This window comes from Burkholderiaceae bacterium DAT-1 (assembly GCA_019084025.1).
Classification (GTDB): domain Bacteria; phylum Pseudomonadota; class Gammaproteobacteria; order Burkholderiales; family Chitinimonadaceae; genus DAT-1.
The window spans coordinates 346,029-403,699 of sequence record JAHRBI010000005.1; the positions used below are offsets into that span (position 1 = coordinate 346,029).

Annotated in this window: 58 protein-coding genes and 1 tRNA gene (2 of these 59 cut by a window edge); 21 read left to right on the top strand and 38 right to left on the bottom strand. The window is 54.6% G+C overall.

What is annotated here, in order from left to right; all coding sequences use genetic code 11:
- Positions 1–1,564, top strand: partial view of a tetratricopeptide repeat protein gene (locus KSF73_12505; protein MBV1776530.1) — the 3' portion only. 614 nt of this gene lie to the left of the window's left edge; the window shows 1,564 of its 2,178 coding nt (coding positions 615–2,178); its start codon lies beyond the left edge, outside the window; its stop codon occupies positions 1,562–1,564.
- On the opposite strand, the gene KSF73_12510 is transcribed toward KSF73_12505, so the two are convergent.
- Genes KSF73_12510 through KSF73_12525 form a run of 4 tightly spaced genes read right to left on the bottom strand, consistent with a single transcriptional unit; the run spans position 1,528 to position 3,937 of the window.
- The gene (locus KSF73_12510; protein MBV1776531.1) at positions 1,528–2,028 is read right to left on the bottom strand and encodes an MSHA biogenesis protein MshP; all 501 of its coding nucleotides are present in this window, start codon (positions 2,026–2,028) and stop codon (positions 1,528–1,530) included. The genes KSF73_12505 and KSF73_12510 overlap by 37 nt on opposite strands.
- Positions 2,025–2,906, bottom strand: coding sequence for a type II secretion system GspH family protein (locus KSF73_12515; GenBank protein ID MBV1776532.1), 882 nt, complete (start codon positions 2,904–2,906; stop codon positions 2,025–2,027). The genes KSF73_12510 and KSF73_12515 overlap by 4 nt, the downstream gene beginning before the upstream one ends.
- Complete coding sequence (locus tag KSF73_12520; protein MBV1776533.1) at positions 2,896–3,435, bottom strand: type II secretion system GspH family protein; 540 nt, start codon at positions 3,433–3,435, stop codon at positions 2,896–2,898. Before KSF73_12520 ends, KSF73_12515 begins: the two co-directional genes overlap by 11 nt.
- A complete protein-coding gene (locus tag KSF73_12525; GenBank protein ID MBV1776534.1) occupies positions 3,425–3,937 on the bottom strand; it encodes a type II secretion system GspH family protein in 513 nt (170 codons plus the stop codon). Before KSF73_12525 ends, KSF73_12520 begins: the two co-directional genes overlap by 11 nt.
- Before the next feature lie 151 nt (positions 3,938–4,088).
- On the opposite strand from KSF73_12525, the gene KSF73_12530 reads away from it, so the two are divergent.
- A complete protein-coding gene (locus KSF73_12530) occupies positions 4,089–7,523 on the top strand; it encodes a LamG domain-containing protein (protein ID MBV1776535.1) in 3,435 nt (1,144 codons plus the stop codon).
- A gap of 51 nt (positions 7,524–7,574) precedes the next feature.
- On the opposite strand, the gene KSF73_12535 is transcribed toward KSF73_12530, so the two are convergent.
- The 3 genes from KSF73_12535 to KSF73_12545 all read right to left on the bottom strand — a co-directional run bounded on the left by KSF73_12535 (position 7,575) and on the right by KSF73_12545 (position 10,384).
- Positions 7,575–9,002: a HAMP domain-containing protein gene (locus KSF73_12535; GenBank protein MBV1776536.1), complete on the bottom strand. Its 1,428-nt coding sequence runs from the start codon at positions 9,000–9,002 to the stop codon at positions 7,575–7,577.
- Positions 9,003–9,004: 2 nt separating this feature from the next.
- Positions 9,005–9,697, bottom strand: a complete 693-nt coding sequence (locus KSF73_12540; GenBank protein MBV1776537.1) for a response regulator transcription factor — start codon at positions 9,695–9,697, stop codon at positions 9,005–9,007.
- 135 nt (positions 9,698–9,832) lie between these two features.
- Positions 9,833–10,384, bottom strand: a complete 552-nt coding sequence (locus tag KSF73_12545) for a hypoxanthine-guanine phosphoribosyltransferase (protein ID MBV1776538.1) — start codon at positions 10,382–10,384, stop codon at positions 9,833–9,835.
- Positions 10,385–10,716: 332 nt separating this feature from the next.
- On the opposite strand from KSF73_12545, the gene KSF73_12550 reads away from it, so the two are divergent.
- Positions 10,717–11,298, top strand: a complete 582-nt coding sequence (locus tag KSF73_12550; protein MBV1776539.1) for a TMEM165/GDT1 family protein — start codon at positions 10,717–10,719, stop codon at positions 11,296–11,298.
- Positions 11,299–11,301: 3 nt separating this feature from the next.
- Here the strand turns inward: KSF73_12550 and cysM are convergent, their stop codons facing one another.
- Positions 11,302–12,207 (bottom strand): cysteine synthase CysM, encoded by a 906-nt coding sequence (gene cysM / locus KSF73_12555; protein ID MBV1776540.1) that lies wholly within the window; start codon positions 12,205–12,207, stop codon positions 11,302–11,304.
- Positions 12,208–12,876: 669 nt separating this feature from the next.
- Between cysM and KSF73_12560 the strand changes: the two genes are divergently transcribed.
- Both KSF73_12560 and KSF73_12565 read left to right on the top strand, forming a co-directional pair.
- Positions 12,877–13,857, top strand: a complete 981-nt coding sequence (locus KSF73_12560) for a recombination-associated protein RdgC (protein ID MBV1776541.1) — start codon at positions 12,877–12,879, stop codon at positions 13,855–13,857.
- A 108-nt stretch (positions 13,858–13,965) separates the two neighbouring features.
- Entirely contained in the window at positions 13,966–14,172 is a 207-nt protein-coding gene (locus KSF73_12565; protein ID MBV1776542.1) for a hypothetical protein, read from the top strand.
- 6 nt (positions 14,173–14,178) lie between these two features.
- On the opposite strand, the gene KSF73_12570 is transcribed toward KSF73_12565, so the two are convergent.
- Genes KSF73_12570 through KSF73_12595 form a run of 6 tightly spaced genes read right to left on the bottom strand, consistent with a single transcriptional unit; the run spans position 14,179 to position 19,685 of the window.
- On the bottom strand, positions 14,179–15,378 hold the full coding sequence (locus KSF73_12570; GenBank protein MBV1776543.1) for a tryptophan--tRNA ligase: 1,200 nt from the start codon (positions 15,376–15,378) through the stop codon (positions 14,179–14,181).
- A 19-nt stretch (positions 15,379–15,397) separates the two neighbouring features.
- Complete coding sequence (locus KSF73_12575; GenBank protein ID MBV1776544.1) at positions 15,398–16,033, bottom strand: site-2 protease family protein; 636 nt, start codon at positions 16,031–16,033, stop codon at positions 15,398–15,400.
- 41 nt (positions 16,034–16,074) lie between these two features.
- Entirely contained in the window at positions 16,075–16,701 is a 627-nt protein-coding gene (locus KSF73_12580) for a threonylcarbamoyl-AMP synthase (GenBank protein MBV1776545.1), read from the bottom strand.
- Positions 16,702–16,747: 46 nt separating this feature from the next.
- Entirely contained in the window at positions 16,748–17,602 is an 855-nt protein-coding gene (locus KSF73_12585; GenBank protein MBV1776546.1) for a PHP domain-containing protein, read from the bottom strand.
- A gap of 43 nt (positions 17,603–17,645) precedes the next feature.
- Positions 17,646–18,203, bottom strand: a complete 558-nt coding sequence (gene greB, locus KSF73_12590; protein MBV1776547.1) for a transcription elongation factor GreB — start codon at positions 18,201–18,203, stop codon at positions 17,646–17,648.
- A 15-nt stretch (positions 18,204–18,218) separates the two neighbouring features.
- On the bottom strand, positions 18,219–19,685 hold the full coding sequence (locus KSF73_12595) for a pseudouridine synthase (protein ID MBV1776548.1): 1,467 nt from the start codon (positions 19,683–19,685) through the stop codon (positions 18,219–18,221).
- Between the two features lie 134 nt (positions 19,686–19,819).
- Here KSF73_12595 and KSF73_12600 point away from each other — a divergent pair, with 134 nt between their 5' ends.
- The 3 genes from KSF73_12600 to KSF73_12610 all read left to right on the top strand — a co-directional run bounded on the left by KSF73_12600 (position 19,820) and on the right by KSF73_12610 (position 26,832).
- Positions 19,820–20,800: a serine/threonine protein kinase gene (locus KSF73_12600; protein ID MBV1776549.1), complete on the top strand. Its 981-nt coding sequence runs from the start codon at positions 19,820–19,822 to the stop codon at positions 20,798–20,800.
- A 287-nt stretch (positions 20,801–21,087) separates the two neighbouring features.
- Positions 21,088–23,808, top strand: a complete 2,721-nt coding sequence (locus KSF73_12605) for a TonB-dependent receptor (protein ID MBV1776550.1) — start codon at positions 21,088–21,090, stop codon at positions 23,806–23,808.
- A gap of 387 nt (positions 23,809–24,195) precedes the next feature.
- Positions 24,196–26,832: a TonB-dependent receptor gene (locus KSF73_12610; protein MBV1776551.1), complete on the top strand. Its 2,637-nt coding sequence runs from the start codon at positions 24,196–24,198 to the stop codon at positions 26,830–26,832.
- A gap of 150 nt (positions 26,833–26,982) precedes the next feature.
- Here the strand turns inward: KSF73_12610 and KSF73_12615 are convergent.
- Positions 26,983–27,058, bottom strand: a tRNA-Thr gene (locus KSF73_12615).
- 40 nt (positions 27,059–27,098) lie between these two features.
- A complete protein-coding gene (locus tag KSF73_12620; protein ID MBV1776552.1) occupies positions 27,099–28,124 on the bottom strand; it encodes a CDP-6-deoxy-delta-3,4-glucoseen reductase in 1,026 nt (341 codons plus the stop codon).
- 47 nt (positions 28,125–28,171) lie between these two features.
- Here KSF73_12620 and KSF73_12625 point away from each other — a divergent pair, with 47 nt between their 5' ends.
- Positions 28,172–29,044: an NAD(P)H-binding protein gene (locus KSF73_12625; protein ID MBV1776553.1), complete on the top strand. Its 873-nt coding sequence runs from the start codon at positions 28,172–28,174 to the stop codon at positions 29,042–29,044.
- A gap of 38 nt (positions 29,045–29,082) precedes the next feature.
- Here KSF73_12625 and KSF73_12630 read toward each other — a convergent pair whose 3' ends face one another.
- Genes KSF73_12630 through KSF73_12655 form a run of 6 tightly spaced genes read right to left on the bottom strand, consistent with a single transcriptional unit; the run spans position 29,083 to position 33,642 of the window.
- Positions 29,083–29,841 (bottom strand): flagellar brake protein, encoded by a 759-nt coding sequence (locus tag KSF73_12630; protein MBV1776554.1) that lies wholly within the window; start codon positions 29,839–29,841, stop codon positions 29,083–29,085.
- A gap of 27 nt (positions 29,842–29,868) precedes the next feature.
- Positions 29,869–30,456, bottom strand: coding sequence for an SCO family protein (locus KSF73_12635; GenBank protein MBV1776555.1), 588 nt, complete (start codon positions 30,454–30,456; stop codon positions 29,869–29,871).
- Positions 30,457–30,479: 23 nt separating this feature from the next.
- Complete coding sequence (cyoE, locus tag KSF73_12640) at positions 30,480–31,385, bottom strand: heme o synthase (GenBank protein ID MBV1776556.1); 906 nt, start codon at positions 31,383–31,385, stop codon at positions 30,480–30,482.
- Between the two features lies 1 nt (position 31,386).
- Positions 31,387–32,373, bottom strand: a complete 987-nt coding sequence (locus KSF73_12645) for a COX15/CtaA family protein (GenBank protein ID MBV1776557.1) — start codon at positions 32,371–32,373, stop codon at positions 31,387–31,389.
- A gap of 20 nt (positions 32,374–32,393) precedes the next feature.
- On the bottom strand, positions 32,394–32,969 hold the full coding sequence (locus tag KSF73_12650) for a cytochrome C oxidase subunit I (protein ID MBV1776558.1): 576 nt from the start codon (positions 32,967–32,969) through the stop codon (positions 32,394–32,396).
- Positions 32,953–33,642: an SURF1 family protein gene (locus tag KSF73_12655; GenBank protein MBV1776559.1), complete on the bottom strand. Its 690-nt coding sequence runs from the start codon at positions 33,640–33,642 to the stop codon at positions 32,953–32,955. The genes KSF73_12650 and KSF73_12655 overlap by 17 nt, the downstream gene beginning before the upstream one ends.
- A gap of 78 nt (positions 33,643–33,720) precedes the next feature.
- Here KSF73_12655 and KSF73_12660 point away from each other — a divergent pair, with 78 nt between their 5' ends.
- The gene (locus tag KSF73_12660) at positions 33,721–33,921 is read left to right on the top strand and encodes a twin transmembrane helix small protein (GenBank protein ID MBV1776560.1); all 201 of its coding nucleotides are present in this window, start codon (positions 33,721–33,723) and stop codon (positions 33,919–33,921) included.
- A gap of 47 nt (positions 33,922–33,968) precedes the next feature.
- Here the strand turns inward: KSF73_12660 and KSF73_12665 are convergent, their stop codons facing one another.
- From KSF73_12665 to queA, 15 genes are all read right to left on the bottom strand, one after another.
- Complete coding sequence (locus KSF73_12665; protein MBV1776561.1) at positions 33,969–34,820, bottom strand: cytochrome c oxidase subunit 3; 852 nt, start codon at positions 34,818–34,820, stop codon at positions 33,969–33,971.
- 62 nt (positions 34,821–34,882) lie between these two features.
- Positions 34,883–35,089, bottom strand: coding sequence for a DUF2970 domain-containing protein (locus KSF73_12670; GenBank protein MBV1776562.1), 207 nt, complete (start codon positions 35,087–35,089; stop codon positions 34,883–34,885).
- Complete coding sequence (locus KSF73_12675; GenBank protein MBV1776563.1) at positions 35,086–35,652, bottom strand: cytochrome c oxidase assembly protein; 567 nt, start codon at positions 35,650–35,652, stop codon at positions 35,086–35,088. Before KSF73_12675 ends, KSF73_12670 begins: the two co-directional genes overlap by 4 nt.
- 1 nt (position 35,653) lies before the next feature.
- Positions 35,654–35,755: a cytochrome oxidase small assembly protein gene (locus tag KSF73_12680; GenBank protein ID MBV1776564.1), complete on the bottom strand. Its 102-nt coding sequence runs from the start codon at positions 35,753–35,755 to the stop codon at positions 35,654–35,656.
- Between the two features lie 10 nt (positions 35,756–35,765).
- A complete protein-coding gene (gene ctaD, locus KSF73_12685; GenBank protein ID MBV1776565.1) occupies positions 35,766–37,394 on the bottom strand; it encodes a cytochrome c oxidase subunit I in 1,629 nt (542 codons plus the stop codon).
- A gap of 33 nt (positions 37,395–37,427) precedes the next feature.
- Positions 37,428–38,573: a cytochrome c oxidase subunit II gene (coxB, locus tag KSF73_12690; protein MBV1776566.1), complete on the bottom strand. Its 1,146-nt coding sequence runs from the start codon at positions 38,571–38,573 to the stop codon at positions 37,428–37,430.
- 209 nt (positions 38,574–38,782) lie between these two features.
- Positions 38,783–39,451, bottom strand: coding sequence for a dethiobiotin synthase (gene bioD / locus KSF73_12695; protein ID MBV1776567.1), 669 nt, complete (start codon positions 39,449–39,451; stop codon positions 38,783–38,785).
- Positions 39,448–40,326: a malonyl-ACP O-methyltransferase BioC gene (gene bioC, locus KSF73_12700; protein MBV1776568.1), complete on the bottom strand. Its 879-nt coding sequence runs from the start codon at positions 40,324–40,326 to the stop codon at positions 39,448–39,450. The genes bioD and bioC overlap by 4 nt, the downstream gene beginning before the upstream one ends.
- Before the next feature lie 44 nt (positions 40,327–40,370).
- Entirely contained in the window at positions 40,371–41,000 is a 630-nt protein-coding gene (locus KSF73_12705) for a DedA family protein (GenBank protein MBV1776569.1), read from the bottom strand.
- A gap of 81 nt (positions 41,001–41,081) precedes the next feature.
- A complete protein-coding gene (secF, locus tag KSF73_12710; protein MBV1776570.1) occupies positions 41,082–42,089 on the bottom strand; it encodes a protein translocase subunit SecF in 1,008 nt (335 codons plus the stop codon).
- Positions 42,090–42,109: 20 nt separating this feature from the next.
- The gene (secD, locus tag KSF73_12715) at positions 42,110–43,933 is read right to left on the bottom strand and encodes a protein translocase subunit SecD (protein ID MBV1776571.1); all 1,824 of its coding nucleotides are present in this window, start codon (positions 43,931–43,933) and stop codon (positions 42,110–42,112) included.
- Positions 43,934–43,996: 63 nt separating this feature from the next.
- Positions 43,997–44,335 (bottom strand): preprotein translocase subunit YajC, encoded by a 339-nt coding sequence (gene yajC / locus KSF73_12720; protein ID MBV1776572.1) that lies wholly within the window; start codon positions 44,333–44,335, stop codon positions 43,997–43,999.
- 256 nt (positions 44,336–44,591) lie between these two features.
- Positions 44,592–45,755 carry a tRNA guanosine(34) transglycosylase Tgt gene (tgt, locus tag KSF73_12725; protein MBV1776573.1) on the bottom strand — a complete coding sequence of 388 codons (1,164 nt, stop codon included), beginning with the start codon at positions 45,753–45,755 and terminating at the stop codon, positions 44,592–44,594.
- Positions 45,756–45,826: 71 nt separating this feature from the next.
- Positions 45,827–46,648, bottom strand: a complete 822-nt coding sequence (locus KSF73_12730; protein MBV1776574.1) for a metallophosphoesterase — start codon at positions 46,646–46,648, stop codon at positions 45,827–45,829.
- Positions 46,649–46,706: 58 nt separating this feature from the next.
- The gene (gene queA / locus KSF73_12735) at positions 46,707–47,741 is read right to left on the bottom strand and encodes a tRNA preQ1(34) S-adenosylmethionine ribosyltransferase-isomerase QueA (GenBank protein MBV1776575.1); all 1,035 of its coding nucleotides are present in this window, start codon (positions 47,739–47,741) and stop codon (positions 46,707–46,709) included.
- Positions 47,742–47,953: 212 nt separating this feature from the next.
- Between queA and aroQ the strand changes: the two genes are divergently transcribed.
- From aroQ to KSF73_12790, 11 genes are all read left to right on the top strand, one after another.
- Complete coding sequence (aroQ, locus tag KSF73_12740; protein MBV1776576.1) at positions 47,954–48,439, top strand: type II 3-dehydroquinate dehydratase; 486 nt, start codon at positions 47,954–47,956, stop codon at positions 48,437–48,439.
- Positions 48,440–48,470: 31 nt separating this feature from the next.
- Positions 48,471–48,929 carry an acetyl-CoA carboxylase biotin carboxyl carrier protein gene (accB, locus tag KSF73_12745; GenBank protein MBV1776577.1) on the top strand — a complete coding sequence of 153 codons (459 nt, stop codon included), beginning with the start codon at positions 48,471–48,473 and terminating at the stop codon, positions 48,927–48,929.
- A 25-nt stretch (positions 48,930–48,954) separates the two neighbouring features.
- Positions 48,955–50,304, top strand: a complete 1,350-nt coding sequence (gene accC, locus KSF73_12750) for an acetyl-CoA carboxylase biotin carboxylase subunit (protein ID MBV1776578.1) — start codon at positions 48,955–48,957, stop codon at positions 50,302–50,304.
- 120 nt (positions 50,305–50,424) lie between these two features.
- The gene (gene prmA / locus KSF73_12755) at positions 50,425–51,312 is read left to right on the top strand and encodes a 50S ribosomal protein L11 methyltransferase (GenBank protein MBV1776579.1); all 888 of its coding nucleotides are present in this window, start codon (positions 50,425–50,427) and stop codon (positions 51,310–51,312) included.
- A 96-nt stretch (positions 51,313–51,408) separates the two neighbouring features.
- On the top strand, positions 51,409–52,905 hold the full coding sequence (locus tag KSF73_12760; GenBank protein MBV1776580.1) for a DUF3426 domain-containing protein: 1,497 nt from the start codon (positions 51,409–51,411) through the stop codon (positions 52,903–52,905).
- Between the two features lie 66 nt (positions 52,906–52,971).
- On the top strand, positions 52,972–53,484 hold the full coding sequence (gene tpx / locus KSF73_12765) for a thiol peroxidase (protein MBV1776581.1): 513 nt from the start codon (positions 52,972–52,974) through the stop codon (positions 53,482–53,484).
- Between the two features lie 33 nt (positions 53,485–53,517).
- Complete coding sequence (gene tpx, locus KSF73_12770; protein ID MBV1776582.1) at positions 53,518–54,018, top strand: thiol peroxidase; 501 nt, start codon at positions 53,518–53,520, stop codon at positions 54,016–54,018.
- A 55-nt stretch (positions 54,019–54,073) separates the two neighbouring features.
- The gene (locus KSF73_12775; GenBank protein ID MBV1776583.1) at positions 54,074–54,865 is read left to right on the top strand and encodes a DUF3025 domain-containing protein; all 792 of its coding nucleotides are present in this window, start codon (positions 54,074–54,076) and stop codon (positions 54,863–54,865) included.
- A gap of 145 nt (positions 54,866–55,010) precedes the next feature.
- Positions 55,011–55,187 carry a hypothetical protein gene (locus KSF73_12780; protein ID MBV1776584.1) on the top strand — a complete coding sequence of 59 codons (177 nt, stop codon included), beginning with the start codon at positions 55,011–55,013 and terminating at the stop codon, positions 55,185–55,187.
- Positions 55,188–55,306: 119 nt separating this feature from the next.
- Complete coding sequence (locus KSF73_12785; GenBank protein ID MBV1776585.1) at positions 55,307–56,302, top strand: histidine kinase; 996 nt, start codon at positions 55,307–55,309, stop codon at positions 56,300–56,302.
- Positions 56,299–57,075: a LytTR family DNA-binding domain-containing protein gene (locus tag KSF73_12790; GenBank protein MBV1776586.1), complete on the top strand. Its 777-nt coding sequence runs from the start codon at positions 56,299–56,301 to the stop codon at positions 57,073–57,075. Before KSF73_12785 ends, KSF73_12790 begins: the two co-directional genes overlap by 4 nt.
- 71 nt (positions 57,076–57,146) lie before the next feature.
- Here the strand turns inward: KSF73_12790 and KSF73_12795 are convergent, their stop codons facing one another.
- Positions 57,147–57,671, bottom strand: the 3' portion of a protein-coding gene (locus tag KSF73_12795) for a gamma carbonic anhydrase family protein (protein ID MBV1776587.1). It continues 9 nt past the right edge of the window; only the last 525 of its 534 coding nucleotides appear in the window; its start codon lies off the right edge, out of view — the gene reads right to left on this strand; the stop codon is at positions 57,147–57,149.

The following is a 57,671-nucleotide window of genomic DNA, read 5'->3' on the forward strand; positions in this document are numbered from 1 at the left end:
TACCTGCTTTGAGAAGGCACTCGAGCACGAACCGTCACTGGCTGATGCCTGGTACAACCTCGGCAATCTGAACCAGGAAGAAGGCCATATTGCCGATGCCCTGCGTGATTACGCAGAAGCATTGGCCATCCAGCCACGCCTGCTGCCCGCCTTATCCGCCCTCACCCGACTGATGCAGCAAACCTGCGAATGGGATGGACTGGATTGGCTGGAAGGACAAGTGCTGAATCATGTGCGGGACGGTCGCCCCGGTGCTGTCTTCCCCTTTGGCTTTCTGGCACTGGATGGCAGCACCAGCGCGGATCAGCTGCAGTGCGCCGAACGCTGGCGTATCCAGCAATATCTGCCGCTGCTGCAATCTACTGCGCCGGTGCGCCGCAGTTCGGTCACGCACGAGGGCAAGATTCGCATTGGCTACCTGTCGTCCGACTTCCACGAGCACGCCACGATGCATCTGGGCTGCGAAGTGTTCGAGCTGCATGATCGTGATCGCTTTGAAATCATCGCCTATTCGGCAGGCCCCAATCTGCATTCGGCCACCCGCAAGCGCGTGAAACAGGCGTTCGATCAGTTTATCGATGTCCGCGATCTGTCGCTGCCCGCACTGGCACAGCGCATTTCATCTGACCGAATCGACATTCTGGTCGATATGAACGGCTATACCCGCAACAGCCGCTCCGGCGTGCTAGCCCTGCATCCGGCACCCGTTCAGGTCTCCTGGCTGGGCTACCCCGGCACACTGGGGCATGAACTAGCCGATTACATCATTGCCGATCAGATCGTGGCACCGATGAGTGAAGCACGCCATTTCGGCGAGAAATTTGCCTGGATGCCTTTCAGCTACCAAAGCAATGATCGCCAGCGTGCCGTGGCCGAGATGCCTACTCGTGAATCATGCGGATTGCCAGAGGACAAAACCGTCTTCTGCTGCTTCAACCATGCGTACAAAATTACGCCGACGGTCTTCCAGCTGTGGTGCGACATTCTGACCGAGGTACCTGACAGCGTGCTGTGGCTACTCAGCAGCACCCAGCTGACTCAGGACAATTTGCGCATGCGCGCCGAACAGGCAGGCATCGACCCCTCGCGTCTGATTTTTGCCAAGGTGGTAAAGCCGGATCAGCATCGTGCGCGTCTGGCATTGGCAGATATCTTCCTGGACACCCTGCCCTACAACGCCCATACCACCTGCAGCGATGCATTGTGGGCGGGCGTGCCGGTCATCGCCATGAGTGGCAAGACATTTGCGGGACGCGTATCGCACAGCCTGCTGGCCGCCACTGGCCTGGAGGCGTTAGTGGCTGACTCACCGGAAGCGTACAAGGTGAAGGCGGTGCTGCTCGCTCAGGATCCATCCCTGCGCGCCGAAGTGAAGAAAGTGCTGTCATTGAAAGATGCGCTTCCACTGTTCGACACTCCGCGCTTTGTCGAATCCATGGAGAAGCTCTATCTGCAAATGTGGCAACGTGCAGCCAAAGGCATGGCACCTGCACACATCTGCCCCGATGGGGCGGTAGGTCAAACACATCAAGAGGGAGGCAGTGACGACGTCACTACTGCCTGACGCCGTCGCTCCACATAGTCTGTCCTGCCAGCCGCTGTGTTGTCAGGACAGACTGCCGTTCCATTACATGCCACCGCATCAATGACATAAAGCCGCACGACACTCACCGCACCGCTACTCGTTTGCCCCTCGTTATAACGGTAAGACGTACAACTCACGGTCACGCTGAACCCGGTTTGCGCGACCAGATCAAGTGTCCGTCGCTGTGTGGTATCACATGGCCCCGGATTGGGTAGGCCAGTGGCCGGATCCCAGAACCACATGCCTCCTGCTTGCAAAGACTGATACAAGCCCCATTCAATGCCTGCCTTGGCAGCAGATTGCGCGCGAACACTCAGCATCGCCTGAATGGACGCCTGCAGCTGCGCAGCTGCCAGCATCTGTATGGCAGCGGCCAGGACAGACAATACCACCAGAATAAGGATCGCCGTGAGAATAGCGAAGCCACTGTGTCCTCGACTCATGGCACATTATCCACATGCACACCGGAGGCAAGCGTGACCGTTTCACCCCGCTCCTGCAGCGCCAGCCTGATCCACAAAAAACCATTCTGCTGCGTTGCGCCCTGATTTGGGCTGTAGACAAACTCGCATGCCGAGACCCGGCTTGCCAGAATCGCGCCGCCCCCGGGATTCGGACAGCCGCTCGCCGCTGCTGAAAATGGCGCAATCTGGCGATATAACGTACCCGTTCCATTCCCCTGCATATCCGTGCCCGGCGCAACACACTGAAACACCACTGACTGTTCGGCATCCGCCACAATCGAAAACCGACCACTGATATCGCTAGCGGGAAACTGAGTGGCGCTCGCGAACGTCAGGCGGACAACCCCCAGGCTAGTGGACGGTGCCGCGCCCACAGAAGCAATGGCGACCCGATTCGTCCCGGCATAGACATCGTCACCATTCTGATTATTGATCACCAGCCAATCGCCTGATTTGGGCTGCATGCTAAGCGGCGATAACACATCTATCGCACTGATGGGCTGACTACCCTCCAGCGGTGCACTGGCTTGCGTCGCATGCAGTGCATCCCACAGTGTATCCGGCGCCACTCGATAGCGGCCACCAGCAATGGTTGGCACCATTTGAACACAATTGCTGCCGGAGATACGGATCGAATTGGGCACCGCCACTCGTACATCCCGACTCACACGCCCAATGGCCACCGAGGCAAGATCGGTTAATTGACTGCGCCGCCGTGCATCGACATACGATTCGATCGCGGGCACCAGAAACATCACCACTGCCGAAGCCATAATGCCGGTCACGACAATGACCGCGATCAGCTCTACCAGCGTAAACCCGCCATGCTGCAGCATTGAAGGGAGTTCACGCCGCATAGTTCGTTCGCCAGCCATTCAGAATCAGCACATCCTTGCCATGCGTCACTTGAACAGTGATGCGCTTACAGTTCGGAGGAGCGATGCCGGGAGCAGTTAATGGCAAGGCATCGTCACTAATGGTGACGCGTACGGCATAACCATCCAATCCCGGTACCGCTGCACCGCCCACATCGTATATACGAGGTGTGACGGCAGGATTGGCCGGTGTGATGCAATCAGCCAGCGAAGTATCATAACCATGATAATCGCCAATGCTGGTCCACGTATCGCGAGCACAGCTTGCGGCCACCGCGTGTGCAGAGGATGCAAATGGCTTGAGCGACACCTCTTCCAGCATCTCCTCGGCAATCGCCAGCATTTGCGCACGCAGCATGGGATCGGTACTGGTGATTGCGGACTGACTGAATGCTCGCAATACAGCAACCAGCGCAATACTGATCACCACCATGGATACAATCAGTTCGATCAGCGTGACCCCTGATTGCTGCCGACTTAACCGAATCAAAGCCAATGCGTCAGATGACATAGGCGGTCATACCGATGACCGAAATGGCATTCTGGTTGGTCACCATAATGGTGTAGTTGCCATATGTAGCACCCGCCGCGTCGAGCGTCACGGTGCCATTCGGCTGGAAGTACAAGGTCTGGATCGGGGTGATGACCATCCCCGCGTTGTCCGCATCAGGACTTTGTACATAGGGCGAACGCCCTGCGGCATTGGTCAGTGGTGTGGTACCACATTCGCTCGCAGGATTGGCCTCTGCAATTGTCATTGCAACGGTAGTACTGGTAAAGGTAACACAGACCAAACGGCGATGGCTGACGGCGGTTTGTCCTGCATAACGCAGCGCGGACACCACCTGATCATGCACAGCCACTCCAGCCATGCTGGTGGCGGTTTCGTTCACCCGCGGCATCGCCATGGCGCCCAGTACCCCCGCCATCACCAGCACACCCACCAGTTCGGTCATCGTAAAGCCACGCTGGGCGCGGTCTCGCACTCGAGTCATCCAACTGACTGCTTTCATGATCCTTGCCCTCCGATTCATCAAAGTCAGCGAGTATTTAGGTCAATATAGTCAGAATCGACGAACGCGCCAGTATTGATACAGGGATCCATCAGTCGTCCTGCGCGTCAACTATGCTGAAAGTCCTTGCCTATAGATCTACGCCGCATCAATGAAGCAATTGATTCACCAACTCTTTTTGCTGCTCGCACTCCTTTTTATTCATCATGTGCAAGGCGCAGTTCCCTCATGCGGAACCGTTCCCACGTCGACGGCCGCAGGCGCAACTGCCATTGTGTCCACCAGTGGCAATTTGTCGATTGCTGGCGGCACAATCAACGCTATTCCCATCAGTGGTACGGGTACCTATTCATTACCGCTATCAGGCAGACTCAATAACCGGAATGTTGCCCTGCCCTCCATTAACCCTGCCGTCTTCAATCCATCGTGGGGCACGGCGTCTGCCAGTGGTGGCACACTGCAACCCGGTGCCTACGATAATGTGACGTTGTCGGGCATTGCCTCGTTGATGGGTGGCACGTTCTATATCAACACCTTATCGATGACCCCTAGCGCAACGGTGCGCCTCTATGCGGGCGATTACCACATCCACTATCTAAGCGCTTCGTCCAACGTCACCATTCAGGTTGTCAGTGGCCCGGTTCATATTTACACCGACTACTATTTCAGCGCGGGTAATGGATTCAAAGTCAATCGAGGTGGGGCAACCCAGAATTTTCAGTTAATGCTGTATCCGGGTGCAGCAGTCAATCTCGGCGCCTATCTGGATTTTACGGGCTTGATTCTGGGGCCAGATGCCAGCACCAGCGTCAATATCGCCGATCATGCCACTTACTTCGGCGCCATCCTTACCGGTGGCACCATCAATATTTCGACAAATCTGGATCTACAGTTTTCGGCCACCATCCGCTCGCAAATTGCCAGTATCGATACGTGCGGGCTGGCACTGGATTACACGTTTGATGATTGCAGTTACAACGGCACACCCGGCGAGGTATCGGATGATGCCGGCCTGGTCAATGGCACCGCTGCAGGGAGCATTCCGACTACGGCTGCAGGCGGGAAAGTCAATCGGGCACTCAATACGCAGGCAGACAATCAATATGTTGTCCCCGGCAGTACAGTCAACATACCCGGCGATTATACCTTTGCGTTCTGGCTCAAATATCCGCTACCCAATACAGTCAGTACGCCCTATTTTACGGCGGCATCACTGAGTGGCAGCGGAGGAACATGCCAAGGAGACGTCTTTTACATAGACGGCAGCAATGGGTTCAAATGGGGTGTCAGTGGCGACCTGACTGCGCTGGGCGCAATTTCAGTGGGGAATGCACAGCTGGGCGCGGGCTGGCATCATTTTGCAGTCAGTGCCACAGGGGATACCACCACACTGTATATCGACGGCGATAAACGGGACACGCTGCCCATCACCGCGAACTCGGGTAGCCGAACCTACAACCTGAACGTCATTGGCAGCGCGTGCAGTGATCGCTCCAGAGGCGCCATCAGGGTTCCGATGGATGAGTTCATGCTGTTTAAATCAGCCCTGTCTCCAGCGGATATCCAAGTCATCTATAGCAATCAGTCCGCCGGCAAAAGCTATTATGGTAGTCCTCGCACAGCAGCCAGCTGCTCCGTTCCACTTGATCATCTTGTCTTGCAGCATGCCAGTGGCGAAAGCATTACTTGCCTGCCGGCCTCCATCAATGTGTCAGCCTGTAGTGATCCGGCCTGCGCGACGCCCTACACAGGGGGCGTCACTGGTACGTTGACCGCGACTGCGCAAAGCGGAAGCCCCTTATTCAACTGGAGCAGTGGCCCCGCATTCTCCATCTTGCCCGGGCAAAGCAGCACCACCGTATCATTTCAAAATACACAAGTCAGCACCGTGAAGTTCGCCGCGGGTAGCGTTAATCCCGCCCCAAGCAATGCAACGACCTGTACCTTCGGCAATCCCGCCTGTACCTTCCAGACAACTCAATCTGGTCTGATTATCTCCAACGTCCCCAACCACATCGCCTGTACGGAGCAGAATATTCAGATTCAAGCACTCAAACAGAGTGACTACTCCACCTCCTGCGTGCCTGCATTCCGTTTTGTCAATCGTACCGTTTCCTTTAACACCCAGTACCTCAACCCTGCCAGCGGAACACGTTCGATACTGGTCAATGGCAGCACCACGCCCTCTCTACGATTTAACGCCACAGGCACTGCATTTGCAGCCGTGACCTATAGCGATGCCGGCAATGTTTCGCTGACAGGTCGCTACACAGGCAGCGCAGCCACAGGCGATGCCGGTCTGGTCATGGATACGCTCACAAACACCACCTTTTCCGCAGTGCCTGCACGCTTTGTCTTTGATGCCCTCCCTACGCCGCCACTTACTGCAGGCGTAGGTCAGACGGCTACCCTTTCTGCGCTGAATGCCTGCAGTCCCGCCAGTGTCACACCGAATTTCGGACGCGAAGCGACACCGGCCATACCCGCCATCAGCTTGAGTCGAACCCAGCCAACCGGCAGCGGGGCACGCAATGGCGCCCCAAGCGCTTCGGTCAATACGTTCAGCAATGGCAGTGCATCCGTTCAGTTCAACTGGGATGAAGTAGGTCAGGCGACACTGTCTGCACAGCTGAACCGCTACCTGGGCAGCAGCCTATCGGTTTCAGGCAGTAGCGCTGCCATCGGTCCGTTTGTCCCCGCATTCTTCGAAGTACAAACCCTGCCCGGATGCACAAGCTTCTCCTATTCCGGCCAGCCATTTGGCGTCACCATCAAGGCCTATCGCGCAGGTGGTGGGAACAATATCGGACTCACCCGCAATTTCGATGGTAGCACTGCAACCGCCCCTCATTTTGCAGATTCGATCAACCTCAGCGACGCCACGGCCAACACACAAGGCTCGCTCACCAACACCGCCATCGCGCCGGAACAATTTACAGGCGGAATCGCAACATGGGCAGCCAGTACAAGCAGCCCAGTGTGGACATTTGCAACCCACAACAACTCGCCTAGCAGCACGACGCAAACACCGCAGACATTGCGTATACGAGCGACAGATGCAGCCTATCCCGGCATCAGCTCTGTGGGTCACGAATCGTTGGCATCGCTAGATATCCGCCGTGGACGACTGGCACTTTTTAGCGCCTACGGCCAAGGCCGGAGCGCACTCGCGCTTCCGGTACAGACTCAATACTGGACAGGACAGAGTTGGGCATTGAACGCGCTCGATCAATGCACGGTGATTCCAGCCAGCGCGGTGTTTCTTGCAGGCTACAGCACGACTGGCTGGACAAGTTCAGCCACAGGGAATACGGCCATTCAGTCCGGGTCAGGAAAAATCATGCTAACGCCCCCCTCTGCACCGGGGAAAACAGGAACAGCCAGAATCAGTATTCATTTAGGAAGTACGGGGGCAGATCAATCCTGCCTGACTGTACATGGCGGCACCGCAGCGAATCTTGCTTGGCTACGTGCATATGGCAGCTGCACAGGCAGCTGGGATCGCGATCCCAGTGCCGCAGCCAGTTTTGGTATTTTTGCACCGGAAACACGAAAACTGGTGCATGTGCGTGACCTGTTTAACTAATGATCTGTTTAACGAGGGATCAACCCGGTTTCGGCAACCTATCCTGCATCATCACGCGAAATCTCTAGAGCCATCACCTTCCGATGGCTCTGTCAGTTTACGTTCCAATGGCCAACCCAGCGTCACTTCCAGCCCACCTTCAGCCAGATTGCGCGCAATACATCGCCCATGATCCAGCCGCATCGCTCTCGCCACAATCGCCAGTCCCAGTCCCGTCCCCTCCAACTCTGGCTGACGGCCTGTACAGGCAAACGGCTCGAAAATGCGCTCAAGCATATCCTCAGGTACACCCGGCCCCTGATCGCGCACAGTTAAAATCGCATGGTCGCCGTGAATACCCAGTGAAACACGGATCAGGCCACCCGGCACCGTAAACTTCACAGCATTTCGCAGCACATTCTCAACAGCGCGTTCAAGCATCTCGGGATGCGCGAATAAAACCAGTGCGTCCATCGACCGCAGCTCAACGCGCTTATCCATGGACTGCGCTTCAAAGCGGGCATCTGCCACGATATCCGATACCATGGCGGCAACATCCACCATTTCAACCGGCCGAACTTCTCCTGCAGCTTCAAGTCGGGCAAAGACCAGAATTTCGCCAACCAACTGGTCAAGTCGCGCCACTTCGCGTTCGATGCGTACCATTGATGCTTCAGCGCGGGAGGGATTCTGTGCTGCCAGATCCACCGCAATCTGCAAGCGCGCCAGTGGCGATCTCAATTCATGAGAAACATCATGCAATAAGCGTGTTTGCGATTGAATCAGGCGATCCAGTCGTTCCGCCATTTTGTCGAAGTCGCGCACCAGATCCGCCACTTCGTCACGCCGTCGCCCCACGGCGCCTGCAATCCGCACATCCAGGCGCCCGCGCGACAAGGCAGCAAAGCCACGGCGAATCTCGCGCAATGGCCGGGTGAGATAAGCAGCCAAGCCTGCACTACACAGCAAGCTGACAATCAAACCTGTCAGCAAAAGCGTCCAGGGATGATTCAATGGCCCTGAGGCATGACCATGTGGCCCATCACCCGATCCTTGCAGCAAACGGGCGGGCAACCCCTGGGGCTCGGTCACAAACATCAGCCATCGCCCACCGGTATGGTCGGAAATCAAACGAACACGCTGATTGTCCATATCGGCGCTGCGCGATTGAGCCAGAAATTGCTGTGCCTGTGCCAATGCGCCTGCCGGAACAACTTGTGTATTCAGGTCTTGCCCGGCCTCATTCATGATATGCAATCGGGCAAATTCAGGTTGCTGCGCGCGAAGCTGGGCAAGCCAGACGTGCGTCCCCGCCGCGCCTGTCGACCGCAAGACCGCACTTGCCGAATCCATCATCAGATCGGCACGAGGGCCATCATCCAGTAAACCATGGCTGTTTTGCGCCGCAAACTTCAGCCAGACCACCCAGCCCGCCAGCCATGCAGCGCTGACGAGGGCAATCCAGATCACAACCAGAATTTTCCAGAACAAACGTCCCATATTTACGCCTTGAGGAACTGGTAACCCATTCCGCGAACGGTTTGAATCCAGGATCGTCCGTCTGGTTGTACCCCGAGCTTCTGGCGAATATTACTGACATGCACATCCACGCTACGATCAAAACGCTCCAAAGGGCGTCCTAGCGCGTGTTGCGACAAGGTCTGTTTGCTGACTACCTGCCCGGCCTTTTTCGCCAGCGCATCCAGCAAATTGAATTCCGCACTGGTTAAATCCAGCGGCACACCATGCCACTCTGCGCGGCGAAGCTCGCTGGAAATACGCAAGGGCCCTACTACAGTCCCCGTGACCGATTTCTCGACACTCTCTTGCTGACCGCTCACTCGTCGCAGAATGGCACGCAGCCGTGCCGCGATTTCTCGGGCGGTACATGGCTTGGGCACATAATCGTCCGCGCCCAGCTCCAATCCCACGATTCGATCCATACCATCGCCGCGCGCAGACAGCATCACCACGGGCACACGGGACATTTCGCGAATCTTTCGCAAGGTTTCGATGCCCCCCATTCCCGGCATCATGACATCCAAAACAGTGATATCCGCCCCAGACGCTTTCAACGCCGCAATGCCACTGGCGCCATCGTGAACGGCAGTGACGTCAAAGCCATCATTCTGCAAATAATCTGCCAGTAATGCACACAGATCCACATCATCATCAATCAACAAAACTTTTGGCACAGGCCCGCTCCCTGACAACATCAATCCGGATGTTAGCGCCATGACAGAATTTCAAACTTGCAGAATGCGACATTTACCATTCTTTACTGCAATGCCGGCAACCTTGTTTGGCACACTGATTACGCTGGCACTAGATCACAAGCCCTTTACTGCATAGATTCCCAGCGTATTGCGCCAGTAACCCTTGTAATCCATCCCGCAGCCAAACAGAAAGCGATCTTCCACATCCACCCCCACAAAGTCACCTTTGAAGCCGGATCTAGCCTTGCGGTCGTGCAGCTTATTGACCACCACGGCCGTCATCACGGCTTCTGCCCCTTCCGACTTGCAGTAATCCACAATGGAGGCCAGCGTTTTACCTTCATCGAGAATATCATCAATGATCAAAACCACCCGGCCTTGAATCGGCTGACTCGGTCGCACCTTCCACGCCAGTTCGCCTCCCTGCGTTGCATCGCCATAGCGGGTTGCATGCAGATAGGATACTTCCAGCGGAAAGCGCAGGCGCGGCAGCAGCTGACCCGCCGCAACAATGCCGCCATTCAGTACCACGAACACCAGCGGATTCGCCTTTGCCAGTACTTCCGTCATGTCACGTGCCATGCGGTCGAGCGCAGCACTGATCTGCGTTTCATCAAATAGGCAATCTGCCTCATCCATGACTCGCTGGATCTCGTTGAGGTTCATACACTCACCATTCATCCATATTAAACAGGCCGGGAGCATCGTTGCCACGGCATTTCATGTCAAGCATAGCGCGGCTAAAAGCCCCGATTACATGATTCTCATCATCTCAAGCCAATCGCTGACACATTGCCGACAAACGTGTATAGTTTCCATCCATCGAAGGGGAGTAGCCTGCCCGGATAACGGGCGTATACGTCAACATACTTGTCATCACGACATGGCGTATACCACTCGCTTAACAAGCGCTGAGTGTGGCAAGACCGGAGACGCGCGTAGCGCCGGAGCCGGGTTACGTACGTCTTTGGCTCGTCCGGCTCCCGAAAGTATTTCACATGGAAGCATTCCTCACCTCCACAGGCCTTGTCGCCTTTGCCGAAATCGGCGATAAAACCCAACTGCTCGCTTTTTTGCTGGCTGCACGTTTCAAACGTCCCATTCCTGTTCTGCTGGGCATTCTGGCTGCCACCTTGCTCAATCATCTTGCTGCTGGTGCAATCGGTACGTGGTTACTGCCCCTGATGGGTGCCCATGTACTGAGATGGATATTGGCAGCCTCTTTCATCGGCATGGCCATCTGGATGCTGATTCCCGATTCGCTTGACGAAGATGAAGTGAAGTTACCGGCAGGCTACGGCGTATTCACAGCAACCGTGATTGCCTTTTTCCTTGCTGAAATGGGCGATAAAACCCAGATTGCCACCATCGCACTCGCCGCGAAATATCAATCGCTTGGCTGGGTAGTCGCGGGCACCACACTTGGCATGATGCTGGCCGATGGACCCGCAGTCTATATCGGCGAAAAGGCGGCGCGTTTAGTCCCCGTCAAACTGGTACACACACTTGCCGCCATTCTCTTTGCCATTCTCGGCTTGCTTGCAGCTTTTGGCGTGGGCAGCGATGCCTTTGGATTCTGAGACTCAGGCCGGATAGACGCCAGTCGAGAGGTAGCGGTCGCCACGGTCGCATACAATGCTGACAATGACCGCATTCTCGACTGTTTGACTCAGGCGCAGTGCCGCGGCCATCGCTCCGCCGGAACTGACGCCAGCGAAAATACCTTCTTCACTAGCCATCCGGCGCATGGTGTCTTCCGCCTCTTCCTGCGTCACGTCCAGCATCTGATCGATCTGTTTGAAGTCACAGATCGATGGCACATATTCCACCGGCCACTTGCGGATACCGGGAATCTGCGCACCATCGCACGGCTGAACCCCTACAATCTGGATCGCCGGATTTTGCTCCTTCAGAAAACGCCCGGTGCCCATAATGGTACCGGTCGTCCCCATACTGGATACAAAATGGGTGATCAGGCCATGCGTATCACGCCAGATTTCCGGCCCCGTACCTTCATAATGCGCCAGCGGATTGTCCGGATTGGCAAACTGATCAAGGATCACGCCTTCACCGCGCGAAGCCATAGCTTCAGCCAAGTCGCGGGCGCCCTCCATTCCCTCTTGCTGTGACACCAGCACAATCTCCGCACCAAAGGCCTTCATGGTCTGGCGACGTTCAATACTCAGGTGCTCCGGCATAATCAGCACCATGCGGTAACCCATCATGGCCGCCGCCATTGCCAGAGCGATCCCCGTATTTCCACTGGTTGCCTCGATCAGTGTATCCCCCGGCTTGATTGTGCCACGCGCCTGTGCACGCCGAATCATGCTCAGTGCGGGGCGATCTTTCACCGATCCTGCGGGATTATTTCCCTCAAGCTTGGCCAGGATGATATTGCTGGTCTGTCCAGGCAGTCGCTTTAAGCGAACCAGCGGGGTATTGCCTACAAACTGCTCAATGCTTGGAAATTGCTCAATAGTGCGGGACATTTACGAGGTCACTCCATGTACGTGGCCGGATTATACATTGCGCACAATCGGACTCCGGAAAAAATAGACCCCGCGACATTGGCGGGGTCAGGGCGAGCCGAGGAGAAGGCTGCGCCGTTTCTCAGGGGAGAGAGAAATCGGGGTGCATCGCAAATTCACTTATTCCTGATTTTGCGCCGCACAAAATTCAGTATCACACATTCGAAAATCGAGCAATCGTTATGAAGTTATAAGACACTTACCCAATCAGTTACAAGCATTTTTTTAAAACCTATTGAATGACAAGCCATTTTTCCAAAATTCAGCGCACATTCTGACCGTCAGTCAGGTGAAATCCTGCGACACATGCAATTCGCATTTCTATTCGCCTTACAGCGTGAAGTAGATATATGACATACCGCTAAATCGTTATTTCACGCGGGTTTAGGACGAATTTATCAGACACATTTCTCGTTTTCATTTTGACGATTTATTCGGAAAAACACCCCGTCTGCCTGCAATCAGGCAGCTTATTCAGACGCTCATTCGCATCCTGTCGCAAAAATGCCAAACTTCTAGCAAAAGAATCAATCACATGATGCGATTGAGTCGTTGAAGGCAGCTAGAGTAAATCGCCATTACCCCGCAAGCGCGGTACAATCGCCTGCCTTCAATTGCCGAAACTATGCCATGTGGTTTAAAAACCTTCAGCTTTACCGTCTCGATAATGATATCGATACCGCTAGCCTGGATCCGATTTTAGCCAAGCGACAATTTGTTCAGGCAGGTCAGCTGGATAGACTGTCCGCAGGCTGGATTCCGCCGGCCAGTCACGCGCCCGATCTGTTTGCCTATCCGGTTGCGGGTGCATGGATGATTGCCTTGAAAACAGAAGAGAAAATTCTGCCTTCAAGTGTCGTCAAGGAAGAAGCGGCTACCCGCATCGAAGCAATTGAAGCCAAGGAACTGCGCAAGGTTGGAAAAAAGGAAGCTAAAGAAATTCGCGAGCGCGTAGCCGACGAATTGCTCCCGCGTGCATTTAGCCGCACGCGTGTACTGCGTGCAGTGATTGATCCCGCAGAGCGCTGGATCTGGGTTGATACACCCACGGCAGCCAAAGCCGAACTCATTCTGCAACTGCTGCGCGAGTCGATTGGCAGTCTGCACTGCCGCCTGCCGCAAACCAAGCTGGAACCGGTGACGGCCATGACAACTTGGCTGGAGCATGGCGCACCAGAAGGCTTCACGCTCGATGCAGATTGTGTCCTGAAAGCCCCGGGAGATGGTGCGCCACAGGTCACCTGCCGCCGTCACGATTTGTCCAGCGAAGAGATTCAGTTACATCTGAAATCGGGAAAAATGGCTACCCAGCTGGCACTCAGCTTTGCGGATCGCCTGTCATTTGTATTGGGCGAGAAACTGCAGATCAAGCGACTGGGCTTTCTGGATGTGCTCGAAGACCAGATCAAAACTGCCGATGCCGAAGATGCCGCAGCCATGTTCGACACCAGTGCGACCCTGCTTGTTGAAGAAGGCCGCGCCCTGATCAAAGCCATTATCGATGCGCTTGATGGTGAAATGCAGCGTGACACCAGCGCACCAAGCGCCAGCGCGCCTGCAGCAGTCATGAGCGGCGGTGAAACGACAAGAGGTCAGGATGTGCCCTGGTAAGAGGCGACGCCGCCTGTCTCACTGAAGCAAAGTGTGCGACAGGCGGTCAGAGCAATGGACATGTTCAGGCGCACAATAGCATTGCCATCAATTGTCGGAGATCGGGATATGGATGCAATCAGTGGCATTAGTCCGTCAGCAGCGACTGCGGGACAAGTCCAGTCCAGACAGTCGCACGCTTCAGATCAGTCAAGACGGCAGGCTGAGCGGCGTGAACAACACACCACGGACATGGTGCGTGCGACCGATGCGGCTAAAAAAGCACTCAACGGCCAGGGACAGGTGGTGGGGCAGCTCATTCATACATCCGCATAATCGATTTCAGTAATCCAGCCCCATCACTTCACGCACTTCACGCATGGTTTCCTGCGCCAGATCCCGCGCGCGCTCACATCCATCAGCCACAATCGACTTCACCATGCCCGCATCGTCCACGTAGGGAGCAACTCGCTCCAGCATGGGTCGACGCTCAGCAATAATCGCGTCGATTAAGGGCTGCTTGCAATCCAGACAGCCAATGCCGGCAGAGCGGCACCCCTGCTCAACCCAGTCACGGGTCTGCCCATCCACGTAGATCTGATGCAGGCGCCACACGGGGCACTTTGCAGGTTCACCGGGATCGGTCCGGCGAATTCGGGCAGGATCCGTCTGCATGCCACGGACTTTTCGCGTCACATCCTCAGGCTCATCCCGCAGCAAAATCACATTGCCAACCGACTTTGCCATCCGCTCGCCATCCAGACCGGGGAAATACTCTATGTCGCCGCGCAAAGGCTGTGGCTCCGGCAAAATCACCTTGCCCCGCCCTTCCAGATAGCCAAACAGGCGTTCACGATCCCCCATGTTCAGATTCTGGGCATCCGCCAACAGGGCACGCGCTGATTCCAGCGCCTCATCGTCCCCTTCCTGCTGATAAGCCGTACGCAGTTCGTCATATAACTTGGCGCGCTTACTGCCTAACTTACGCACTGCAGATTGCGCCTTTTCCTCAAAACCCGGCTCGCGTCCATATAAATGGTTGAAGCGGCGCGCAATTTCCCGGCTCAGTTCGATATGCGCAACTTGCTCGTCGCCAATCGGCACTTGAGTGGCACGATAAATGAGAATATCCGCCACCTGCATCAGCGGATAGCCCAGAAAACCGTATGTATCGAGTTCCTTGTGACTCAACCGATCCAGCAGTTCACGATACGTTGGCACACGCTCCAGCCACGACAGTGGCGTAATCATGCCCAGCAAGGCAGTCAGTTCTGCGTGTTCGGGTACCCGGCTTTGAATGAAAATGGTCGACTGCGCCGGATCTACGCCTGCAGCCAGCCAGTCCAGCACCAGTTCATGCACATGCTTGCCCACATCTTTCACATCATCATATGCAAGCGTCAGGGCATGCCAATCAGCCACCATGAACATACAGGCCGTCTCATGCTGCAGACGTGTCCAGTTTTTAAGCGCGCCGTGATAATGCCCCAAATGCAAGGGACCCGTCGGACGCATGCCAGTTAATACACGATCAGGAAACATGTGATGTCAGATCCGGAGCCTAAACCAATGCTTTCAGTAAAGTCAGTAGAACAATGATGATCGGAACCATCACGATCTGCAGAATATGCAGCATCATCAGCACCACAACCAATATCATGCCCCATGGTTCAAGCTTGGCCAGTTTCAATGCCAGATGAGTCGGGAGCCAGGCAATCAGTATCCGCCCCCCCGCCAATGGTGGAATGGGGATCAGGTTCAGCACCATCAGCACCACGTTGACTTGCATCCCGGCCTCAGACATCAAGCTCAGTGGCACCTGATAGGCATTCCCACCCATATAGGTCGATGCTTTCAGCATCAGCGTCCACAGAATGGCCATCGCCAAACAGGCCAGGGGACCTGCGGCTTCAATCCAGATAATGCTTTTCTTGGGATTGCGTAAATTGCGAAAATCAATCGGAACGGGCTTTGCCCAGCCAAACAAGATTCCGCCCAGCATGATGCAGATGGCTGGTACAACAAGCGTGCCGACAATATCGATATGCTTGGCCGGATTAAAGGTCAGCCGCCCACTCATGGCAGGCGTACGGTCACCAAAATAGTTCGCGACATACGCCTGAACAGCCTGCTGCATCGTGATCGCAAAAATGATGGGCAAGGCCAGTATCAGTAATTTCTCTATTGCTGCATCCATTCAGGTATCTTCACATCTCAAATCAAGTCAGAACTGCTTATCTACGATAAACCCAGCTTGGCCGGATCACCCTTGCCATGTCTGATCAGCACTGGATCATCCTCACTCAGATCAATCACTGTCGTGGGTTCGGTGCCACAGTAGCCACCATCGATGACCAGTTCGACTTCGTGCTCAAGGCGCTCGCGGATCTCCCAGCTATCCGACGGCGGAAATTCATCCCCCGGAAACAGCAAGGTGGACGACAGCAAAGGCTCGCCCAGAGCCTCTAGCAAAGCCAGCACCACTGCATGATCAGGGACGCGTAAGCCTACGGTCAGACGCTTCGGGTGCAACAGACGGCGCGGTACATCCCGTGTCGCCTGCAGGATAAAAGTATAACTTCCCGGCGTGACACTTTTGATGGCACGGAACTGGCGATTGTCGACCTTGGCATACGTACCCAGTTCGGACAGATCTTTGCACAGCAAGGTGAAATGGTGCTTGTCATCCACCTGGCGAATGCGGCGGATCCGATCCAGCGCATCCTTATTGCCTAGCTGGCAGACAAGGGCATAACAGGAATCCGTCGGCAGCACGCAAATGCCGCCTTGCTTGAGGATATCGGCCGCCTGACTGATCAGGCGTGACTGGGGATTGTCGGGGTGAATCGAGAAGTATTGAGCCATGTAGTCAGCTTAGCGATGTGGCGTGCATTGCGCAAAACATGGCAGCTTAAGCAGTTGCAGGCGCCTCGGCAAGCCATCTTTTCCAGACTGGCTGCAATCCGGGCGGCAAGTCGCTCAGAATACCCGGCTCGCGAGCCCCCTCACCGGTCGCATGATAATCACTACCAGCTGAAGCCATCAGCCCGCGCTGATCGCAAATTCGGGCGAAGCGGTTCACGTCGTCAGCTGAATGGCTGCCCGATACAACCTCCAGCGCCTCGCCGCCACACGACACAAATTCATCCAGCAGATCGTTCATGGCCTGCTTGCCGATTTCGTATCGCCCCGGATGCGCCAGAACCGCTACACCGCCAGCTTCTCTAATCCAGCAAATCGCGTCCACCATCGTTGCCCATTCATGCGATACATAGCCTGTCTTTCCCTTTGCTAGAAATCGCTTGAATACCGCATTCATATCTTTGGCAATACCGCGCTCGATCAGATGCCGGGCAAAGTGCGCCCGCCCGATCATCTCTGGATTATCGGCATATTTACGCGCCCCCTCTAGCATATCGGGAATACCGACTTTGGCTAAGGCGGCCGCCATTCGCTCTGCTCGCTCCGTCCGTCCCACGCGCACACTTGCCAGCCCTGCCAGCAAGGCTTCGTTCTGATCATCAAACCCGAGTCCGACGATGTGAATCGTGTGTTTGCGCCATGAAACAGACACTTCCACACCATTCACAAATTGCATGCCGAGCTCATTGGCTCTTGCTCGCGCCGCCGGCAATCCTCGCACATCGTCGTGATCAGTTAGCGCAAACAGCGTGCACCCACGCCCCTGTGCACGCGCAACCACCTCAGCAGGCGGCAACATACCGTCCGAGATCGTCGAGTGAGCGTGCAAATCAATTGTAAGCATGTGAAACCTTTGAGAGCCTGCGAAACCGAAAGACAATGAAGGCCTATTCAATCGCGCGGTAAACCACTTCGAGAATGTCGATCTCTTCTTCGCCGGCCGGGCCGCGAAACACCACAGTATCTCCTTCACGCGCCTTGAGCAAGGTGCGCGCAAGCGGGGAGATCCAGCTGATATGGTTCTTTTCCAGATTCAGTTCGTCCACGCCGACAATGGTGACAGTTTGCTCATCACCATTGCCGCGCTGCACCGTAACCGTTGCGCCGAAAAAAATCTGATCGGTGGCTTCACGCGTTGCAGGATCAACCACTTCCGCAATTTCGAGACGCTTGGTCAGAAAACGAATACGGCGGTCAATTTCACGCAGGCGGCGCTTACCATATAGATAATCACCATTTTCCGAGCGATCGCCATTGCTGGCTGCCCAGTTGATGATCTGGGTGAGTTCCGGGCGCTCCTTGGTCACAAGCACATGCAACTCGCTGCGCATGCGCTCCCAGCCGCCCGGCGTCAGGTAATTCTTGGTGGACTTTGGCAGTTGCAGATGCTCGGGGAGAAGGTCGTCTTCATCCCCGTCTTTTTCCTGAGTAAATGCCTTGCTCATACAATCCGGTTCAAATCAATGTTCGCCTTCGCGTCCGGTCAGACCCAGGCCCGCCCATTTCATGACAGCCAGCACTTCCGATTCGCCCAGTTCGTAATACTGACCGCGCTTCAGGCGCGATGGCAAGGTCAGCGCACCAAAACGGACACGCATCAGGCGGCTCACTGTGATGTCGAAATGTTCGAACATCCGGCGCACTTCACGGTTCCGGCCTTCCTTCAGAATAACGCGATACCAGGTATTCTTGCCCTCGCCACCCTGCTCTTCAATGCGGTCAAATTGCGCTGTACCATCATCCAGCTCAATCCCCGCACGCAGCGCTTTCAGCTGTTCATCCGTCAGCTTGCCAAGCACACGCACAGCATATTCGCGTTCGACTTCAAAGCGCGGATGCATCATGCGATTGGCAAAATCACCCGACGTCGTAAATAGCAACAGACCCGAGGTATTGAAGTCAAGACGCCCGATTGCAATCCAGGCAGACGACTGCAGGCGCGGCAAGCGCTCGAACACGGTGGTGCGGCCTTCCGGATCATCACGGCTGACCAGTTCACCTTCTTGCTTGTGATACATCACAATGCGCGGCAGACGATCCGGCCAGCGCACATTGATCGGTTTACCATCGAAGCGGATATTGTCACCGGGCTTCACACGCGCCCCCGGCAAGGCCACACGGCCATTGATACTGACACGTCCTTCGGCTACCCATACATCGCAATCACGGCGTGAACCGACACCAGACAATGACAACGCCTTTTGCAGTCGCAATTCGCCGACATGGCGTGCTTCAACACGCTTTTCGCGCAGCTGCTGGTCGACCATCCGGGCCTTTTCGCTCCCCGAACGGACAATCATCTTGCGGGCACGCTCGACGGGCGGCAAGTTGGGCCGCTGATCACGGCCAGTCGGACGCGGCTGATCCTGCCCGCCAGTGCGACCGTCAGCAGGTTTTTCCTGATTCTGACTGCGCCCCCCGCGACCACGTCCCTGATCGGACCCGAATTCATTGCGACGGCCACGCGTACCCTGGCCTTCAGGTGCGAAAGAAGCACCTTGAGCGGGACGACGACCTCTGGGCGCTTCTTGCTCTACGCCACGCCCTTCACCCCGACGCCCCTGACCGGAAGATGTCTCATCACGTCGGAATCTACCCTGCTCGCCGGCTTGACCGCGGCCTTCAACACGACGTTGCTGACCACCACGCGCGGCTTGACTGTCAAAACCGGATCGACGCTCATCGGCTCGACCTTCGCCGCGCCGTGATTGTCCCTCTGATGATTGACTATTGCCGCCAAATCCCTGACCCCGTCCTTCGCTACGACGCTGTTGACCTTGGCCACCGTCACCCGCAAAGCTCTGGCCGCGGCCACGCTGACCACCCGCTGACCCGGCTGGACGACCCGCGCCACGCGGCGAGCGGTGTCCTTCCCCGGTTTCCCGGCGGGATGCATCCTGACGTGGTGGTTTGCGGGACGAATTCATGACAGCTCCTTGGCGCACAATGCAAATCGGCGGCCACGCCGCCGATCAGTATTCAGAAACATAAGTATGCTGGCATTATAGCAAAGGCCGGCATCACGTGCCTCCCTAAACCAGCATCCGGGTACAATCCAGCCATGACACACACCATTCCCTACGCATCGCTGACACCGGATTGCATTCTAAATGCAGTGGAATCACTGGGCTTATTCACTTCTGGCAGTCTGCTGGCACTAAACAGTTTCGAAAACCGGGTCTGGCAGATCGGCATGGACGAGGGCCCGCCCCTCATTGCCAAGTTCTACCGCCCCGGCCGCTGGACGGACGAGCAGATTCTCGAAGAACACGCATTTGCCCAGGAGTTAGCAGAGCGCGACATTCCGCTTGTCGCCCCGCTGACCTTAAATGGTAAAACCCTGCACCACTACGACTCCTTTAGATTCGCTCTATTCCCGCGACGCGGCGGTCGCCCGCCAGAACTCGAGCAGCGCGACGTTCTTGAATGGACGGGCCGATTTCTAGGCAGAATTCATGCAGTTGGCTCATCCAGACCCTTTATCCAGCGCCCTGCCCTGAATATCGAGACTTTCGGATTCGCCTCTCTCGACACCATTCTGTCCACCACCTATCTTCCCGACTCCCTCAGGCAGGTATATGAAGGTGTTGCCCGCCAAGCACTCAGCAGCGTCATCCGGCGATTTGAAGATGCAGGCAGCGTAGCCCAATTGAGACTGCACGGAGACTGCCATCCCGGCAATATCCTATGGACGGATGCCGGTCCGCATTTTGTCGATTTGGATGACGCAAGAACCGGCCCGGCCATTCAGGACCTCTGGATGCTACTGAGCGGCGATCGCCAGCATCAGACTGCGCAACTCTGCGACTTACTGTCGGGATATGAAGATTTTTGCGAATTCAACTCGCGCGAGACGATGCTGATTGAACCTTTACGCACCCTGCGCCTGATTCATTACAGCGCATGGCTCGCCAGACGATGGGATGACCCTGCCTTTCCCGCTGCCTTTCCCTGGTTCGATACGCCACGATACTGGGAAGCACGGATTCTTGAGCTGCGCGAGCAGATTGCGCTCATGGATGAAGCACCGATTCAAGTCTGAACGAATGCCATCCCCATCCATTTAATCCAGCCTCGACAAATCAGTCAGAATCGAGCGCTACCGCCTCTTTAGCTGGGTACGCGCTCATTCGTGCAAATTCACCACACTCAAAAGCGGAAATCACACAAAGTGTTGTTTGCAGCTCTAGATGCAAGGCATCATACGTTTTGTGCTCAATTCACCAAATTGTGACAACCTAATTACAACATGTCGAAATCAAAACGACAGCGTATCCGAAATAAACACGCAGCGGACTGACAAACACCGCGCCCCAACTCAACGGAGAGATGGTAATGAAGATCAAGTACCTGGCCCTGGCGGTTTCCGCCATTGGTCTGACCCAAGCAAGTTTTGCAGCTGACGCAAAAACCGAAACCACACAAAAGGTCGAAAAGATCGAAGTGACCGGTTCGAACATCAAGCGCGTCAATAAAGAGTCGGTATCTCCGATCACAACCATCGACAAAGAGCAAATCAGCCGCTCGGGCGCTGGCTCGGTGCTGGATCTGATGCGCAACCTGACCTCCGCGGGTGGTAACGGCGGCGAGTTGAGCGGTGCAGGTTCCTTCCGCAATGGCGCAACCAGCGTCAACCTCCGTGGTCTGCCGACTCTGGTTCTGCTGAATGGCTACCGTCTGCCGAGCTCCGGCTCCGACGAGTACAGCGGTCAAACATCCGTTGACCTGAACACCATCCCGCTGGCCGCCATCGACCATATCGATGTACTGAAGGATGGCGCCTCCGCCATTTACGGTACCGATGCAGTGGGCGGCGTGGTCAATATCATTCTGCGCAAGAGCTACACCGGCACTGAAGTCAACGTGTCTCACGGCGCCACCACCGAAGGCGGCGGCGATCTGACACGTGCAGCCGTCACCACTGGTTTTGGTGATCGTTCGGAATCCAAGTTCAACGTCACTTTGACCCTGTCGGCCGAAGAGCGTAAGGCAATTCATGGTACCGATCGTGACTGGGCGATGGAAATGGATCGTCGCTACATGCCAAACGGTCTGTTCAATGGCGGCGTCTACGGTTCCAAGGGTTCAGATCCGGGCACACTGTCGCTGGGTGGCTCGCAACGTATGCCAGATCCGGCTTGCGCCAAGGAACACATCAAGGCCTATCCGGATGCACCGGAATGGTTTGCTGCGCCCAATCGAAACGCCTGTATGTACGCAGCAGCAGAAGCCATCGACCTGCTGAAGCCGTTCAAGCGTTACAGCGCCATCACCAGTGGCACATGGGATATCACCCCGGATCTGAGCGCCAATGGCCAGTTGTTTGTGAACCACTACGAGCTTCGCGCTGTCGACAGCCCGGCCTGGATTCAGGATGCACCGCGCGGCAATGTGCTGCTGGTGCCAGCTAACAACAAGTTCAACACCTTTGGCGTTCCAGTACGCGTTCGTCGCCTGTTCCAGGCTGAGGAAGGTGGCTCACGCTCCAGAATCGACACCATCTGGGGTGTAGGCTCGCTGACCGGCCGCCTTGGCAATTTCGACTGGACTGTGTCCGCAGGCCACGGTGAAGAAAAGGGCGACATCCGCTACTTCGGCACCTTCCTGCACGACAAGCTGCAAAAGTACCTGGCTGAAGGCAAATACAATCCGTTTGGCGGCAACAACAATTCCGCGCAAGTGATTCAGGAATTGACTGCCGATCATGCCATCCAAACCAAATCAGTCACTGACTTCATTAGCGCAAAAGCAGCTACTGAACTGGGCTCCCTCCCGGGCGGCGCAGTTGGTGTAGCCGTTGGCGCTGAAATCAAGCAAGACAAGCTGACCTACAATCCGACTCAAGCATGGCGCGATGGCGCAATCGGCATTTACTCTGTGCTGCGCGGCATTGATGGTTCGCAAAAGCAATCCGCAGCATTTACAGAACTGAACTTGCCACTCCTGAAGAATCTGGAAGCGCAAGTGGCTGCCCGTTACGACCACTACGAGTTTGCAGGCAACACCACAAATCCGAAGATCGGCGTGCGCTGGACCCCGACAGACAACCTGCTGATTCGCACCACCTACAGCACCGGCTTCCGCGCACCAACCCTGCCGCAAACCTTCAATGAAGGTCGTGGCGGCTTCGCAAGTGCTCGCGATCCGAAGCGTTGCGTACCGAAGGATGTGTTCTTCGGTAACGACTGTGCAGGCTCCGTACTTTCCGTTGTGACCGGTACCCGCGACGTGAAGCCGGAGAAGTCCAAGAACTTCAACCTGGGCTTCGTGTTTGAGCCGATCAAGAACACCAGCTTCGGTGCAACCTACTGGCGCATCACCTGGAAGGATCGTATCGAAAACCTCGATTCCGATACCGTTCTGGCAGGTGAAGATGGTGCATATAAGAACAACGTGATCCGTCAAGCGATTACCGCTGAAGATCAAGCTGCCTACAATGCACTGACACCTGAACAACGCGCCAAGATGGGTCCGCTGGTTGGTCGTCTGAAGGAAGTCCGTGTTGGTCTGATCAACCGCTCCGAAGTATTCACAGACGGTTACGATCTGGATGCAACCACCACCCTGCGCACCGCTGAATCGGGTCGCTTCAAGTTCTACACTGAAGCCACCTACCTGGCACGCATGAACAGCTCGCTGCTGCCTGACGATCCGTTCATCAACTGCGAAAACGATACATCGTGTGATGCTGGTGAATACCAGAATCCACGCTGGTTGGCCAAGGTTGGCGTGAACTGGGACATGGGTCCGTACCAAGCTACCGTTGCTGCGAACTATGTTGGTCACTACCGTGTCAGCCGCTCGCCTACAGCTACCATCAATGCTTACTACGGTCAGTATGATGATGGCGTGAGCGTAACCAGCTCGACACTGTTCGATGCATCGTTTGGCTACACCGGCTATCGCAACACCGTTCTGCGCTTCGGTATCAACAACCTGCTGGATCGCAAGCCACCGTTCTACAGCGGCTCGTCGCTGGGTTATGACAGCGCATACGGCAACCCGCGTGGTCGCTATGTATACGGCTCGATGACCTACCAATTCAAATAAGCCACGTCCTCTCAGGCCTAGCCTGAGTTGACCTGGCACTCCCCGACTTCAATCGGGGAGAGTGAATTGAATACCCTGCCTGCATCTGCTGGCAGGGTATTTTCTTTATGACGGTTAAGATCATATCGTCTGTATTTGCTGTGATTTTGCTGATTCCCAACTCGTCGCTTCGATATTTATCAAGTGATTCATTGCCTAATCCAGAACTCGCGACAGATATGCAACAGCACCAAGCACATTTACTGCATATATGTTGGGTTTTACCTTAAAATCGCCGTCGCCCTTCGTCGGGCTGTCCAAAAAAACAGCGCCGGAAAAACCGGCCGTACATGCAATAAATCTAGGCACGGCCTGAACAACAGCCGCACGCCTCTTCCAGGAGAAGGTATGAAAATCAAGTATCTGGCCTTGGCCATTTCCGCCATCGGCCTGTCGCAAGCTGCATTTGCAGAAGACGCCGACGCCCCGAAAAAAGTCGAAAAAATCACCGTGACTGGTTCCAACATTAAGCGCATCAATGTTGAAACCGCTACACCGGTCGAAGTTCTGAGCAAGGCTGATATCGCCAAGAGCGGTGCCGGCTCTGTCGCTGAGCTGATGAGCCAGCTGCCATCTGTGTCGGCTGATTTTGGTACCTCCTCCAACTCCTTCTCGCAAGGCGCAGCCTCTGTATCACTGCGTGGCATGGGCGAAAAGAATGTGCTGGTACTGCTGAATGGCCGCCGCATTGCAAATTACGCCTACGCCAACTACGACCACTCATTTGTCGATCTGAACTCGCTGCCCCTGTCCGCCATCGAGCGCGTGGAAGTGCTGAAGGATGGCGCATCTGCGCTGTACGGCTCCGATGCCGTTGCGGGTGTGGTGAACTTTATTACCAAAACCAATTACACCGGCACAGAAATCCAAGCCCGTTATGGTCAGAATACCGCAGGCGATGGCCGCGAAAATTCGGCCAGTATTGCAGCAGGCTTTGGTGACATCAGCAGTGAAAAGCAGAATCTGCTCGTTTCTTTTAATGCCTACTATCGCGATCCCACTCTGGATTCGATGCATGAGCTGACCAAATCTAGCGACCTGCGCAAATATGGCGGTCAAGATGGTCGTTCAACATCGGCCTTTACCGGCAGCTGGGCTCAACAAAGCGACTATTGGTTTAGCCCAATTCCTGGCTGTCCGACAGATCGCCAAGCGGTGTCCGACCGGAAAACCGACGGCGTGTATTGCCGTTACGAAACGCGTGGCACAACCGTTTCCGTACCGCGAGCCGAGCGCGCAGGCGGGAGTGCGTTCTACACGCGTGAACTCAATGCCAATCACACCTTCTTTGCAGAAGTGGGTCTGAATCGCAATGTCACACATTTCGACACCGGATACGCAAGCCTCGGCTTTACAGACAGCGGTAACAGCGGCAAGCAAAGTCGGATTATCGATTCCGACATGGCCGCTTACCCAACCTATGGTAGCGGTGGCCCTCTGGTGGTTGCGCGCGATGTCTACGAGGCAGGACGTGGCAGTTCGGATCTCAATTCCAACCTGACCCGGGGTGTGGCTGGCTTGAAAGGCCAACTGGGTAGCTGGGATTACGAAACGTCGCTGGCATGGAGTCAGGTATTCAATACCACCGTCGACACAAAGAAGTTGCTGAGCAATGCAGTGACAGATGCCTATGTAAATGGCGGCTACAACCCATTCGTGGCCTGGAATGAACGCAGCGATGTCAACAAGCTGCTGTATACATCCTACCGCACGGGTAAAACCAAGCTTGGCACCTTTGAATTCAAGATGAGCAATAGCGATTTGTTCACCCTGGGTGCCAATCCGGTTGGCTTTGCATGGGGCGCGCAAATGATGCGCGATCGACTCGAAGAAACATTCGATGCACAGGCACTGGCCGGCAATATCGAAAACATGGGCGGCAACAGCGCCGATGGTAGCCGCACGATCCGCTCGCTGTACGGCGAATTCAGCCTGAGCCCAATCAAGCAAATCGAAGCGCAGCTTGCCCTCCGCTACGATAGCTACAGTGATGCGGGTAATTCCACCAATCCTAAGCTGGCTGTGGCCTTCCGCCCCAATGACACATTGTTGCTGCGCGGTTCGGTGACAACTGCATTCAAGGCGCCTTCCCTGTCTCAGTTGAACATGAGCCCGGTTACCTCTTACACCCAAGTCGCAGACTGGGTACGCTGCGATCCGCTGGGTTATGTAGGTAGTGATTGCCGCTACGACAACAAGCAACTGACACTCGCAAATAAAGCGCTCAAGCCAGAGACCTCTACAAACTATTCTCTTGGTGCCGTGTTCCAGCCTATCAATGCCCTGATGGCCAGTATCGACTTCTTCAAGATCAAGCAGAAAGATACAATCGAAACGCTGGATGCTCAGTACGTCTTGGCGCACGAATACCTTGCCGACAAGAAAACCAAAGATCCCGTCTATTCGGAGATGATCGATCGTCAACCACGTAATCCGGGTCTGGAAGCAAAATATCCCGGTCTGCATGATGGTCGTCTGATTGGCATGCACCTGCCGTTCATGAATATCGGCCGCACCGAAACCTCGGGCTACGAACTGGGTCTGCGCTACACCTTGAATGCGGGCGAATTGGGCCGCTTCACTGTGAACGAACAGCTGAGCCGCATGCTGGTACTGAAGAAATCCTATGTGCCCGAGCTCGACCCGACCAATCGCCTGGGTGATCTATACAACCCCGCATGGCGCAATGCAGCGCGTCTCTCCTGGGTGCGCGGCTCGTGGTCTGCTGATCTTGTCACTCGCACCACAGCCGGCACTTACGATCTGACCGATCTGCAGAACATGCAGGAGGACTCGAAGAAGCTGTCGACTTACTCCAGTTCGGATCTGAATGTGGCGTACACCGGTTTCAGGAATCTTGTCCTGAACGCAGGTGTACAGAATCTGACAGACAAGCAGCCTCGGTTTGCAAAAGCTGCAGGTGCCTTCTGGGATAACACATCCGGTCGTTATGTATATGTATCCGGTACATATCGCCTGAAATAATCAGTTGAAATGTATACAAAAAGACCACCATTTGGTGGTCTTTTTTTACGTAAATTGCGTACATCCATTGATGTGGATTGAGCGTCGACAGATTAAAATTAAATGCATAGAAAAAACAAAACCCAGCCGAAGCTGGGTTTTGTTTTAATTTGGTGCCGACTACCGGAATCGAACTGGTGACCTACTGATTACAAGGCAGTTGCTCTACCAACTGAGCTAAGTCGGCGTAGGAGTAGAATTATAGCGGCCTATTTCATTCCTGGCAACTATTTTTTTAATAAATCTTTTGACATGAAGAATGCGTCGGAGAAAAACGCATCGTCAGGCAAGCCACGTCCGGTGAACCCACCATGCGCTGCTTCAACCATTACAGGGGCGCCACAGGCATACACTTCGAAGCCGGACATGTCTGCGAAGTCATGCGTGACAGCCTCATGCACAAAGCCTGTACGGCCTTGCCAATGATCTTCCGGCTTAGGCTCGGAGAGGACTGGAATAAACGTAAAGTTTGCATGCTCGGCCTGCCATTGTGCGGCAAGCTCCGGCATATATAAATCCGCCAGCGAGCGCGCGCCCCAATAGAGAATCATTTCCCGATCGATTCCCTTATGAATGGCGTATTCAACAATACTCTTAATAGGAGCAAAACCTGTTCCGCTTGCCAGGAAAATAATAGGCTTATCGGAATCTTCTCTCAAAAAGAAAGATCCAAGCGGGCCAGTAAAGCGGAGAATCTCTCGCTCACGCATTTGGCTAAATACGTACTCGGAGAATTCACCGCCAGGCACCAGGCGAATATGTAATTGCAAGATGCCATCTACATAGGGTGCATTCGCCAATGAAAAGCTGCGCTTTTTACCGTCACGCGTATGGATATCGATATATTGACCAGCCAAGAATTGCAGCCGCTCATTCGTGGGCAGTTTCAGAGACAAAACTGCGACATCATGAGATACCCGATCAATCTTTTCTACCCGACAGGGTAAGGTTCGAATCTGAATATCCTTAGTGGCCTGAATCTCGCGGCACTCAATGACCACGTCGTCTTCCGGCACAGCGCAGCAGAACAGCGCCAACCCAGCCGCAACCTCAGTCTGATTCAAGGCACTGGTAGAGTGATCGCGATGGCGTACCTCTCCCGCCAGCACTTTTCCCTTACATGCACCACACGCCCCATTGCGACAGCCGTAGGGCATGTTGAATCCTGCGCGCATTGCCGCATCGAGAATGGTTTCCCCTTCTTCAATGGCGATGGTTTGCTTGCTCGGTTCAATCGTCAGTTGCTTTGCCATGAACTTTCCTGCTGGCATGATTCAATGCAATTGGAGACAATGTAATCATGCAAAGATTATTGATCGTTGGATGTGGCGACGTCATGAAGCGCGCCGTTCCGTGGTTGACCCGCCACTTTGAAGTGTATGCCATCGCACGGAGCCATACATCGGCTCAGCACTTGCGCAGTTTGGCCGTCAGGCCTGTGCTTGCCGATCTGGATCAGCCAGCCACGCTGGGCAGACTCTCAAATCTGGCGGAGGTCATTGTTCATTCCGCCCCGCCGCCGGGTACTGGCATGCAGGATGGTCGAACGCGGGCGCTCATTGCCGCCTTACTCAAGGGCAGGAGTGTACCACGGCGTATCGTCTATATCAGTACAAGTGGTATCTACGGCGATCATCAAGGCGCGATCATTGATGAGACGGCCCGACGGCACACGCAGTCCGGTCGCGCCATTCGGCGGGTAGATGCCGAACAGCAACTTCGTCATGCGTGCAAGGCCAAGGGTATAGAGCTGATCATTCTACGTGCGCCGGGGATATACGCAGCCGATCGTTTACCGATCGACCGGCTTCGCAATGGTACGGCCGCTATAAATCACGAAGAGGACAGTTACAGCAATCATATCCACGCGGATGATCTGGCAAAGGCGGTGTGCCTCGCCCTCTTCCGGGGGGCAAACGGCCGGGCAATCAATATCAATGATGACTCAGCCTGGAAAATGGGTGAATGGTTTGATCGGGTCGCGGATTACGCCCAGCAGCCACGTCCGCCAAGAGCTTCAAAAGAAAGCATACGACGTTTAGTCTCCCCGCAATTGTGGTCTTTCATGCAGGAGTCCAGGCGTCTGACGAATCAGCGGATGAAACGTGAACTGAAGCTACGCCTGGCCTATCCCGATGCTAGCCACCTGTTCAAGCTCACTCGCAAGGGGTGAGTGAGCCCAGAAACGAATGGTCAGTATGGCTTGCCGGATTACTTCTTGAGCAATTGATGACGCTCGCGCTCTAGCGTTGCGATAAAGCGCTGCAAGATGTTTTCAACATTCCGCGGCAAATCGACAAACTTGAACCCCGCCAATACTTGAACGTTACCGTTGCGCTGCGTCACCTTACGGGCGCTCCGCACTTCAAGCGTCACTGTAATCAGGCCCATGGTGCCCAGATCAAGTCGGCAATCTTTGAAGTGATCCAGTACCTCGGCATGCACCCCTTGAGGCAACCATCCGCCCAATCCGCCAATGGAGATATCGTGTAGCGACATATCTACCATCCGTCCATCCGGATGTAGCATCTGGCAGAGAATGGGTTTTCCGACCGGTGTTTCCAGACGGAAAAACTCGCGACGCTGCAGCTTGATCATGTCGGGCGGAAAGGGTGCCTTGAATGCCGGCCCGCTATCCAGGGTCACTTTGCTCACATTGCCGCGAACAACAAACTGGATCTTGACGCCCTCGGGCGCAGCGGCAAAGACGACACGATCAGCCGAGGTGACCGCCTGATTGACGCGCTCCGCACCGGATACATCAAACCAGAAATGGCCTTCTTTAAGATTGACGTCAACGATGGTTGAAATAAAGCTGGTTTTGCCATGATCAACGTAAACGCACGTCAAATCATGCTTTTTGGCTAATGCCAGCAGCGCATGACCGATTTCCATCGGTGAATGCAGCATGTACGAACTGACATCCACACCTTCTGGAATCAGTGCAATGGTATTGGAATTGACGTCCACAGTTTTATTTATACCCAACCGTACCAATCAGGAGCGCAACAACTCGGCAATATCGTGGGTAAACACGCTGCTGCCCGAACCATAGTTCACGAACAGACGGATTTTACCCTCTCTATCTAGAATATAGCTGCCCGCACTGTGGTCAACACTGTAATTTTTAGGATCTTTGCCGTTTACCTTCTGGTAAACGATCTTAAAGCTGTCCGCAACAGACTTGATTTGCTCCGGTGAACCCGTCAGTCCGACAAACCGTTTATCGAATGCAGGCACGTACCGGGCTAATGTTGCAACATCATCGCGCTCGGGATCAACTGACACAAACAGAACCTGCACATGCTCGGCTGCCGCACCGAGCTGTTTCATGGTGTTACTCAATTCGTACAAGGTGGTTGGACACACTTCCGGGCAATGGGTAAAGCCGAAAAACAGGACAACGACCTTTCCTCGATAATCCTCTAATCGATGCGTCTTGCCATCATGCCCAGTCAATACCAGTGGCCCACCTATCGCAGCCCCGGTAATGTCGACAGATTGAAAGCTAACCTTCGGCTTCTCCTGTCCGCATGCGCCGATCAAGATACACGCAACAAAAATGGCAAGCACGCGCAACCACATGCAGGATTCCTTCATTCAATCAATCACATAATCGGCACATAGTGATCAACCAGCAGTGCCGCAAACAACAAAGTCAGATACAGAATCGAATAGCGAAACGCACGCCTGGCGAGCGCATCCGAATACTGTTGTTTGATTCGCCAAGCATAAACCAGATAGATGCCATCCAGTAGCAATACCGATACCAAATAGATCCATCCGCTCATCCGGGTCGCAAAAGGCAAGAGGGTAATCGCAGTCAGGATGACTGTATAGAGGAAAACGTGAAGCTGGGTAAATGCCATGCCATGCGTCACCGGTAGCATTGGCAGTCCGGCTCGCGCATATTCCTCTTTTCTATACAGCGCCAACGACCAGAAATGCGGAGGTGTCCACGCGAATATGATCAAAAACATCAGCATGGCATCGTGCGATACCGTGCCCGTCATCGCAGCCCAACCCAGAATAGGCGGCATAGCACCAGATGCACCTCCGATGACAATGTTCTGCGGGGTGTTCGGTTTAAGCAACAAAGTATAAATGATCGCATAACCAACAAATGTAGCCAGCGTCAGCCACATCGTCAGTGGATTCACCCATTCATGCAACATCGCCAATCCGGCCAGTCCGAATACGCCAGCAAATGCTAGCGTTTCCGTCGTGCTGACCTGACCTCTTGGCAGCGGGCGTGCACGCGTGCGAGCCATAACTGCATCAATTTTCTGCTCAACCAGACAGTTAATTGCCGCTGCCGCGCCGGCAACCAAGCCGATCCCCACTGTTGCTGCCGCCAATGTGCCCCAGTCTGGCATTCCCTTTACCGACAGAAACATGCCAATGACCGCACAAAATACGATTAGCATGATCACACGCGGCTTACTCAGCGCAATAAATGACTTCAGGCGTTGTATCAGTCCCGCTTCCACGCGCCGTTCGATTACCGTTTCCATTTCATGCCTCCTTGCTTGCTGCTGCAAGCCTGAAATTGACGATCACCATCAGCACAAGCAATAGACCTGCGCCCGCGTTATGCATCACTGCCACCGGCAATGGCAAACGCAACAATACATTCGCAATACCCAGCGATACTTGCAGAACCAGCGCCAATACCAGTATCCACTTCATGCGGGGTAATGCAGCTGCGCGATGAAGACGCCAGACAAGATTCAACACTGCAATTGTTGTGATCAGTGCACCGACGCGATGCAACCAGTGAATGCCGGTCATATTTGCCATATCCAGCGGGCGGCCATCAGCGGTTTGCCCTAATTCACGGAACAGGTGAAACGCATCCCCAAAGGCCATTGGCGGTACAAGCGCGCCCTGACAAGTGGGGAAATCAGTACATGCAAGCGCCGCATAATTCGTACTTACCCAACCGCCAAGTGCAATCTGGAGCACGACACATCCAAGTGCGAGCAGCGCCCAGGGACGAATAGAGGCATTCACAGGACGCACATGTTCACGCGTATACCCCAGCTTGAGTGCCCACCATACCAGCAGAATCAACGTAGCCAATCCACCCAGCAAATGGGCGGTCACAATGGCAGGCTTGAGCAGCAACGTGACCGTCCACATGCCCAAGGCCCCCTGCAGACAGATGACCAACACCAGTGCACCCGGCAAGCGCAATGATTGCTTTAGCTTATCCCGCATCATCATGGCGGCGATAAACAAACTCAGGACAACCAAGCCAAGCCCGCTAGCGAAATAGCGATGTATCATTTCCCGCCAGGCCTTGCCCATAGATACATAGCCGTTGGGCGCCTCACTGACTGCTGCATGTATTTCACTGGCTGCGTGGGCTGGCGATAACTTGCCATAACAACCCGGCCAGTCCGGACATCCCAATCCCGCATCAGACAATCTGACGTAGGCGCCAAGCACAATCAGTCCAAATGCCCAGATCGCAGCAAATAGTACCCATTTACGAAACATAAACTGCTCCTCTTATTCGCCTAGCCCAGGCGTTCGTTATTTTTCAGCAGTTTGCCGATTTCCTTGATGACTTTCTGTCGATTAGCGTCATCGGCGTAACGCATGACCTGATTCCCTAGCGGATCAATCAGATACATTGCGGATGCGGTATCGCCATCCAAAGCCACATCAGATGCCAATACGCGAACGTCCGCTCCTTCTGCAGCCCGCAAGGCATCCTTTTGAGGCCAAGTGCCATCACTCACAATCCATACCCGCCGAATGCGCTCCATATCTTGCCCCTGGGCAAGTCGGAACTGGCGCGATGCAAACAAACGATCTCGGCAGCTTTGCTCGCACCCCGACGGTGCAAGCACCAGCAAAAGCCATTTCCCTCTAAATGCATCGAGCCCTGCAACCTGACCGCGCTCATCCAGAAGCCTCATGTCGACAACAGGTTTTGTGTGCAAAAGCTCGCCATAGCTTTGCCCACCAGAGGGCTTCCATATGAAATAGGAGGCCATCGCAGCCACAACCGGCACAATTGTCAGACAGGCAATGCCCGCAACAATCCACTTACCGTTCCGCTTACCTTCGACTTTATCGGTCTGTGCCATCTTTTTGCTTCCAGTGGGATCTGACAAATAGGATCAGCGCTACCACTGCAAATAGCAGCCACTGACCTGCATAACTGAAATTTTTGAATGCTCCGTCATCCGGAGGCATCCAGTCACGTGTAAGTACACGATCACTGTCAAGTTGCTCGGCACAGGCATCTAATGAATGGCCAATCATCCGCTCATACGCCACACGATCGAGGTTCTGCCAGACCTGCCCCGCAATCTGCTCATTGGACAAGGCAAGGTATCTAAATTTGAATGGCACCACGCGCAGGGTAATGGTTTGCAATCCTGTTGCCGGTTGCGGAATGGCCGTCGCCGGAAGATCACGCGGGATCCATCCGCGCTTCACGAGTACAACCTTGCCATTCGCCAACTGAAACGGCGCAATGGCCAGATAACCGGGGAGCTCGCCATGCATTTGATTGTCTAACAGGATGGCACCGCTTTGCAGCCAGTGTCCCGTCACTACATAGGCTCGCCAGACCTCAGCGCGAGCGAGTTCCATGTTCAGAGGCAGAGGCTTGTCATTCAGGACATGCTGATACGCCTCTCCGGAACGCATGCGCGCTTTCCCCTTCTGATATTGCCAGTTTGCCAGCAACAGGGTAGCGCCCAGGAACAAGAGGGTAATACTCAGAACCAGTGGGTGGGGACGACGCAACAACATGACATTTCTTCGGTAGGGGGACTGTTTGCGGATGATGCTCGAGACTAGACTGGCGCTTCTACAACTCAGGGCATAGACATGAAAATTCTGGTTGTCATCATGATTGCAGTGATTCTGTTTTCGCTGGGAAGCGCACTGACTACCTTAATCAAATACCGCGGTGAGTCCGAAAAGACGGTCAAATTTCTAACGATTCGTGTCGCGCTGTCCATCATTCTTTTCTTGCTGCTGATGGTGGGCTTTGCAACCGGTGTATTTCAGCCACATACCGTGGCCTAAGCCATCGAAAAAGGGGACGAAGACCGCGTCCCCCTCCCCTTCATCATTTACATCCAGTACACAAACACAAACAGGATCAGCCACACCACATCGACGAAGTGCCAGTACCATGCGGCCGCTTCAAATGCAAAATGGTGGTGAGGATTGAAGTGCTTTTTAATTGCTCGGACAAGCTGAACGGTCAGCATGATCGTACCAATCAGCACATGCATTCCGTGAAAGCCGGTCATCATGTAAAAGGTACCGCCGTACACGCCCGACTTCAGGGTCAGATTCATTTCTGTAATGGCGTGGTGGTATTCCATGACCTGAAATCCAAGGAATAAGGCACCAAGACCAACTGTCAAAATCAGACCTTGAATCAGTTGGCTATTTTTCCCTTTCATCAGCCCCCAGTGCGCCCAAGTCAGCGTAGCGCCGGAGGTCAGCAGCAAAAGCGTATTGATTGCAGGCAGGCCAAATGGCTTCATGGCTTCGTAGTGCTCGACACCGCTTGGTGCGACTTTCATCGGCCACTCACCAATGAAATCTGGCCAGAGAATTTTGTGGCTCAGACTTGCCAGATCAGGCACCGAGATTTCGCGGATGTAATACAGTGCGCCAAAAAACGCCGCAAAGAACATCACCTCGGAAAAAATAAACCAGCCCATTCCCCAACGGAATGACATATCCACCTGTCCGGTATAGCTGCCCGCCTGTGATTCATGAATCACATCGCCAAACCAACCAAACAGCATGTACAGCAAAATCGAAATACCGAGTGCGAGCGACCCATACCCGATCCCCACTCCGTTAATCGACAATGCGGCGCCGAGGCCAATAAAGAACAGCGCAAACGACCCAACCAGCGGCCACTTCGACGGCTGCGGTACAAAGTATCCAGTTTGATGCGTTGCCATGATGTTGCTCCGATGTCGTGCAATACTTGATTGCGGTTTCTTAGATTTCTCGGGTGATTCCATCAACGTGTGATCGTTCTAACCAGCAGCACCAGTACCGTAATCAAGCAGGCAACACAGATAACGGCTGCCAGTATGATCTGTAACGGAGACAGCTTTGCTTGATCCTGCTTTGAGTGCGCTCCCTTCCTAATACCCGTGAATGCAGAAAAGACCGTCAAAATTGCGGGTACAGGATTCCATTTCACACCCGGCTTTTCTGAGTTCATGTCCGCTCCGCATGCTGATTGCCATCGGTTCCACCTACCGCAAAAAAGCTGTATGAGAGCGTGATATTCGTCACCTCTTCGGGGATGGATGGATCAATCGTAAAAACAACGGGCATTTTCCGGTTTTCGCCCGGCATAAATGTTTGCTGGCGAAAGCAAAAACACTCTAGCTTCTTGAAGTAACTGGTTGCGAGTGCAGGTGAATAGCTGGGAATCGCCTGACCAATGATTCGCTCATGGCCTGTGTTTTCCATTTCATATCCTACCTGCACCAACTCGCCAGGATGTACAGTCACGCGTCTGGATTCCGGTTTGAATCGCCACGGCAAGTTGCTGCGCAAATTTGCATCGAACTCGACGGTAATGGTTCGATTACGATCCACTTGCGTCGAAGTCCGGGCATCCGCCTTTACTACATTATTGATACCCGTTGCTTCGCAGATTTGCTTGTACAACGGGATCATGGCGTAGCCAAAGCCAAACATCATCAATGCAATAATCAGCAACCTGCCTAACAGGCGGTGATTCTCCATCTGTTGTCCTGCTTTGCGACGCTCACTCATCTCAGTGCCCGAACAGCGAAACCTTGATCATCAGGCCCGCAAAAAAGACCAGCGCAATGGAGGCAAGTACAAGTGCAAGCCGAACATTCTTTTGGCGATCCATCTCAATTTCCTTAATGCAGCTTCTGCAATTCACTCAGACGATCCACCACTTCACGTGCAGGTGGCTGATCCCATGTATGGAAAGGCGCAGGCGATTCCACCTCCCATTCCAGGGTGGTTCCGCCATCCCATGGCTTAGCTGGCGCCTTACCGGCACCACCACGAATGGTTTGAATCACATTAAACAGGAAGATCAATTGACCAAATCCGAACAGGAACGCACCAACCGTCGCAATGGAATTGAATTCGGTAAATTGAGCTGCATAGTCGGGAATGCGGCGCGGCATACCAGCCAGTCCCAAGAAGTGCATCGGGAAGAAGGTAATGTTGAACGAGACGATAGACCACCAGAAATGGAATTTGCCCATGCCTTCGTTGTACATATTCCCCGTCCACTTGGGCAGCCAGTAGTAAGTTGCACCAAACAACGTGAACAATGCACCTGCAACCAGCACGTAGTGGAAATGCGCCACCACATAATAAGTACCATGCAATTGCACATCCACCGGCACCATCGAGAGCACCACACCCGAGAACCCGCCAATGGTGAACAGACAGACGAAACCGATTGCAAACAGCATCGGGGTTTCAAAGGTCATGGAGCCTTGCCACATCGTAGCGACCCAGTTAAAGACCTTCACACCTGTTGGCACCGCAATCACCATCGTGGCAAACATGAAGAACAGCTGTGCAGTTGCAGGCAAACCAGTGACGAACATGTGGTGTGCCCACACCATGAACGAAAGAATGGCGATGGAAGCAGTTGCATAAACCATCGAGTGGTAACCAAACAGCGGCTTGCGTGCGAAGGTCGGGATGATCTGGCTGATCACGCCGAACGATGGCAGCGCCATGATGTACACCTCGGGGTGGCCGAAGAACCAGAAAATATGCTGATACAGAATCGGATCACCGCCACCCGCCGCATTAAAGAATGTGGTGCCAAAGTGACGATCTGTCAGCACCATGGTCACGGCAGCCGCCAGAACCGGCATCACGGCAATCAGCAGATACGCAGTGATGAGCATCGTCCAGGCAAACAGCGGCATCTTCATGAGGGTCATGCCCGGTGCGCGCATGTTCAGAATGGTCACGATGATGTTGATCGAGCCCATGATCGACGAAATCCCCATGATGTGGATCGCGAAAATGGTCAGGTCCATCCCCATGCCCATCTGGGTAGCCAACGGGGCGTAGAGTGTCCAGCCTGCCGCTGCAGCACCACCAGGCACAGCAAAACTGATCATCAGCAATAAGGCTGCAGGTGGAAGCAACCAGAACGACCAGTTGTTCATCCGTGCAAATGCCATATCCGGCGCGCCGATCATCAGTGGCAGCATCCAGTTTGCCAGGCCGGTAAAGGCAGGCATGATGGCACCAAACACCATGATCAGTCCGTGCAGTGTGGTGAACTGGTTAAACAGCTCCGGACGGAAGAACTGCAGACCCGGCTTGAACAGTTCCAGACGGATACACAGCGCCATGACGCCGCCCGAAAAGAACATGATCATGGAAAACCACAGATACAGCGTACCGATATCCTTGTGGTTGGTTGCAGTCAGCCATCGGGCCATGCCCGTTGGAACGGCATGATCGTGATGATCATGTCCGTGATCGGGAAGATGGGTAGTAGTTGTCATGTCAGATCCTCATCTTGTTCTGATCGTCCGCGCTTAGCGGGCGGCCTTGATGTCGGCGGGCTGGATCACGTCGCCAGTGTGATTACCCCAGGCATTACGCTCATAGGCCACCACAGCAGCAATTTCGGTATCCGAAAGGGTCTTGGCCCAGGCTGGCATGGCGTTTTTGCCATTCAGCACGATCTTGATGTGTTCCGCTTTGGGGCCATTGGCGACCTTGGAACCATCGAGCGCCGGGAAGATGCCCTGCCCTTTTCCATCAGGCTTGTGACAGACTGCACAATTGGAATCGTACACTTTCTGGCCTCGCTCCTTCAGCTCAGCCAGAGTCCAGACTTTGTTCGGATCATCCTGATTGGCAGCTGCCAGCTTCTTCTGCTCATCCAGCCAGGTTTTGTAGTCTGCCTCGCTGACCACATTGACCACGATCGGCATAAAGCCATGATCCTTACCACACAATTCGGTACATTGCCCGCGGTAAGTGCCGATTTTGTCGGATTTAAACCAGGTATCGCGGATAAAGCCCGGAATGGCATCCTGCTTCACGGTGAGTTGCGGTACCCACCACGAGTGAATTACATCGTTTGCAGTGGTCAGGATGTGAATTTTCTTGCCGACAGGAACGACCAGCGGATGATCAACTTCGAGGAGGTAGTTCTCGTTCTTACTGGCATCTCCGCTGCCATTAAAATTTTCGAACTGAGTTTGCGGAGTGGCTAGACGACTGTGAAAGCTAACACCTTCATCCAGATAGTCATAACCCCACTTCCACTGGTAACCCGTCACCTTGATGGTGACATCGGCACCTCGTGTGTCCTTCATGGCCAGAACGGCCTTGGTTGCAGGCACAGCCATACCAACCAGAATCAGCAGCGGAATGACGGTCCAGAAGATTTCAACCGTAGTGCTTTCGTGGAAATTTGCTGCCTGATAGCCAAGCGACTTGCGATGCTTGAAGATCGAGTAAAACATCGCACCAAATACAATGACGAAGATGATCAGACACATCACCATCAACGCCGTATGCAGAGAGAAAACCTGCCAACCTACATCAGAAACAGGCTCTTGCATGTTGAGTTTGTACTCGGCACAACAAAAGCTGGGTGCAAGCAACGCCAACCCAGCCCATAGCACGGATACGCGGTGTTTCATATTGTCCCCATTGCGGTACGCAAGCATGCTTGCGTTATCCATATGGCACCGGCAGACGCCGGCTCAATGTTTTGCGCTACCCGGCTTGACACAGGTCAAACGGATAGCAATTTTTTATCGCAATGCATCGTAACAGAGCGATTTGAGAAATCTCAATGAGGACAAAGCGGAATTAATAAAACAAATGCATTGTGTCGCAACAATGCATACAACATCGCTTGAAGATGTCTTTCTTACTAATTGATTAGCAACAGATTTTCGGCACACCCACCATGCGGCACCGCACCAAAATATTGTCCGGGAAGATTCGAACTCAGATAGTCGAGGTTGCTTTGAAGAGACAACATGGCGGGATCGACGCAGTTTGCCACCCAGCCCGCAAGCGTCAGATTTCTGGCCAAAATCGCTTCGGCGGTTAACATGGCATGATTCAAGCAGCCAAGTCTCATCCCGACCACCAGAATCACCGGCAACGCAAGATGCTGTGCAAGATCAGCCATCGTGTGGTGAGGCGTCAATGGAGCCAGCCACCCCCCTGCCCCTTCCACCAAAACAAGATCAGCCAGATGGGTTAATTGTCGACAGGCATCGCCAATCACATCCAGCGACACGTCCACGCCTGCCATTGCAGCGGCGATATGCGGAGAAACCGGGGGTTCGAAGGCGTATGGATTACGTAAATGCAAAGGGGCACGAACATTACTCACTCGTTCATGCGCAACGACATCCTCATTTTGCAGGGAACCATCTGCGAGTTGCAAACAGCCCGAGGCTACGGGTTTCATTCCGACAGCACGCTGACCTGTTGCAACTGCACCGCGCAGTAGCTCGCAGGTCACGAAGGTTTTACCCACCTCAGTGTCTGTCCCTGTAATGAAATATCCCTGTCCTGCCGGCACACTCATGCAGACCCACCCGGACGCGGCATAAAACGAATCACCTGCGCACCATCGGCAGGTTTAGGCTGAGGCTTCCAGGCGTGACCGTAGACAATCTCATACGTCGCAGGCAAGCGCCCCTCGACACGTAATCGATCATAGGCATCGACAGCCGACTGCCAGGCAGTCTTGCCCATCAGACCTCGCTTGCGGCCTTGTGCTGCATTGTGCGCACCAATAGCTTTCAAATCCATCATCACCGAGCGAACTTCGTCGTAGGTCATGACGATTTTTTCCATATCCATTACAGGCGCACTAAAGCCTGCACGTGATAGCGCATCGCCAAGATCATGCATATCGATAAATCGATTTACATGGGGAACACTATCAATCGACGCAAATGCCTGACGCAGCTCTTTCAGCGTATCCGGCCCCAGCGTACTGAACATGAACAGCCCTTCCGGGCGAAGGATGCGATGACACTCGGCGAATGCCTGATCCGGCTCATTAAGCCACTGAAATGCCAGATTAGACCAAATCAGATCGCAGCTATCATTCGCCAACGGTATGGCTTCGAGGTCGGCGCACACCTGCCACGGCGTCTTGCGCAGCAGCTTATCAATCATGCCAGCTTTGGCACGGGAAGCGGCCAGCATGCCCATGGCCAGATCGAGCTCGATCAATCGAGCATCGGGATACCGCTTACGCAGTAAGGGGCCCGCATAACCTGTACCACTTCCGGCATCCAGAATCCTGGCGGGCTTCAACTTCACCAGATCCAGCCGTTCCATCATGCGATCAGCCACTTCACGCTGCAAAATTGCGGCGCGATCATAGGCCGTAGCGGCCTTGTCAAACGACCGCCGCACAACTGATTTATCACTGTAAAACGCTTCTGACATACTGCTCTACTCATCCGGTTGCGTTGACATGCAACCTGAGAAATTTACGACCGCACAAACCGCTGGCGAACCAATTGCAGCACCATCGGCACAAACGACAACGCAATGACCGCCACAATCATGACCGACAGATTGCGCTGAACAAACGGCACATTACCGAACTGATAACCGAGCGTCACCAGGCCACCAATCCATAAGATCGAACCCAGTACGCTAAACGTCAGAAAGCGCAGGTAATTCATATGCCCCACACCTGCGACAAACGGCGCAAAGGTACGAATAATCGGCAAAAAGCGGGCCAGTGTTACCGTCTTGCCACCGTGCCGCTCGTAGAAAGCATGCGTCCGCTCCAGATAGTCCTTACGGAACAACTTGGAGTTGGGTTTGGAGAACAGCTTTTCGCCAAGATAACGCCCGATCAGATAATTGGTCGAGTCCCCCAGTACCGCGGCAACAAATAACACCAAGGCAATGATGAACGGATTCATTCCGCCAGTTGCAGCGATCGCACCGGCGACAAACAGCAGCGAATCACCGGGCAAAAAGGGCATGACCACCAGGCCGGTTTCGCAAAAAATAACCAGAAACAGGATCAGGTAAATCCAGCCACCATAGGCCTGCACCATCTGCTTCAGAAACACATCCAGATGCAGGATGATGTCGATCAGGTTCATGTCCACGTTCTAGGTATCCTGAAACTCAGGGCCACACTAAGTGGCCCTGAATGAGTAGAGTGATTCAACAAAAGCGAATAATCAGACGACGGCTTCTTCTTTAACCTTGACCGGCTTCACCATGTTTTCACGCGTTACGCCAAACAACAGCAGCAACGGCGAGGCCACCAGCACCGAAGAGTAAATACCGAACACAATGCCAATCGTCAGCGCACGTGCGAAGTTGTGCAGTGCCGGGCCGCCGAAAAACAGCATCGCCAGTACCATCATTTCCGTACATCCGTGAGTGATAAACGTCCGGCTCATGGTTGAAGTAATGGCATTGTCGATGATTTCCGTGACGGATTTACCACGCATATTGGCTTTGCGGAAATTTTCACGAATCCGGTCAAACACCACGACGGACTCATTCACGGAGTAGCCCAGCACGGCAAGCACACCGGCCAGCACGGCGAGATTGAATTCCCAGTGGAAGAAGGCAAAGAAGCCCAGAATGATGACCACATCGTGCAGATTGGCGATCAGTGCGGACACTGCAAAACGCCATTCGAAACGGATCGCCAGATAGGCAATGATACCCAAACAGGTGATCAGCAAGGCCGTCAAACCATGGGTGTACAACTCTTCACCAACAGCGGGCCCCACATAATCGACCTTGCGCGACTCTACGCAGAGATCAGCCGGCAGCGGCTGACCAGCGACGCGCAATGTCTTGCATTGAGCATCTTCCTGTGCGGTTTCGGCAAGGCGCTTCATCACCTGATTGTTGAGATCAGCACTCTTCTGGCCCGGAATATTGGGCAGACGAATCAGCACATCACGTGGCGTACCCAGCGCCTGCACGGTCACTTCTTTGTGCAGCCCACCCAGATTGAGCTCTTCAACCGTGGTACGAACCTGCTCGACATTCACCGCTTGCGGGTAGCGAACCTCCAACACTGTCCCACCAGTAAATTCAATCGACAGATTCAGTGGGCGCGTGATCAGGAAGAACACCGCGAAAATAAAGGTCACCAGAGAAATGGTCGTGGTAATACGACCATAACTCATGAACGGGACGTCTTTTTTGAAATGGAACAATTCGATCATGATACGTTTCCCGTCTTCCCTTACACAGCCAGCGACTGCAGCTTACGGCGATAGCCATAGATCAGACTGACCACGCCACGCGACAGGAACACCGCGCTGAACATCGAGGTCAGAATACCCATACAGTGTACCCATGCAAATCCACGAATCGCACCGGAACCGAAGATCAGCAGCGACACGCCCACAACCAAGGTGGTGATGTTGGAGTCAAGAATGGTGGCCCATGCATGCTCATAACCTGCCTTGATCGAGGCATGCGGTGACATGCCTGCGCGAATTTCTTCGCGGATACGCTCATTGATCAGCACGTTGGAGTCAATCGCCATACCCAGTGTCAGCGCAATGGCCGCAATACCCGGCAGAGTCAGCACCACGCCGAGAAGCGACAGCATGGCCACCAGGAAAATCAGATTGGCCGCCAGCGCAATGGCAGCGGTAAAGCCGAAGGCGCGATAGTAGATCAGCATGAACACCACCACGGCGCCGAAGCCATACAGCGTCGCAGTAAAGCCCTTGGTGATATTTTCAGCACCCAGCGACGGGCCAACGGAACGCTCTTCCACCACATTCATCGGTGCGGCGAGCGAACCCGAGCGCAGCAGAATGGCGATGTTATTGGCTTCGATCGTATCCATGGCACCGCTGATGGAGAAGTTGGCACCCAGCTCCTGCTGAATGACTGGCGCGGTCACGACTTCGCCCTTGCCCTTTTCAACCAGCACCATGGCCAGACGCTTTTTCAGATTTTCGCGGCTGACCTGACGGAAGATCGAGGCACCAGCAGAATCCAGACGGACATGAACGGCCGGTTCGTTGCGGTCATTGAAACCAGTCTGTGCATCATTGATATTGTCGCCGGTCAGCTCGATATCTTTCTTCAGCAGAATCTTGGTATTGCGACCACGGCCTTCCATGTAGTCCATCAGCACAAAGCCCGGCGGTACATTACCGGCCATTGCATCCGCCAGCTTGCCTGCATCGTCTTCAACCAGATGCACTTCCAGCGCGGCAGTACGGCCAATCAGCTCCTTGGCACGTGTTGGATCATTCACCCCCGGCAGATCAACCGAAATACGGTCGACACCCTGTTGCTGAATTTGCGGTTCGGCCACGCCCAGTTCGTTAATACGCTTATTCAGTGCACTCACGTTTTGCTGAACAGCATCAGACTGGATACGCAGAATTTCTTGCTGCGTATAGGTCAGTACAACGCGGTTATTTCCTTCACCCTTGAACGGTGCAGCTTGCACGGTAGGCAGCTTCTTGGCGATCTGGGCGACAACCTTGTCAACCAGCTCTGCATCACGCACCTGTACTTCGACCACCTGACCGACGCGCTTGATGGCACCAGCGTAAATCTTGGCCTCACGCAGCTCACGCTTGGCGTCACCCGCCAGACGATCATAGGCTTTGTCGATGGCAGCCTTCATGTCGACTTCGAGCAGGAAGTGTACGCCGCCACGCAAGTCCAGACCCAGTGACATCGGCTTGGCACCAAAGCCGCTCAGCCATTCCGGCGCATCACTCACAGTATTCTGCGCAACCACGTACTGGTCGCCCAGCGCCTTTTGCAGCAGATCACTGGCGTGCAATTGCTGATCGGCTTTGACCAGATGCACGCTGAGGCTATTTTTCTCCAGATGCATGGAGCGAATGTCGACCTTGGCTTCTGCCAGGCTTTGCTCGACCCGCTTCATGATGTCGTTGTTCACCAGCACATCGGAGCGCACACCCGCCACCTGCAGTGCAGGACTACGGCCATAGATATTCGGAACCGCGAAAATCGTACCGAACACAAGTGTCAGCACAATAATGGCGTATTTCCACAGAGGATATCGATTCATGGAAATGAACCCGGGGGAAAGACAATCAAGAAAGGCCAGCGAATGCTGGCCCTGTATACGATCTTAGCGCTTGGCCTTGATCGTGCCCTTTTCCAGCTTGGCAGCCACGGCTGCACGCTGAACCACAATTTCTACACCATCAGCGATTTCCAGTGTCAGGAAATCATCGGACAGCTTGCTGACCTTGGCCAGCACACCGGAACTCGTGACAACTTCATCCCCCTTTTGCAGGGTCTTCAGCATGTCAGCCGTTTCCTTCATCTTTTTTTGCTGCGGGCGAATCATCATGAAGTAAAAGAGCACGAAGATGACCAGCAGAGGCAGAATGCCCTTTACGGTTTCCATCATGTCAGGAGAAGCAGCAGCGGCTGCAGGTGCAGCGGAAGCAAAAGAAATCAGCATCTGAATTACCCGGTATCTCTGTTATTGCACCTAACGGCGTACTTGGGACGCACGTCGACACTTTTAAATGGACGGCGCATTCTAGAGCGAGTCGCTCGCCTTGTCATGCTTTGCCGCGTATCGAATGCCGTGACGCATGCACCGACTCAGCCCTAGATGGCGCTGGAATGCCGTTTATCAAGCAGAAGAAATCATACAGCGAGGTGTTGCGAGCGATGAACTGTCAGCTCATCGCCCGCCAGACAGTGCGTATTAACTAGGCACCACGCGCACGATCCGCGTGGAAACGGGTGACGAATCCGGCGAAATCGTCCGCTTCAATGGCTTGCCGCATTTCGGCCATCAGCCACTGGTAATAATGCAGATTGTGTATGGTATTGAGGCGTGCGCCGAGAATTTCACCCGCACGGAACAAATGATGCAGATACGCGCGGCTGAAATTGCGGCAACCATAGCAACTGCAGGTTTCATCCAGCGGTGCAGTATCATCCTTGTATCGGGCGTTCTTGATTTTGACATCGCCAAACCGGGTGAACAACCAGCCATTACGGGCATTGCGGGTTGGCATCACGCAGTCGAACATATCGATCCCCTGCCCTACCGCATACACCAGATCTTCCGGCGTACCAACGCCCATCAGGTAGCGAGGCTTGTTCACCGGCAGCTTGGGTGCGGTATGCGCCAGAATGCGTGCGAAATCCTCTTTGGGCTCACCTACCGACAAACCACCAATTGCCATACCGTGAAAGTCGAGCTGAATCAGACCATCCAGCGATTCATCGCGCAGGATTTCGTGCATACCGCCTTGCACAATCCCGAATAGCGCATTGGGGTTGTCCAGCTTGCGGAATTCATCGATGGATCGCTTGGCCCAACGCAGACTCAGACGCATCGATTGCGCGGCTTCGTGCACGGTTGCAGGGTAAGGTGTGCATTCATCAAAAATCATGGCGATATCGGAATTCAGCACCGTTTGGATCTGCATGGAGATTTCCGGCGTCAGAAACAGCTTGTCGCCATTGATGGGCGACTGAAAGCGCACACCCTCTTCGCTAATCTTGCGCAAATCACCCAGGCTGAATACCTGGAATCCACCCGAATCTGTCAGGATGGGCTTGCTCCACCCCATGAAGCGGTGCAGGCCATCGTGCTTGCGGATCACATCCAGCCCGGGACGCAGCCACAGGTGGAAGGTATTGCCGAGCACAATCTGCGCGCCAATATCATTCAGCTCAACAGGTGACATCGCCTTGACCGTGCCATAGGTACCGACCGGCATGAATACCGGTGTTTCAACCACGCCATGATTCAAGGTAACTGTTGCGCGGCGCGCATTGCCGCTGGTCTTGTGAAGCTTAAAGGACAATCCGCCTTCAGGTGGCGTGAAAGAAACAGGTGCAGCGAAAGTATTAGCAGACATCGTGTACTCGAAAACGGTTGCCGGAAAACAGTCCGGACCGCAAAGGTTGAAACATCAACTGGCCAGTCTAATCAATTGACCAGTAGATCATGAAAAATCGGATCACCATTATTATGCTCCGCGATGGTGAGACGCATCGGCACGCCCGTATCGACACCGACGATATCGACATTTCCCTCATAGCCTGAGCCTGTGTCGATATGACAGTGCGACGCCAGAATAACAGGATACGGAACCGGATTATGACCACAATAGGTTAATGACAACCCCTGCTGCCAGGTAGGCGACGCACGGCGCAATGCGGCGTTGCCCGCTTCCTCGGCCAGTGTGCGGCTCCACATCATGCGGTCAGCTGCCTTGGCGTCATGCCCCTTGAGACCTTCATCCAGCTCGCGATCGACAAATAGTTCATCTTCGGCTGGCGTTTTCAATAATGTCGCATGCACTACATTGAACCGGGTGCGGGTGCCAGGCCCGACGACGAGCACATTGGGCAGCGTACGCAGTTCCGCCGCAATCCGCATCAAGACCGGATCTTTCCGCATGATCCACGGCACTGCCCAGCTTCCTCCGTTCGCAGCAGACATCGCCATCATATTGGCATCGCCTTCATCAAGCGCACGCAGAATCATTTGCTCATGATTACCGATCACCGTGAAAAACCACGGTTGCCGCAGCAAAGCCAGGCAACCGGGCGAGTCCGGGCCTCGATCAATCAGGTCGCCAGTCGCAAAGAGCCGATCACCGGCTTCCGGACGGAAGCCGACACGACCGAGCAATTCGAACAACTCATGACGGCAACCATGCAAATCGCCCACGATAAAATCGCGACCAACTGCGTTATGTGGCACAAACGCGACTCGCGGCCCACTTTGAGAAGAGATCAGGGACATGCTGGCAGTGTATCCATTACCAAATCAGAGGACGTTGAAATATCCTTACCGCCTTTGACTACAACGGTTTATGCTCATGCCGCTCAAGCAACATGGCATCCCCGAAGCTGAAAAACCGGTACTGACGTTCAACGGCGTGATGATAAGCCTGCATGATTCGCTCGTAACCTGCAAATGCTGACACCAGCATCATCAGGGTGGACTTCGGCAGATGGAAGTTTGTGAGCAGCATATCGGCCACCTTGAACTGGAATCCGGGTGTGATAAAGATATCGGTATCCCCAACCGGATCGGCAAATTCACCGTAACGACAGCTTGATTCGAGCGCACGCATGGCCGTGGTGCCCACCACCACAACGCGGCCACCCTTGGCGCGCGTTTCGCGGATGGCAGCAATTGTATCTGCAGGTACCTGATAGCGTTCACGATGCATCTTGTGATCACGGATATCGTCTACGCGAACTGGCTGGAAGGTACCCGCCCCCACGTGCAAGGTGACAAATGCGCGCGTCACCCCCAGTTGCGCCAACTTTGCGAACATGTCGTCTGTAAAATGCAGACCGGCGGTAGGCGCAGCAACCGCCCCCTTTTCGCGGGCAAATACTGTCTGATACCGCTCCGCATCATGATCAGATGCCTCGCGTTCAATATAGGGCGGCAAGGGTAACTCACCCACTTGATCCAGTACGTCCAGTACGGGCTCAACAAAGCGAAGCTGGAAAAACTCACCCTCGCGCCCCGTGACGTCGGCCCACCATTTCCCGGCAAAACATACGCGACTGCCCGGCTTGGGCGATTTACTCGCCCGGATCATGGCCAGCGCGTCGAACTCATTCACGACGCGCTCAATCAGCGCCTCGATCTGGCCACCACTCTCCTTGCTGCCATGCAAGCGAGCCTTGATCACCCGCGTGTCATTCAGCACCAGCAGGTCACCACTGCGCAGAAATTGAGGCAAATCAGTAAACAATGCATCAGCGGGCGACACATCGCTGGCACCCAGATACATTAATCGACTTCCACCACGTACTTCGGGCGGAAACTGGGCGATAAGCGATTCGGGCAGATGATAGTCAAACGCCGAAAGCTGCATGACATTGTCCTGAACAGACTGAATTTGCATCGATTTCACCACAACTTCACAAAACTGGAACACATTTCGCGCATGATTCAAAAAACGCAGAATACTCTGCGAAGCCTTGATATCGCTAGGAAGCAAGCAACTGCTTCAAACAAGCGTTTGAGTAAAAATCCGTTGAATTGTAGACATCTTGTCTCGAACTGCGGCAAACTCGCAGCCCTATGATGCAAACTACCGATTCCTCACCCGCGCAATCTTGCGGTCGGATTTTAGTCCTGCACGGACCAAATCTGAACCTACTGGGAAAGCGCGAGCCGCAATTCTACGGTGCTGACACGCTCGCCACAATCGACGCGCGTCTGGTTGCACTCGCTCAAACGGCCGGAATCGACTGCACCACCTTTCAAAGCAATAGTGAAGCAATGCTCATCGAGCGCATTCATGCAGCATTTGACGACGGAACTGCATTTATCGTCATCAATCCTGCTGCCTTCACACACACCAGCGTTGCATTGCGTGATGCACTCACTGGCGTGAACATTCCGTTTATCGAGGTTCACCTCTCGAATGTCCACGCTCGCGAGCCCTTCCGCCATCACTCTTACTTTTCCGATCGCGCGGTGGGCGTGATCTGTGGTTTGGGTGCCAGCGGATACGAATACGCATTGAGCAGTGCCATCGCCTATCTCCAAAAACAACGAGCTGCCTGAGCGGCTCGATTACCCAATTCAGAGGACTAGCATGGATTTGCGCAAACTGAAGAAGTTGATCGACCTCGTAGAAGAGTCCGGCATTGCCGAGATCGAAGTCACCGAGGGCGAAGAGAAAGTGCGTATCACGCGGGTCTCGCAGAACGCTCCGATCATGTATGCCGCGCCGCAAATGCATCATGCAGCCGCACCGGCCGCCGCTCCCGCAGCAGCACCGGCCGCCGCTGCAGCGCCCGCAGAAGCAGCCGCACCTGCAGGTGACGTCCAGAAGTCCCCAATGGTTGGCACCTTCTATCGTGCCCCAAGCCCGGGCGCCAAGGCATTTGTCGAAGTTGGCCAGCAAGTCAACAAGGGCGACACCATCTGCATTATCGAAGCCATGAAGCTCCTGAATGAAATCGAGGCCGAACACTCTGGCGTCGTGAAGGCCATTCTGGTCGAAAACGGCCAACCGGTCGAATACGGTGAACCTCTGATCATCATCGGCTGATCCAGCGTCACCTCGGGAGTGCCCCATGTTTGAAAAAATTCTGATCGCCAATCGCGGCGAAATCGCGCTGCGTATTCAGCGCGCCTGCCGCGAAATGGGCATCAAGACTGTTGTCGTTCACTCGGAAGCGGATCGCGAAGCCAAGTACGTCAAGCTGGCAGATGAGTCTGTCTGTATTGGCCCGGCACCGAGTCCCCAGTCTTACCTGAATATTCCGGCCATTATCTCTGCGGCGGAAGTCACTGACGCCCAGGCTATTCATCCGGGATACGGTTTTCTGAGTGAAAATGCCGACTTCGCCGAGCGCGTCGAACAGTCCGGTTTTGTATTTATCGGCCCGCGCCCTGAATCTATTCGCCTGATGGGCGACAAGGTCAGCGCCAAGGATGCCATGAAGGCCGCAGGCGTACCGTGCGTACCGGGCTCCGACGGCGCCTTACCGGATGACAACGCCGAAATCATCAAGATTACCAAGCGCATTGGCCTGCCCGTGATTATCAAGGCAGCCGGTGGTGGTGGTGGTCGCGGCATGCGCGTGGTGCGCACCGAAGAAGAAATCGTCAAGTCCGTGGAAATGACCCGTACCGAAGCCGGTGCTGCCTTTGGCAACCCGACCGTGTACATGGAAAAATTCCTGGAAAACCCGCGCCACATCGAAATTCAGGTGCTGGCCGACGAGTACGGCAATGCGGTGTATCTGGGCGAGCGCGATTGTTCCATGCAACGCCGTCACCAGAAGGTCATCGAAGAAGCGCCAGCACCCGGCATCACGGAAGAGCAACGCCGTAAAGTGGGCGAAGCTTGTGCCGAGGCATGTCGCCGAATTGGCTATCGCGGCGCGGGTACCTTCGAATTCCTGTTCGAGAATGGCGAGTTCTACTTCATCGAAATGAACACCCGCGTTCAGGTGGAACACCCTGTCACCGAGTTGATCACCGGTATCGATATCGTTCAGGAACAGATCCGCATTGCATCGGGCGAAAAGCTGCGCTTTACGCAAGATCAGGTCAAGCTGCGCGGTCACTCGATCGAGTGCCGTATCAATGCCGAAGACCCGTTCAAGTTCACGCCCAGCCCCGGTCGCATCACAACCTACCACCCGCCGGGCGGCCCTGGTATTCGTGTCGATTCGCACATCTATCAGGGTTACATGGTTCCACCGAACTATGACTCAATGATTGGCAAAGTGATCGCCTATGGTGACACGCGCGATCAAGCCATTGCCCGCATGCGCATTGCGCTGTCGGAAATGGTGGTAGAAGGCATCAAGACCAACATCCCGCTGCATCAGGAACTGTTTGTCGATCGCGAATTTGTAAAGGGTGGCACCTCCATCCATTACCTCGAACATCGTCTCGCAGAGCGTAAAGCCTGATTTTTGGGCAGTCCGTGGTAGAATGCGCAAGGCCGGTCTGTGACCGGCTTTTTTCTTGTATTTCAGCCTGAGATTCGACCCTGTATGCGAATCCGGGCCATTACCCAAACGGAGCTGGCCATGCCCTGGCAGGAACTCAGAATCACCACCCGCTCGGAAATCGCAGAAAAGCTGTCTGATGCGCTGTTTGACCTTGGCGCACTCAGTGTCAGCATTGAAGATGCCCTGGCTGGCACCGATGAAGAAAAACCCATCTTTGGCGAACCCGGTGAACCAGTCGACCAATTATGGGAAGAGAGCATTGTTGTTGCCCTGCTGGAAGAAAACGCAGATGCCGCACTGATGCTGCTGGCTGCCGAACAAGCGGCGGGTGCCAAGCTGGATAAGCACACCGTCACGGTGGTTGAAGAGCAAGACTGGGTTCGCCTCACGCAATCGCAGTTCGACCCGATTCAGGTATCCGGCCGTCTGTGGATCACCCCTACTTGGCACGAAGCGACGCCGGGCGCGATCAACCTGGCACTGGATCCCGGCCTTGCCTTTGGTACCGGCAGCCATCCTACCACCTGGCTGTGCCTGCAATGGCTCGATGCCGAACTGAAGGGTGGCGAAACCGTACTGGATTACGGTTGTGGATCAGGCATTCTGGCCATTGCCGCTCGCCTACTGGGAGCTGGTGACACAGATGGCGTCGATATCGACGTACAGGCCATGACTGCCAGCCGCCAGAACGCCGAGCAGAATCACGTCGAAGCGTCTTTTTTCCTGCCAGATGCCGCACCAGACAAGCAATACGATGTCGTGGTCGCCAATATCCTGACCAACCCGCTGCGCATGCTGGAGCCCTTACTCGCTGCACGCTGCCGTAGCGGCGGGAAAATCGTGCTGTCAGGCATCCTTGCCGAGCAAGCCGATGAGGTTATCAGCATCTACAGCCGCGACTTCGACATCCATGTCTCTGCTACGCGTGAGGGCTGGGTTCGCCTCGCCGGTGTACGCAAGGCGTAATCAAGTTGTTGCAAGGCCGGAACGATCCGGCCTTTTTGTTAAAAATCGCCGATTTGACTCTCTACGTTCACCCTGTTTCCAGCTAAAATCGCGGCCATGTCGAATGTTACTCGCTGCCCCAACTGCCATACGAGCTTCCGTGTCAATGAAGCCCACCTGTCTGCCCACGGCGGAAAGGTGCGGTGTGGCCGTTGCGCGTTCGTATTTGATGCACGAGCTCATTTTGTAGATGTCCGTCCGGTAGAAGCGATAGCAAGCCCGGCGCTGGTCACGTCTGAGGCGACAGCTACCGCAACACATAGTGCATCGCAGACCGACCTCGCGCCGCAATCCTATGCGCCAGCCTCCCCCCTCATTCGTGATGATGGCGAGCACCCAGCATCCCTTGCCGACGCTACTCATGCAGCGCCAGAGGCTAGTCCCGCCACGGACGAACTCCCCAGCGGTACACCGAATCTAGACTTCTCGTTCGCCCAGACGCTGCCTGACGCCGATACACCGGATCAGGCCGATTCTGACTGTGGCAGCCCTGATGGCGAGCATGCGCACGACCAGCCCGCCGCCGCTGTCTTCACTCCGCTGACCTGGCCAACAGCCAGCGACACAGCCGAGAGCGAAGTAGCTGAAAGCGAATTAGCGAAGCGTGATTTAGATACCGCAGCAGCAGCGGATGGTGCGCACACCGTCGAGGTTTCAGGCATTACTGTCGAGCAGGCGGATGCAGTCTCAAGCTCAGACCTTGTGGTGACTGCGCAAGATCCACTGCTTGATTTGCCCGGCTTTAGCATGCTGCAAAGCAACGGGACAGCCGACCCGCTCCCTGCCCTGCCGGAAGAGGCGCCAGAATGGCATACCGAATCCGAACGGATCGAGCCGCATCTTGATCTGGCCGAGCTGGATGATCAAATCACGCCGGACATTGTCGCCGAGGTGGAGCCAACACCACCCCCCATTGTGGCTAGCCAGACTGACGAGTCCCATGTCGACCCGGAGCCGATAGCTGCATCCCCCGCTATCCGGACAGATCGCGACTATCGCCCCATTCTTACTGCAGAAGACGAAGCCTTGCTGCGCGTCCCCAAAGCACGCTCGCCCTGGCGCTGGCTGTGGGGCATTCCGGCCTTTCTGGCCTTGATGGTGCTGGTAGGACAAATCACCTTCATGTACCGAACAGAAATATCGGTACAACTGCCGGGCAGCAAGCCCTGGCTGCAGCGATTCTGCCAGGAGATGGGCTGCACACTGGAACTCCCCGCCCGCGCCGAACTCCTTCGAACCGACTGGAGCGAACTGAACTATCTGCCGGAAGATCCGACCATTGTTCAGCTGACCGCCACCATTCGCAACCTCGCCGGTTTCGATCAGGCGCTGCCGCTGCTAGAAATGACCCTCTCCGACGAACAAGATCACATTGTTCTGCGGCGCGTACTGCAACCCAAGGAATACCTCGCTCCACAGCAGGATGGACGCACCTCTCCGCTGCCAGCTGCGTTCAATGCCGGTTCCGATTTGCACGTCTTTGTTCGTCTGGATATGGGTCAGCTCAAGTCCAGCGCGTATCAGTTGTATCTCTTCTACCCTCAGGCTCGCTGATCGTCCTTGATTTCGGCGGCCGTCGCGCCAATACTTTCAGGGGATTCCAATTCAGGGAGATGCGTGATGGCAACCATTCTGCTTAATGGCGAACCGATCGGTGTAGGCGGACGATTCCCCCGCCCCGGCGATGTCGCTCACAGTTTTATGCTGGTTGATACCCAGCTGGCCGATGTGCCGCTGTCCAAGTTCATTGGCAAGCGCAAAATCATTGCTGTCATTCCAAGTATTGATACCGAAATCGGTCTGCGTATCGCCCGCAAGCTGGAGGCCATCGCCGATAGCTTCGAAGGCACTCGCATCTTTGTTGTATCTGTCGATACCCCTTATGCGCTTGCCCGCGTGATTGCTGTCGAAGATTTCCGCAAGATCACCCTGCTTTCTACCCTGCGCGGACGCGACTTCCACAAGGATTACGGCGTCATGATTACCGATATTCCTTTGTCGGGCATGATGGCCACCGCGCTACTGGCCATGGACGAAGATGATATCGTCCAGTACGCCGAACTCGTTCAGGACGTGAATTCCGAGCCGAATTACGACAAAATGGCGGAGGTCATGCTCGCACCCAAAGAATAAGCGAGCAATTTCTTCACGCACAAGGAGTTCTACATGTCCAGCACAGTCACACTGCGCGGCAACGCCATTCCCGTAAACGGCGATTTTCCAGCTGTCGGCCAAGTCGCTCCGGCGTTTTCGCTGGTGGGCGCAGATCTGTCTGATGTTACGCTGGCCAGTTTTGCTGGCAAGCGCAAGATCCTGAACATTTTCCCGAGCATCGACACGCCGACCTGCGCCACCTCCACACGCAAGTTCAATGCCGAGGCGGACAAGTTGAGCAATACCGTGGTGCTGTGTATCTCTGCAGATCTGCCATTTGCGCAAAAGCGTTTTTGCGGTGCAGAGGGTCTGAATAACGTACATACTCTCTCCACCATGCGTGGTCGCGAATTCATCCGCAACTATGGGGTTGAGATTGCCGCCGGCCCACTCGCCGGTGTCACCGCTCGCGCCGTAGTGGTGCTCGACGCAGAGGACAAAGTCCTGCACGCGGAAATGGTGTCGGAAATTGCGGACGAACCCAATTACGCAGCCGCACTTGCCGTTCTTTGATCGACATCTAGTCTGACATCAAGGTGCAAGGGTATCCTTGCACCTTTTTCATTGTATGGCTGCCGCGTTACCCTCACCTACTGCCGACTGGCACTGCCTTGATCATGCGTCGCCATGGTTCGGCTCCATCTACGATCTGCTGTGCCTGTTACAGACGCCCACCTTTCCCGATCTGGCGGCCTTGAATATGTGCGCCCAAACGCATCTTGCGCCGTTGAATCTGCCTACATTTGTACCCGGCGACAGTATGGTGGATGGCTACGAGCGTTTCATTGCACGCCACGATGCGGTACCGACGCGAAGCCAGAATTGGCATGATCTCTTTAATGCGCTGTGCTGGATGGGGTGGCCGACAAGCAAACGCGCCATGAATCGCCTGCACATGTCAGAAATCGCAACGCAATCCGGCTCGCAGCGCACCGAGGGGCGGGATACGCTTACATTGCTGGATGAATCTGGCGTCGTGATTCCCTATGCGGATGCAACACTGTGGCAGGCCATCATCCAGCATGACTGGCATAGTCTGTTTGTGACACACCGCGCAGCATGGTCACACCACATCACTGCCCTGATCATTGGCCATGCACTGCTTGAAAAAGCGGTTGCCCCCTACCCCGGCATCACCGCCAAGGTCATAGGCATGCCCGTAGAACCCGCGTTCTTCCTACAGCAGCCCGCCATGCAACGCGATCAGGCCGATCAATTTCTGGCCGGGCAACTACCGACACTGACTCAAGCAAATGCGCCGCGCCTACCTGTCCTGCCGCTATCAGGCATACCGGGATTCTGGCCAGAGCAGGATGCCGCATTCTATGCCAACAAACAGGTCTTTCGTCCCAAGCGCTGACACCTCACGCCATTCTCATTCACTTCTATCGCAACTGAATGCAACTGATCCCGGTTCTTTTGCAATTCGTCGCACCCCGCTCCTCCTGCTTCGAGAAGCAAATTATTGTTACGCCATCGAAGCAGATCGGATAGGAGCAGTCATCATGTTCAGCCCCATGCAGTTTTGCCGCCGCACAACCGAAGTCGCCAAACAATCTGTGGTGCCCGCAACGCAAGCCGTCCCCGTCAAGATGAGCAGCAGCATCGTCCGCAAGCCGTCGTCTTCACGCAGCATTGCAGGCGGTCACCTCGCCAAGGTATTTGCGGATAAGTTAGACTGACGCTTTCGTTAGTCTGCATCGGAGCAGACCACTGATCCCCGATGACACGATCCTTTTTCAGTCACCCGCTCTTTACACTTTTTTTCTCCTGCATCTTGCTTGGTGCAGGGTTGGGCTTTATGAACCAAGGCCCGATGTGGCGGGCATTTCTCACCACATTTCTGATTGGTTGCGCCAATTATTGGCTGCTGCATCAATTCAGCGCCCGTACTGCACCCAGCAATATGCCGCGTGTGGTTGTATCGGTGCTGGGCGGTGCGTTGCTGGGCTCCATGCTGAATATCGCACTTAATTTCGAGCCGTTTCGCGATTTTCTGCATTTACTTCCGCAATTTCCCATCCGCTATCTCCACCTGCCCATGCAGGATCTGCTGCGAAAGGTGTTTAATATCTTCGCAGTGATGCTTTCGATATCCAGCCTCATCTCCACCATGCTGTGGGCGCGCGAACATGCCAATCGCGTTGAGGCCAACTACGAACAGGAAAAAACCAAGACTGCTCTGCAAGAAAAGCAGTTGATTCAATCGCAGCTGAATATGCTGCAAGCCCAGATCGAACCCCATTTCCTGTTCAATACACTGGCGAATCTACATAGCCTGATCGACCTCAGCCCGGATGATGCCAAAGCCATGCTGGCGCATTTGAATGGTTACCTGCGCGCATCGCTGACACGTACCCGTCATCATCAAGGCACCATCAAGCAGGAAATGGAGCTGTTGAACGCCTATCTGGGCATCCAGAAAATCCGGATGCACGAACGCCTCACGTACACCCTGAATTGCCCGGATGAACTGAATCAGCATCCTCTCGCCCCCATGCTCATACAACCCCTGGTCGAGAATGCCATCAAGCATGGGATCGAACCCAAGGTAGAGGGCGGCCATATCCTGGTCGACGCCACAGTGCGCGGCAATCAAATTGTGATTGCTGTTCAGGATAATGGCATGGGCTTTGGCCAGAGTGCGGGCGGCAATGGCGTGGCACTACAGAATATTCGCGAAAGACTCGCCACCTTATACGCGGGTCAAGCTCGCATGCAGCTTGCAGAAAACCAGAATGGCGGTATCACCGCCTCCATCTCCATACCGTTAAGCAACGAGCCGCTCAGAACATGAACGAACTTCAATCTCCGACAGCCATTCTGGCAGATGATGAACCCAACCTTCTGGAACATTTGCGTCAGACGCTGAGCCGCATGTGGCCCGAGCTGAAAATCCTCGCCTGCTGCAAAAATGGCCTGGAAGCACGCGCCGCCCTGGGTGAATATCAGCCGGATATCGCCTTTCTGGATATCCAGATGCCGGGACTATCCGGCCTGGATGTAGCCGCCAGCGTCGGCGATGTGCATTATGTGTTTATCACTGCATACGACGAATTTGCGGTGCAGGCATTTGAACAGGATGCGGTTGATTACATCTTGAAGCCCGTGGCAGAAGAACGCTTGGCGCGAAGCATTACCAAGCTGAAAGATCAGCTGGCCAGCCATGCCCCGCGAACCAACCAGCAATTAATTGCCCAACTCAAACAAGCGCTGGGACATGCAGCCCCACTTCTGAGCAGCCCCAAATTGAGCTGGATTCGCGCCAGTATCGGCCAGGATATTCACATGGTTGCCGTGGAGGATGTCTGTTATTTCCAGTCCACCGACAAATATACTTCAGTGATTACAGCGGACAGTGAATACCTGATTCGGACGCCACTAAAGGAATTGATGGAACAACTGGATCCGGATTTCTTCTGGCAGGTACACCGCTCAACCGTGATCAATGTCCGTGAAATCCGCGAAGCCAAGCGGGATGCCACAGGTAAAGTCACCCTGTTTTTACGTAGCCGCGCTGAAAAAATTGCAGTCAGCCGGGCGTACTCACATTTATTCCGGCAGATGTAAGCCAGGCGCCATCATGCAAAAGGGAGCCCCGCCCGGGCTCCCTCGATGTGGATACTGCGCACTCAATCCAATCAGCCACCATTGCGATGCTTGTTCATCAACCGCACGTAGTGCTGTGCGGAATAGGCCAGATGCGACATTTCATCCTCGGTCAGCGCACGCACTTCCTTCACAGGACGACCGAGGTACAGATGCCCTGACTTCAGCACCTTGCCCGGTGGCACTAAGGAACCGGCTCCCACCATCACGCGCGGTTCAATCACGGCACGATCCAGAACAATGGTGCCAATACCAATCAGGCATTCGTCGCCAATGGTGCAGCCGTGCAGCACAACAGAATGGCCGATAGTGACCCGTTCGCCAATGACCAATGGTGCGCCCTCGGGATCTTCCGGGCGCTTGTGTGTTACATGCAGACAGGCCAGATCCTGAACATTGGAATCCTTGCCGATGCGCACACTGTTTACGTCCGCACGGATAATGGCGCCCGGCCAGACCGACGCATTTTCGCCGAGTTTCACATCGCCAAACACCTGGGCTGATTCATCCACCCACGCGCCGTCTGCCAATTCCGGCACCACACCGCAAAACGCCCT

Coding starts and splice junctions, on each gene's coding strand:
- KSF73_12645 (MBV1776557.1), bottom strand. CDS start 32,373: ATGTTTCGTAAATGGGTACTATTTGCTGCGATCTGGGCATTTGGACTG.
- yajC (MBV1776572.1), bottom strand. CDS start 44,335: ATGCTGATTTCTTTTGCTTCCGCTGCACCTGCAGCCGCTGCTGCTTCT.
- KSF73_12675 (MBV1776563.1), bottom strand. CDS start 35,652: ATGAGTGAGCGTCGCAAAGCAGGACAACAGATGGAGAATCACCGCCTG.
- KSF73_12670 (MBV1776562.1), bottom strand. CDS start 35,089: ATGAACTCAGAAAAGCCGGGTGTGAAATGGAATCCTGTACCCGCAATT.
- KSF73_12525 (MBV1776534.1), bottom strand. CDS start 3,937: ATGAAAGCAGTCAGTTGGATGACTCGAGTGCGAGACCGCGCCCAGCGT.
- KSF73_12665 (MBV1776561.1), bottom strand. CDS start 34,820: ATGGCAACGCATCAAACTGGATACTTTGTACCGCAGCCGTCGAAGTGG.
- KSF73_12570 (MBV1776543.1), bottom strand. CDS start 15,378: ATGTTTCCTGATCGTGTATTAACTGGCATGCGTCCGACGGGTCCCTTG.
- KSF73_12650 (MBV1776558.1), bottom strand. CDS start 32,969: ATGGCACAGACCGATAAAGTCGAAGGTAAGCGGAACGGTAAGTGGATT.
- accC (MBV1776578.1), top strand. CDS start 48,955: ATGTTTGAAAAAATTCTGATCGCCAATCGCGGCGAAATCGCGCTGCGT.
- greB (MBV1776547.1), bottom strand. CDS start 18,203: ATGAGCAAGGCATTTACTCAGGAAAAAGACGGGGATGAAGACGACCTT.
- tpx (MBV1776581.1), top strand. CDS start 52,972: ATGGCAACCATTCTGCTTAATGGCGAACCGATCGGTGTAGGCGGACGA.
- KSF73_12520 (MBV1776533.1), bottom strand. CDS start 3,435: ATGTCATCTGACGCATTGGCTTTGATTCGGTTAAGTCGGCAGCAATCA.
- KSF73_12660 (MBV1776560.1), top strand. CDS start 33,721: ATGAAAATTCTGGTTGTCATCATGATTGCAGTGATTCTGTTTTCGCTG.
- KSF73_12595 (MBV1776548.1), bottom strand. CDS start 19,685: ATGAATTCGTCCCGCAAACCACCACGTCAGGATGCATCCCGCCGGGAA.
- KSF73_12680 (MBV1776564.1), bottom strand. CDS start 35,755: ATGGATCGCCAAAAGAATGTTCGGCTTGCACTTGTACTTGCCTCCATT.
- KSF73_12610 (MBV1776551.1), top strand. CDS start 24,196: ATGAAAATCAAGTATCTGGCCTTGGCCATTTCCGCCATCGGCCTGTCG.
- cysM (MBV1776540.1), bottom strand. CDS start 12,207: ATGTCCCGCACTATTGAGCAATTTCCAAGCATTGAGCAGTTTGTAGGC.
- queA (MBV1776575.1), bottom strand. CDS start 47,741: ATGCAGCTTTCGGCGTTTGACTATCATCTGCCCGAATCGCTTATCGCC.
- bioD (MBV1776567.1), bottom strand. CDS start 39,451: ATGAGTGTGCCGGCAGGACAGGGATATTTCATTACAGGGACAGACACT.
- accB (MBV1776577.1), top strand. CDS start 48,471: ATGGATTTGCGCAAACTGAAGAAGTTGATCGACCTCGTAGAAGAGTCC.
- KSF73_12760 (MBV1776580.1), top strand. CDS start 51,409: ATGTCGAATGTTACTCGCTGCCCCAACTGCCATACGAGCTTCCGTGTC.
- KSF73_12620 (MBV1776552.1), bottom strand. CDS start 28,124: ATGGCAAAGCAACTGACGATTGAACCGAGCAAGCAAACCATCGCCATT.
- KSF73_12585 (MBV1776546.1), bottom strand. CDS start 17,602: ATGCTTACAATTGATTTGCACGCTCACTCGACGATCTCGGACGGTATG.
- KSF73_12535 (MBV1776536.1), bottom strand. CDS start 9,002: ATGGGACGTTTGTTCTGGAAAATTCTGGTTGTGATCTGGATTGCCCTC.
- cyoE (MBV1776556.1), bottom strand. CDS start 31,385: ATGGAAACGGTAATCGAACGGCGCGTGGAAGCGGGACTGATACAACGC.
- secF (MBV1776570.1), bottom strand. CDS start 42,089: ATGATCGAATTGTTCCATTTCAAAAAAGACGTCCCGTTCATGAGTTAT.
- secD (MBV1776571.1), bottom strand. CDS start 43,933: ATGAATCGATATCCTCTGTGGAAATACGCCATTATTGTGCTGACACTT.
- KSF73_12550 (MBV1776539.1), top strand. CDS start 10,717: ATGGAAGCATTCCTCACCTCCACAGGCCTTGTCGCCTTTGCCGAAATC.
- tgt (MBV1776573.1), bottom strand. CDS start 45,755: ATGTCTGCTAATACTTTCGCTGCACCTGTTTCTTTCACGCCACCTGAA.
- coxB (MBV1776566.1), bottom strand. CDS start 38,573: ATGCTTGCGTACCGCAATGGGGACAATATGAAACACCGCGTATCCGTG.
- KSF73_12790 (MBV1776586.1), top strand. CDS start 56,299: ATGAACGAACTTCAATCTCCGACAGCCATTCTGGCAGATGATGAACCC.
- prmA (MBV1776579.1), top strand. CDS start 50,425: ATGCCCTGGCAGGAACTCAGAATCACCACCCGCTCGGAAATCGCAGAA.
- KSF73_12655 (MBV1776559.1), bottom strand. CDS start 33,642: ATGTTGTTGCGTCGTCCCCACCCACTGGTTCTGAGTATTACCCTCTTG.
- KSF73_12635 (MBV1776555.1), bottom strand. CDS start 30,456: ATGTGGTTGCGCGTGCTTGCCATTTTTGTTGCGTGTATCTTGATCGGC.
- KSF73_12600 (MBV1776549.1), top strand. CDS start 19,820: ATGACACACACCATTCCCTACGCATCGCTGACACCGGATTGCATTCTA.
- tpx (MBV1776582.1), top strand. CDS start 53,518: ATGTCCAGCACAGTCACACTGCGCGGCAACGCCATTCCCGTAAACGGC.
- KSF73_12530 (MBV1776535.1), top strand. CDS start 4,089: ATGAAGCAATTGATTCACCAACTCTTTTTGCTGCTCGCACTCCTTTTT.
- KSF73_12705 (MBV1776569.1), bottom strand. CDS start 41,000: ATGAACCTGATCGACATCATCCTGCATCTGGATGTGTTTCTGAAGCAG.
- KSF73_12565 (MBV1776542.1), top strand. CDS start 13,966: ATGGATGCAATCAGTGGCATTAGTCCGTCAGCAGCGACTGCGGGACAA.
- KSF73_12580 (MBV1776545.1), bottom strand. CDS start 16,701: ATGGCTCAATACTTCTCGATTCACCCCGACAATCCCCAGTCACGCCTG.
- KSF73_12780 (MBV1776584.1), top strand. CDS start 55,011: ATGTTCAGCCCCATGCAGTTTTGCCGCCGCACAACCGAAGTCGCCAAA.
- KSF73_12785 (MBV1776585.1), top strand. CDS start 55,307: ATGAACCAAGGCCCGATGTGGCGGGCATTTCTCACCACATTTCTGATT.
- KSF73_12510 (MBV1776531.1), bottom strand. CDS start 2,028: ATGAGTCGAGGACACAGTGGCTTCGCTATTCTCACGGCGATCCTTATT.
- KSF73_12730 (MBV1776574.1), bottom strand. CDS start 46,648: ATGTCCCTGATCTCTTCTCAAAGTGGGCCGCGAGTCGCGTTTGTGCCA.
- KSF73_12545 (MBV1776538.1), bottom strand. CDS start 10,384: ATGAACCTCAACGAGATCCAGCGAGTCATGGATGAGGCAGATTGCCTA.
- KSF73_12605 (MBV1776550.1), top strand. CDS start 21,088: ATGGTAATGAAGATCAAGTACCTGGCCCTGGCGGTTTCCGCCATTGGT.
- KSF73_12775 (MBV1776583.1), top strand. CDS start 54,074: ATGGCTGCCGCGTTACCCTCACCTACTGCCGACTGGCACTGCCTTGAT.
- KSF73_12625 (MBV1776553.1), top strand. CDS start 28,172: ATGCAAAGATTATTGATCGTTGGATGTGGCGACGTCATGAAGCGCGCC.
- KSF73_12515 (MBV1776532.1), bottom strand. CDS start 2,906: ATGCGGCGTGAACTCCCTTCAATGCTGCAGCATGGCGGGTTTACGCTG.
- bioC (MBV1776568.1), bottom strand. CDS start 40,326: ATGTCAGAAGCGTTTTACAGTGATAAATCAGTTGTGCGGCGGTCGTTT.
- ctaD (MBV1776565.1), bottom strand. CDS start 37,394: ATGACAACTACTACCCATCTTCCCGATCACGGACATGATCATCACGAT.
- KSF73_12560 (MBV1776541.1), top strand. CDS start 12,877: ATGTGGTTTAAAAACCTTCAGCTTTACCGTCTCGATAATGATATCGAT.
- KSF73_12575 (MBV1776544.1), bottom strand. CDS start 16,033: ATGGATGCAGCAATAGAGAAATTACTGATACTGGCCTTGCCCATCATT.
- aroQ (MBV1776576.1), top strand. CDS start 47,954: ATGCAAACTACCGATTCCTCACCCGCGCAATCTTGCGGTCGGATTTTA.